The sequence below is a fragment of the Mesorhizobium sp. M0751 genome (assembly GCF_040320265.1).
Taxonomy (GTDB): domain Bacteria; phylum Pseudomonadota; class Alphaproteobacteria; order Rhizobiales; family Rhizobiaceae; genus Mesorhizobium.
On sequence record NZ_JAMYPH010000011.1, the window covers coordinates 1 to 54,756 of the forward strand.

Sequence of the window (54,756 nt, forward strand, 5' to 3'; positions counted from 1 at the left end):
GTGCCTCGACGCGCGACTTCGCCGATGCCGTCCAGCCGTTCGAATACGCGCCCGGCGACCAGGTCCGCAAAATCCAGCAGAAAGGCACAACCTCGCTGTTCGGACATGCCGTCAAGATCTGCAAGGCTTTTGCCGGCAAAGCCGTCGCCTTCCGCCCAACCGAAACCGATGGCGTCTTCGATGCCTACTTCCGTCATCAGAAAATCCAGACCATCGACCTCAACGCAAGCCAACGGTAGGATAGGAAACTGTTCGCGATGTCCTCGCACACCTGTTCGCGATGTCCCCGGTCCAAACAGGGGGGAGATTGGCTCGTCATCTGGCCCTACACGCCACTATCACAACCGGCTAGTTTGCGCCCATGAATCAGCACGCCAAGCTCAAAATCGGCCATTCGGCCTGTCCGCATGATTGCCCTTCGACCTGCGCGCTCGAGGTCGAGTTGCTCGACGCCAAGCGTATTGGCCGCGTCCATGGCGCCAAGGCCAACAGCTATACGGCCGGCGTCATCTGCGCCAAGGTCGCCCGTTACGCCGATCGCGTTCATCATCCCGACCGCCTGCTGAAGCCGCTGGTCCGTGCCGGCGCCAAGGGCGAGGGCGTATGGAAGGAAGCGAGCTGGGAGGCCGCACTCGACCTTGTCGCCGAAAAATTCATTGCGGCGGAGGCAAAATACGGCTCGGAGACGGTCTGGCCCTATTACTATGCCGGCACGATGGGGCTGGTGCAGCGTGACGGTATCGAGCGGCTCAGGCACGCCAAAAAATACTCTGGCTTCTTCGGTTCGATCTGCACCAATCTGGCCTGGACCGGCTGGATGATGGGCGCCGGCGCGCTGCGCGGCCCCGACCCGCGCGAGATGGCAAAGTCCGACTGTGTGGTGATCTGGGGCACCAACGCCGTGGTCACCCAGGTCAACGTGATGACCCACGCAATCAAGGCGCGCAAGGAACGCGGCGCCAAGATCGTCGTCATCGACGTCTACGAGAATGCGACGATGAAGCAGGCCGATCTGGGCCTGGTGCTGAAGCCCGGCACCGACGGCGCGCTGGCCTGCGCAGCCATGCACGTGCTGTTCCGTGACGACATGGCCGACCGCGCCTATCTGGAAAAATACACCGACGATCCGCACGGTCTGGAAGCGCATCTCAAGACGCGGACGCCGCAATGGGCCGCTGATATCACCGGGCTTTCCGTCGACGAAATCGAGGCCTTCGCCCGTCTCGTCGGCACGACGAAGAAGACCTATTTCCGTCTCGGCTACGGTTTTTCGCGGCAGCGCAACGGTTCGGTCAACATGCACGCCGCAGCCTCGATCGCGGCGGTCACCGGCTGCTGGCAATATGAGGGCGGCGGCGCCTTCCATACCAATTCGGGCATCTTCAAGCTCAACCAGGAACTGCTCGAAGGCACGCGGATGCGCGACCCCGCGATCCGTCATCTCGATCATTCGCGCATCGGCCCGGTGCTGACCGGGGCTGAGGATGCGCTCTATGGCGGCCCGCCGGTGACGGCGATGCTGATCCAGAACACCAATCCGGTCAACGTCGCGCCGGAGCAGCGGCTGGTGAAGCAGGGTTTTCTGCGCGACGATCTGTTTTCCTGCGTGCACGAGCAGTTCATGACCGACACCGCCAAGCTCGCCGATGTCGTGCTGCCGGCAACGATGTTTCTCGAGCATGACGACGTCTACAAGGGCGGCGGCAACCAGCACATCACACTCGGGCCGAAGCTGATCGAGCCGCCGGAAGGACCGCGCACCAATCATTTCGTCATCGAGGAGCTCGGCAAAAGGCTCGGTGTCGCCGACCGTCCTGGCTTCGGCATGACCGAGCAGCAGCATATCGGCATCATTCTGGGCAAACGCGGGCTTGGCAGCTTTTCGAGCCTGAAAGAGCAGAAATGGGTCGATTTGCAGCCGGATTTCGAGGCCGCGCATTTCCTGGACGGCTTCGGCCATGCCGACAAGAAATTCCATTTTCGCGCTGACTGGACGGGCCAGGCGTCACCCAATCGGCCACCGAAAAGCATGGGCCTGTTCGGGCCGGTGGCGCGCCTGCCGGAATTCCCCGATCATGTCGACCTGATCGAGGTGGCGGACGAGGCGCACCCGTTCCGGCTGACCACCTCGCCGGCGCGCAATTTCCTCAATTCGACCTTTGCCGAAACGCCGGTGTCCAAGGCAAAAGAGCGCCGGCCGGAGCTGCTCTTGCATCCCGATGATGCGGCGGCACTCGGCGTCGCCGACGGCGGCCGTGTCGAAGTCGGCAACCAGCGTGGCGAAGTGGTGCTGCATGCAAAACTGTTCGACGGCATCAAGCGCGGCGTCGTCGTCGCCGAAGGCATCTGGCCGAACAGCGCCCATGAGCGCGGCGAGGGCATCAACGTGCTGACCGGCGCCGATGCGCCGGCGCCCTATGGCGGCGCCGCCTTCCACGACAACAAGGTCTGGCTGCGCCCGGCGGATTGAGCGTCGGAACGATATCTCCATCAGGCCGTTTTCGCGTGGCGGGTGGAGGCATTGTCATGGCAGAAGTGTTGCCGGCGCCGGATCCCATCGGACGGACACTGTCGTCCGGCGAACTCGTAACCACGATGTCCCACTTTCATCGCGCCGAGATTGCGCGCATGGCTGGCTGGCGCGACCGCCTGGACCGGACGAGCAACTGGGCGATAACGGTTGTCGCGGCGATGCTCTCAGTCTCGCTTTCGACAGCCAGCGCTCACCATGGCGTGCTGCTGTTTGCCATGCTGCTTGTCCTGCTGCTGCTGTGGATCGAGGCCCGCCGATACCGTTTCTTCGACTTTTACCGGGCTCGCGTGCGCCAGTTCGAACGGCACTATTTCGCGCAGATATTCTCGCCGCAGCCGGACTTCGCGTCCGATTGGCTGTTGATCGTCGGCGAGAGCCTGCGCGCGCCAAAATTCCTGATTTCGCAACGCGTGGCTTTGGCGCGCCGCCTGCGTCGCAATTACATCTACATGCTGCTGATCCTGCTGCTGGCCTGGATCCTTAAACTGTCGACCCCCAGTCTTCTGACCGAAGGCGTCCGCATCGGCTTCGTCGGGTCGATGCGTGAGGCCGTCACCGGTGCTGCGCTGGGTCCAATTCCGGGCGCCGTCATCGTCGTGCTGGTCGCCGTCCTCTATGCAGGCCTGCTGGTGACAGCCTTTCTGACAGAGAGCGACGACGGCGAACTCTCCTTCGGTGACGTCCACGTCTAGCGACGCACGCTCTGTCTGGCAACGCAACGCCCTGTCGCGCGTTGTTGGACACGTGCATTGGGCGATGGGGGTTTCATGGCTTGGCAGGCTCCGACACGTTCCAGCCTGACGCTGCTGGTTTGCGCTTTCGTCCCCGCAGGCGCGGCCTGGGCGGCGGAGACGCTCGTTGCCGGGACCAAGGCATCGGGCATGGGTGGTTCGGGCGAAGGCGCTTTCGTCGCCGAGATCGTGCTTCTGCTGCTTGTCGGCCGCGGCCTGGGCGAAGTGCTGCAGCGCTATGGCCAGCCGGCAATCATGGGCCAACTGATCGGCGGCATCCTGCTCGGCCCTTCGCTGTTCGGCTGGCTGTGGCCGTCGGCCCAGCACCTGGTCTTTCCCACCGATCCCGCGCAAAAGGGCATGATCGACGCCGTCTCGCAGCTGGGCATCCTGATGCTGCTTTTGCTGACCGGCATGGAGACGGACCTGCGGCTGGTGCGCCGGGTTGGCGCGGCCTGTTTTTCCATTTCGGCTACCGGCGTCGTGGTGCCCTTCATCTGCGGTTTCGCGCTGGCGCAGTTCCTGCCGGACGCATTGCTGCCTGACCCCACGCAACGCACGGTCGCCGGGCTGTTCCTGGGCACCGCGCTGTCGATCTCGTCGGTCAAGATCGTCGCCATGGTGGTGCGCGAGATGAATTTCATGCGCCGCAACCTCGGACAGGTGATTATTTCCTCGGCAATCATCGAGGACACGATCGGCTGGTTGATCATCGCCGTAACCTTCGGCATCGCCACCAATGGCAGGCTGCAGCTCGTACCTCTGGTGACCACCATCGCCGCCGTGGCACTGTTCATGGTGTTTTCCTTCACCATTGGCCGCCGTCTTGTCTTCACCTTGATCCGCTGGACCAACGATCAATTCCGCAGCGAGTTTGCGGTGATCACCATGATCCTCATCATCATGGGAGCGATGGCGCTGATCACCAACATGATAGGCGTCCATACCGTGCTGGGGGCGTTCGTCGCCGGCATCCTTGTCGGTGAATCGCCCATTCTCTCCAGCCATATCGAAGGCCAGCTGCGAGGCGTCATCACCGCGCTGTTCATGCCGATCTTCTTCGGCATGGCGGGGCTTTCCGCCGATCTCACCGTGCTCGCCGATCCGACGCTTGCCATGCTGACGGGCGCTCTCGTGGTCATCGCCAGCATCGGCAAGTTTGGCGGCGCGTTCATCGGCGCCAAGCTCGCCGCCATGTCGTTCAAGGAAGCAATCGCCGTCGGCAGTGCAATGAACGCGCGCGGCTCGACCGAGGTGATCGTCGCCAGCATCGGCCTGTCGATGAACATCCTGTCGCACAATCTCTTCACCATGATCGTCACCATGGCCGTGATCACCACCTTGGCCATGCCGCCGATGCTGCGCTGGGCGCTCGGCCGGCTGCCGGTTGGGCATGACGAGCAGCAGCGTGTCGAGCGCGAGGCGTTGGACGAATACGGCTTCATTTCCAGGCTGGAGCGGCTGCTGGTGCTGGTCGACGACAGCAGGATCGGCAAGTTCACTGCCTATCTCGCCGGACTGGTCGGCGGAGGCAGCGGCATGCCCACCACCTTGCTTCGCCTGCCCACCACCTTGCTTCCGCCGAAAGACGGCCGAGGTGACAGGCCAACCGACAGCAAGGGACAGGAGCGCGCCCTGCAGGAAATCAAGAAGGGTGCAAGAAAAAGCGCCCAGGCGGTGAAACGGATCGAAGACACGCTTGTCGACAAAGTCCATCTGACGGCCCGCACCGAATTGGAAGCCACGGGTCAGACGATCGCCGAAGAGGCCCGCAAGGGATACGGCCTGTTGCTGGTCGGCCTTGACAATGTGCTGACCGCCGATGGCGCCTTCGCGCCGGCCCTCAACGACATTGCCGCAGGATTTGACGGCCCGCTTTGCCTGGTCCTGAACGGCGGCAATGCTGCCGAAAAGATGCCGACGCTGAAGGCCGGCACCAGCATTCTAGTCCCGGTCAACGGTACCCAGGTGGCGCGTCGCGCCGCCGACTTGGCGCTGGCCCTGGCCCGTCCAAACCGGGCGCGGATCAAGGTTCTCTACGTCTCGCAAAGGGCAGCCAAGGGCCGCAGGTCGACATCCGTGTCGCATAGCCGTGAAGAGGCCGTGCTGAAAGACATCGCCGATTTGGCGGGCCGCTACGGCCTGCATATCGACACAGCGTTCCATACCCGCGTCACACCCGACAAGGCGATCACCCGGGAGGCGGCCAAAGGCGCGGCGATCGTCGTGATGGGCGTCACCCAACGTCCGGGTGAGGACCTGTTCTTCGGTGAAACCGCCGGCGCTGTTTTGGCCGCCTGCAACTGCCCCGTCGTGCTTCTGGCCAGCGCGCGGCCCAAGCATGACGCCGGTGGGGCTGAACTGGCGGCGTGATTTCATGGCGCGCTGATCCGTCGGCAGGAATGTCGATCGAGGCTCTAAAAGCGCTGATCAGCCAAACGTAGAAGAACTCGAACCGAACGGTTCGATTCTGTTGACAGAGCGTACGGAAATGGGTGAACGCCGGCTCACGGAATGTTCGCGCCGAAAAATCATCAATGACCGCATAACTAATTGAAAAGGAGGAAGAACATTGTGGCGAAAGGAGCCGCATGTCGAATTTCAAGCGGCCAATTTGGCGCACCGGCACAAAACTTTCGTGATTGGAAACGACAGGCTTGCCGACCCATCTCGGGGTGGTCCGAGCGACGCGAATTCCTCCCAAGGCACGCCACTTGACGGACAGACCAAAGAACTACCGGAGTAGCCGAAATGACCAAGATCGCTCTTACCGCCGCCGCCATCCTTGTTGCCACTGGCACTGCCTTTGCCGGCAGCGACCACTATGGCTCGGACAACGTCAACCAGCCGGCCGCTCCGGCTGCAAACGTCGACAACACGTTTACCGGCTCGATCCGCAAGCCGGTTACTTCCGAGCATACCGGTGCCAAGACGACCTCCGAATCGGTGGCGCCTGAATCCGGCCAACGCATCTGGGGCCGCTGATTATCACGGCCCCGGAATACAAGAGCGGCGGGCCTGGCCCGCTACTCTTGTTTTTGCGTATCAGCCGGGACGAGCGCCGGATCGCATCCTGCGCCAATCGAATACTTTGATTTGCAGGTTTCATCTGTAGCCACAATCTCGGTTGCTGAAATCGTCCAGCAACGTGCACGTCGGAAAAAAGCCGGGTGCGTATTCGTCGGCGCGGACAGCGCTCGCATCTCGAAATGCGTTGAAAGCAACGACAACTCACGAATGACCAGTACACTGGAGTACCTGAAATGACCAAGATTGCTCTTACCGCCGCCACCATCGTCCTCATCGCCACGGGCAGTGCCTTTGCCGGCAGCGACCATTATGGTTCGGACGGCGTCAACCAGCCGGCCGCGCCTGTTGGCAACGCGCCTGTCGGCACTATCGACAACGGGTTTACCGGTTCCATCCGCAAGCCGCTGACGGCTGAGCACAACGCCGTCGACACCGAGGCGACCACCCGGTTCGGCACGGATCAACCCGTAGTGCCGCAATCTGGCCGGGGCAACTGGGGCCGCTAATTCCTCAAACCCCGGAGCACAAAGAGCGGCGGGCTTGGCCCGCCGCTCTTGTTTGTGCGAAGCCGGGTTGGCCGAAAGGTCGGCGATCCCCCGGCCTGCCAGGCAATCCCTAGCGAAGATCCTTCGGCCAAATGCAGTGCGTCAGCCGGGCGCTGCCGAAGGTGAGACCGGCCCAATCGCCATCGACGTCGAACCGAGCGAGGGCCGCGGTCGGGAATTTTTCCACCAGTTTTTTCAGCGCCGCTTCATCCGATCCAGCCCCGGCAAGACCGCGCGCGAACTCCTCCAACCCGGGATTGTGGCCAAGCACCAGCAGCGTTCCGGTTCCCGCCTTTACTTGCCGCACCTTGGCGAGGATGTCCGCCGCTGCTGCCTCGTAGAGCGCCTGGGCAAATTTGGCCTGCACCTTCGCCGGCAATTCCGCCGAGAGCAGCCGCCACGTGTCGCGGGTGCGCAGCGCCGGCGACACCAGCGCCAGCTCCGGCAGCCAGCCGCGCCGGGCCAGTTCGCGTCCGACCAGCGGCGCTGCCTTCAGCCCGCGCGCGGACAGCGGCCGATCGAAGTCGATGAGATCGGCATCGTCCCAACTCGACTTGGCGTGACGCAGGAGCAGCAGTTGCTTCATGGATTCAAAATAAGGCCGAAACGTCGCGTGCGCCATGCACGACGCGGACGATCTCGACCCGCTGTTCGGCCAGCCGATAAAGCACGAGATAATTGCCGATCGTCAACGCACGCGCATCGGTAGCGATGTCGGGCCTCTTGGGACCGGATTCCGGGAATGTGCCCAATTGCACGATGCGCTCGGCAATAGCATCCAAAAAGCGGTCCGCGGCAAGCGGGTTGTCCCTTGCAATGCCAAACCAAATATCGATCAGGTCGTCTTCTGCCGCCGGGCTGCGGACAATGCGGATGTCAGCCATTCCGCCGGTTTTTGCTGGCGTTGCCCAACCGGCTGCGGGCTTTCTGTTTTATGTCCTCGATGTCGAACGGCGCAAACGGACCGCTCTCCAGCCCTTCCGTCCAGGCTTTCCGCAACCGCTCCGCTTCGGCCTCGCGCAAGGGCTGGCGAAGCCGCCATTCGCGCAGTGCCTCGCGGATCACTTCACTTGCCGAACCGTACTGCCCGCTGGCCACCGCGCCTTTGACCATGTCCAGCAGTTCCGGGGAAAGCGCTACGCTGACTTTTTCGACTGTCGCCATCAAGCCGTCTCCTCACGAAGACGGTAGCAAAATTTGCTACCAAATTCAAGAACTGACTCTTACGGCGTGATCCGCGCCAGGTGCTCGAGATCGGTCTCTTCGCGCAGCGGGTCGGGCGCGATCACTACCGACGTGGCGTTGTCGGCATCGTCGGCGAAGCGCGAAAACACCGTGCGGCCGCCTTCCATTCGCGCCTTGCCTTCGGCGACCAGGCCCAGCGCCAGCGGATAGAGCTGGTGCTCGGCCTTGAGCACGCGTGCGGCCAGCGTGTCCTCATTGTCGCCGACCATCACCGGTACCGCGGCCTGGGCGATGATCGGCCCATCATCCATATCGAGCGTGACGAAATGCACCGTGCAGCCATGGATGCGCATGCCTGCGCGGATGGCCCGCGCATGCGTATCCAGCCCCTTGAAGGCAGGCAGCAGGGCAGGGTGGATATTGATCATGCGGCCCAGCCACTTCTCGACGAAGCGCGCGCCGAGGATGCGCATATAGCCTGCCAGCGCGACGATCTCGGCGCCGAACGACAAGAGGGCCGCATCGATCGCCTCGTCATGCGCTTGCTTGCTGGCATGGTCGGAGCGCGAAATCACCCTGGTGGCGATGCCGCGCGCCGCGGCGATGCCGAGGCCGGCGGCATTGGGGCGGTCGGAGATGACGCCGACGATCTCGGCCGGATAGGCCGGGTTGCTCGCCGCCGCAATCAGCGCCGTCATGTTGGAGCCGCGCCCAGAGATCAGTACGACCGTCCGTTTCCTGCTCATAGGCCGATCGAGCCCCGATAGATGACGCCGGCATCGCGGCGCGGTACGATCTGGCCGATCGGCGTCACCGTCTCGCCGGCCTCCTGCAGCACGGCGGCGACCTGCGCCGCCTGGCCCGAGGCGACGACCAGGATCATGCCGATGCCGCAATTGAAGGTGCGCATCATCTCTTCCGGCGCGACGCCGCCGGTCTTGGCCAGCCACGAAAACACCGGCGGCACCTCGATGGCGCCGAGATCGAGCTCGGCCGAAAAATCCTTGGGCAGAACACGCGGGATGTTTTCGGGAAAGCCGCCGCCGGTGATATGGGCCAGCGCCTTGATGCCATGCGTGTTGCGGATCGCCTTGAGGATCGATTTGACGTAGATGCGGGTCGGCTCGAGCAGCGCTTCGGCCAGCGTCGCCTCGTCATTGAACGGCGCTGGATCGCCCCAGCCAAGGCCGCTTACCGCGACGATGCGGCGGACCAGCGAAAAGCCGTTCGAATGCAGGCCCGACGAGGCGAGGCCGAGCAGCACATCGCCTTCGACGATGTCGTCGGTCGGCAACAGCTGGCCGCGTTCGGCGGCACCGACGGCAAAGCCGGCAAGGTCGTAATCCTTGTCGTGGTACATGCCGGGCATTTCAGCGGTCTCGCCGCCGATCAGCGCGCAACCGGCCTGCCGGCAGCCTTCGGCGATGCCGCCGACGATCGAAGCGCCCTGGTCGGGATCGAGCTTGCCGGTGGCGAAATAGTCGAGGAAGAACAGCGGCTCGGCGCCTTGGACGACGATGTCGTTGACGCACATGGCGACGAGGTCGATGCCGATCGTATCGTGCTTGCCGGCGTCTATGGCGATCTTCAGCTTGGTGCCGACGCCGTCATTGGCGGCGACCAGTACCGGATCGGTGAAGCCGGCCGCCTTGAGATCGAACAGGCCGCCGAAGCCGCCGATCTCGCCATCGGCGCCCGGCCGGCGCGTCGCGCGCACCAGCGGCTTGATCTTCTGGACCATGAGATTGCCGGCGTCGATGTCGACGCCCGCTTCGGCATAGGTGAGCCCGTTCTTGCGCTTGCTCATACTCTTTCCCTGCTTTCCCGGGCTCTTCGCATGAACGGTTTCGGTCCGCAAGGATAACGGCACTGAAACTGCCGATCTCCCCACTTGAGGGGGAGATGCTAAGTAGGGGCAAAGAGGGCAGGCCAGAGGGGGCGCTGTCCCGCCGACCTGCCGATCGGCACCAATGCACATCAAACCCCAACCGGGTTCCCGATATCAATGAGCTTAAGACAGACCTCAGCTGGTTGATCGGGCGTTGATCGCAAATTGCGCAGCGAAAGCCCGGATATAAGCAGGTCGAGCTTCCCCGCGCGCTACATAGGCAGCCAAGTTTTGATATTCGTCCAAAATGCCTGACATTCTTAGTCGCAGCAGCACAGATACCATCAATAAATCGCCCGCGCTGAACGTGTCATCGAGCCAGTCGGCGACGCCTAAGTGGGCCGAGAGTTTGTCCAGCCGAGCGCGAACACGGTCCTTTACCAACGGCAAGCGCTCCTCGCTCCAAGGCTTGTCACGTTCGAATATTCTTGCCGTCGTTAATTCGAGGATCGGCGGCTCGACGGTGTTAAGTGCAGCAAACATCCACGTGATCGCACGCGCGCGGGCATTGCGATCCTTCGGCAGCAGGCCCGCGTGCTGCTCAGCAAGATGGAAGACGATCGAGCCAGTCTCGAACAGCGAGAGAGAGCCTTCCTCGTAGGTGGGGATCTGGCCGAAGGGATGGATGGCCAGATGGCCAGGCGCCTTCATGTCCGCGAAGGAGACAAGACGAACCTCATAAGGTTGCCCCACTTCTTCGAGCGCCCAGCGAACGCGCGTATCGCGCGCCAGTCCCTTGCCGCCATCGGGCGATCGTTCAAATGCTGTGATAGTGATTGTCATCGCGTCCATTTCCTTGCCTGGGCGAATTTCTTCGGCTTCCTATCATGAGACGAATGAGCTTCCCGGAAATCGACATCGGTCTTGAACTATTCCATTGCTGGGGCCGCTTCCGATCAAAGGTTAGTGGGGAGATTGGCAGCTTCCTGTATCGCTTCTCACTTGCCGTAACCGTCCATCTCCATCATGTATCGACAAACAAGAGCGACGGGATATGCGTTTGACCATCCCCAACATGATCACGATCATGCGCTTCGTGCTGGTGCCGGCGGTGGTGCTGGCCATGCTGCAGGAACGCTGGGACTGGGCCTTTGCCGGCTTCCTCGTTGCCGGCATTTCCGACGGCGTCGACGGCTTCATCGCCCGCCATTTCAATCAGTTTTCCAGGCTCGGCGCCTATCTCGATCCGATGGCCGACAAGCTGCTGCTGGTCTCGGTTTTCGTGGTCCTGGGCTTCAGCGGCGAACTGCCGCTGTGGCTGGTCGTTACCATGGTGTCGCGCGACGCACTGATCGTCTGCGCCGTGCTTTTGTCCACCGTCATGGCGCATCCCGTCGAGATGAAGCCGCTCCTGGTATCGAAGGCCAACACCGCGATCCAGATCGTGCTGGCGGCAGTGGTGTTGGGCGAACTCGCCTTCGACATCCGTCTCGATCCGCTGAGGCCGGCCCTCATATTGCTGTCCGGGGTCTTGACCGTGGCTTCGGCCGCGGCCTATCTCGTGGCTTGGCTGAGGCATATGAGCGGCTATGGCGAAGGCTCCACACCCGGCACCTGAACGCGGGGCACCTGAACGCGGGGCACCTGAACACCGGGCACCTGACGAACGGTCCATCGACGCCGAGGCTGAAGCCGCGGCGGCGGAGGCTTCGGCATCGGCGTCGTTTCGACGGCAGATCCGCTTCTGGCTGGTCAGCGCCATCATCCTTGCCGTCTTCCTCTATGTCTTCAGCGGCATCCTTCTGCCCTTCGTCGCCGGCATGGTGCTCGCCTATTTCCTCGATCCTGTCGCCGACCGGCTGGAGCGGCTCGGCCTGTCCAGGCTGATGGCGACGGTGGTCATCCTCATCGCCTTCATCGTCGTCCTGGTGCTGGCCGTCGTCATCCTGGTTCCGGTGCTCGCCTCGCAGATGGCTGATTTCGCCAGCAAGCTGCCGGACTATCTGACCCGGCTGCAGGGCCTGATCACCAGCTTCGACCCGAAATGGCTGGAAGAAAAATTCGGCGTCGACGCCAATGGGCTGCGCGAGGGCCTGAACTCGCTGCTGACCTCCGGCTTCGGCCTCCTGACCACCGTCTTCACCTCGATCTGGAGCTCCGGCGTGGCGCTGGTCTCGGTCGTCAGCCTGTTCGTGGTGACGCCGGTCGTCGCCTTCTACATGCTGCTCGACTGGGACCGCATGGTGACAATCGTCGACAGCTGGGTGCCGCGCGACTACGTCAAGACCGTCAGGACGATCGCCAGGGACATCAACACTGCGACCGCCGGCTTCGTGCGCGGCCAGGGCACGCTGTGCCTGGTGCTCGGCGCCATGTATGCCACCGGCCTGACGCTGACCGGACTGAATTTCGGCATCCTCATCGGCCTGTTCGCCGGGTTGATCTCCTTCATCCCCTATGTCGGCTCGCTGACCGGCCTGGTGCTGGCCGTCGGCGTCGCCTTCGTCCAGTTCTGGCCGGACTGGACCATGATCGCGGCGGTGGCCGGCGTGTTCTTCGTCGGCCAGTTCATCGAGGGCAACATCCTGCAGCCCAGGCTGGTCGGCAAAAGCGTCGGCCTGCATCCGGTGTGGCTGATGTTTGCGCTGTTTGCCTTCGGCGCGCTGTTCGGCTTCGTCGGCCTGCTGATTGCCGTGCCGGCTTCCGCCGCCGTTGCCGTTCTGGTGCGTTTCGCCATCGCGCGCTACCTCGAATCGCCGCTCTACAAGGGCCATTCGGACGAGCCGGTGCCGCCGCTGCAGGTGCGGCGCCGCGGGGGCGCGCGCGGTTGAGCCATATGCCGGACAAGATCGATCCGCCGCGTCAATTGCCGCTCGATCTAGGCCACGGCACCGGCTATTCGCGCGACGAACTCGTGGTCTCCAGCACCAACAGCCAGGCCGCTGCGCTTGTCGACCGTTGGCCGGACTGGCCCTCGCCGGTCGTTGTGCTGGCCGGGCCGGCCGGCTCGGGGAAAACCCACCTGGCCTCGATCTGGCGGACCCGCGCCGGCGCGGTGAAAGTGGAGGCCGGCCGCATCGGCGACTGCATCGAAACCCTCGGCGCGCGCCCGGCCCTGATCGACGATATCGATGCCGGCCCGCTCGACGAACACGGCCTGTTCCACCTGATCAATGCGGTGCGCGGCGCCGGCTCGACCTTGCTGTTGACGGCGCGCCGATTTCCCTCCGCCTGGGGCGTCGGGCTGCCCGACCTGGCGTCGCGGCTCAAGGCCGCGGCGACCGTCGAGATCCACGAGCCCGACGATCTTCTGCTGGCCGGCGTCATCACAAAGCTGTTCGCCGATCGACAGGTCGAGGTCGAGCCGCATGTCGTGCAATATCTGGTGCGCCGCATCGAGCGCTCGCTGGCCACTGCCATGCGGGTGGTCGAACGGCTCGACCGCACCGCGCTCGAGCGCAAGACGCCGATCACGCGGGCGCTCGCCGCCGAGACCGTCAGCGCCATGGACGAAGGGCAGGGCGAGTTCGAGATTTAGAGGCTTCCAGTTCAGCCACTGTCCCATTTCGGGAACAAAGGCTGGCATCTGTCTTGCTACGTCAGCCTTGCCGGCTAACCCCGGTCCTGATTGCGTATCAAATCAGGTTGTAGGCTCGCCGGGAGTTGAGGCGGTTGGGGTTCTCTTCCCGGCGAGCTTACCGTCACATGCATTGTAATGGACCATTGGATGGTCTATTTATCGCTAACGTAGGGATCCAGAACATGGTCCATAAAAGAGCGAGCCGATGAAGGTATCCGTTACAGACGCCAAGGGACAGCTGACCGAATTGGTGCGTCGTGCCGAGGCAGGTGACGAGATCATTCTGACCCGTCACGGTCATGCGGCCGTGCGCCTAGTTCCCGTCAAGGCAGTGCAGGACAGGAAAAGCCGTCGGGCGTTGCTGGAGGCGATGCGCGTATCCGGCGCCGCGAGGGCGAAGGCCGGGCCATCTGCCGCGCGAAGCCAGGATTTCCTCTACGGCGATGATGGCCTGCCTGAATGATCGTGGTCGATACCTCGGCGCTGATGGCGATCGTTCTTGACGAGCCAGAGGCTGATGTCTGCATCGCGGCGCTCGAGGCCGAAGACGACATTCTGATTTCCGCCGGTACCGTTGCAGAAGCGCTGATCGTCGCGTCGCGGCGAAATGTCGGCGAAGAGCTGTCCGGCCTGATCGACGGGCTTGGTTTCGAAATCGCTGCGGTGACGCCGGCCTCTGCGCGTCGCATTGCCGAGGCCTACGCAAAATGGGGTAAGGGCATCCACCCGGCCGCGCTCAATTTCGGCGACTGCTTCGCCTATGAAGTGGCGAAAGAACATGCCTGCCGCCTGCTTTATGTCGGCGACGATTTTTCGAGGACCGATATCGAAAGCGCTCTCTAAGGAAGCAAGGCAAGGACCATAGGCGCGATTTTGCTTTGCTGCCCGGGTCGAGCCGCCACCGCTGCCACGTTCAGTTCCCGCCGTCCGACAGGGCGGCGCGTTCCACGCCAAAGCGCTTGCGATAGTCGCCGGGCACCAGCCCGGTTATCCTGGCGAACACTTTGCGGAACGAGCCGGGATCGTCATAGCCGACCTCCCAGGCGATCTGGTCGATCGATCGCATCGTGGTTTCCAGCATCTCGCGCGCCTTGCCGACCCGCAGGTGCTGGCAATATTCGGTCGGCTTGAGGCCGGTGGCGTTGCGGAAGCGCCGCAGGAAAGTCCGCTCCTCCAGTCCGGCATGCTCGGCCATGGCGCCGAGCGTCACATCGCGCGCGCCGTTCGCCTGCAGCCAGTGCTGCACCTTGAGGATCGCTTCGTCGCCATGCGTCAGCCGTGGCGCGAACGGGCTGTAAAAACGCTGCTCGCGGCCCGGCGGATCGACCAGCATGAAACGCGCCGTGTCCATCATCACGGTCGGCCCGAGCACCCTGTCCACCAGCTTCAGGCCGAGGTCGGTCCAGGCCATGTAGCCGCCCGCAGTGATGATGTCGCCATCGTCGATGACTAGCCTGTCGGCGTCGAGCAGGATGTCTGGAAAGCGTAGCGCCAGCGCGTCGCGATAGGCCCAGTGCGTTGTCGCCGCGCGACCGGACAACAGGCCGGTCTCGGCAAGCACGAAGGCGCCGGCGCAGACCGAACCGAGCGTCGCCCCTGCCGCATGACGGTCCCTGAGCCAGCCGGCATAGAGCGCGGCTGCTTCCCGGGCGATCGGATCTCCCAAGGTCGGCGGGATGATAGCCATGGCTGGTTCATTGTCGGCGCCGGGGTCGCTGTCGAAGGTGCGGACTACGGTCTGGCCGGCGTTCTCCAATTGCCAATGGCTGACGCGAAGCCTCGCCGCGTCCAGCGACCGATCGGCCGCCAGCCGGTTGGCCAGCATAAAAAGATCGGTCAGGCCGAGCACAGCTGCTTCCTGAACGCCGGGGTACAGGACAAGGCCGATTTCGATCAGATCACACGTCGCCGTCATTTGTCAGTTTTGCCACGTTGAATGTCCGTTTTGCCAATGCTCACCCTGACCGCACTGTTATAATTTGTCCAGCTGAAGGGGCTAAAAGCTTCCCTGTTACCCCCGACTTTTCCACCAAGGAGTAGAACGATGAGCACATTCACTACCCATGACGGCACCGAGATTTTCTACAAGGATTGGGGCAAGGGCCAGCCGATCGTGTTCCATCACGGCTGGCCGTTGAGCTCAGACGACTGGGACAACCAGATGCTGTTCTTCCTCGAAAAGGGCTATCGCGTCATTGCCCATGACCGCCGCGGGCACGGCCGTTCGTCGCAGACCGCAACCGGCAACGAGATGGACACCTACGCCGCCGATGTTGCGGCCCTGGCGGCGCATCTCGATCTCAGGGATGCGATCCACATCGGCCACTCGACCGGTGGCGGCGAGGTGGCGCGTTACGTCGCGCTTTATGGCGGCGGCGGCCGTGTTGCCAAGGCGGTGCTGATCGGCGCCGTGCCGCCGATCATGGTCAAGACCGACAGCAACCCCGGCGGCTTGCCGATCGAAGTCTTCGACGGCTTTCGCGCGGCTCTGGCCGCTAACCGCGCGCAGTTCTACAAGGAGGTGCCGGCCGGCCCGTTCTATGGTTTCAACCGCGAGGGCGCCAAGGTCTCGCAAGGCGCCGTCGACAATTGGTGGCGCCAGGGCATGATGGGCGGAGCCAAGGCCCACTATGACTGCATCAAGGCTTTTTCCGAGACCGACTTCACCGATGATCTCAAAAAGATCGACGTACCCGTCCTGATCATGCATGGCGACGACGACCAGATCGTGCCGATAGCCGATTCCGCGCTGCTTGCGGCCAAGCTGGTGAAGCACGGCACGCTCAAGGTCTACAAAGGCCTGCCGCACGGCATGTGCACCACCCACCCGGAGATCATCAATCCGGATCTGCTGGCCTTCATCCAGGGCTGACGGCTGGATATCGGACGGGCAGCGCTGGCTCCGCGCTGTCCGTCCGTTGCCTCAGCATGATACGGCGACGGATCACGCTCAAGCGTGATCCGCTTGCGCTGGCGACGAGATTCGCTTCATGAATGGTCGGAGTGGAGAGATTCGAACTCCCGACCCTCTGGTCCCAAACCAGATGCGCTACCAGGCTGCGCTACACTCCGAACGGTCTGTTGCCTAGTGATTTCAGCCCACCAAAGCAAGCGTAAAAAGCCATCGGCCTTGCTGCCGGCGGCATTGCGCAGTAATGACGGGCTAGTGCATGGCCCGGGAACAGTAATCTGGTGTCGGGGTCGTGTGCTTGCAACCAGCAATGAGGTGGTCATGTCAGCCCGCATTTTCAGCCCAGCCAAAACCGCGATGCAGTCCGGCAAGGCCAAGACCGGCTATTGGGTGCTGGAATTCGATCCGGAGCAGCGCAAGAAGATCGATCCGCTGATGGGCTACACCACGTCCGGCGACATGCGAAGCCAGATCAGGCTGACCTTCGACACAAGAGAAGAGGCGGTCGCCTATGCCGAGAAGGAAGGGCTGGCGTTCCGCGTCGAGGAGCCGAAGGAAATCAAACGCCGCCAGATTTCCTATGCGGAGAATTTCCGCTATGACCGCAGGACGCCCTGGACGCATTGATCCCATACCGGCCCTGTCGGAACAATCCGCCGGTCATGCGGCCGGCCAGCGGTCCCGTAGCTCAGCTGGATAGAGCACCGGCCTTCTAAGCCGATGGTCACAGGTTCGAATCCTGTCGGGATCGCCAACAAATTCAAGGGGTTAGCCGGACGCGGCTGGCCCTTTTTTCATTCCAGGGTCGCTAGGCCCACCAAACGGACGGCGACGTGCGGATGTTGCGCTTCACCCACGGCAGTTCGTCCTTTGAATCGCGCGGATCGCGTCGGCGAGGCGCACAAAGGTGAGACGGGGATAGCTACTAAAAGGGACCTATTGACGCCGTAAGGGATAATTAGTAGGAAAGGGTTACTTAGAAGGGATGTTCAAATGGCTACGATGAATCTTATGAGAATCCGCACTCTTAGAGACTTGCTCGTCAACACCAGTGACGAGAACCTCGTCCGCATCGACGACGGCACTCTCGTTATCCATGACGAAAACCTCAAGCATCTCGGCACGATCGACTTCGCGACGGAGCGCTACACGCTCGCGGACGGAAAGATGTCGTTCTTCGTGCCGCCTGCGGGCGCTCGCAAGAGTGGTGAGTATGAAGTCACCGTCTACGGCGAAACGCTCACCGGCTATTCACTGAAGTCGGTCCTGGGGGACGCGCTCCGTGCGCTGGAAAAGAAGAAGCCGGGATCGCTGGAGAAGCTGTCGAAGGTGGGCACGGCTCGAAAACATATCGTGGCTCGTAAACCCGAAGGGCTCTTCGCCTCAGACACACTCCCGAAAAAGTTCGCGGAACCGCTTATCGACGGGTGGTTCTATGGGACGAATAACTCAGCTCAGGAAGTGAACTCGTGGCTCGCGCGCGCTGCGAAGGCGGCGGGTGCCGAATTCGGCAAGGACATCACGACAAGCTTTTGATCGACCGGACTCAGTGAAAGCCCTGACGGTAGCACGTTCTGAGGGAGGCCGGGAGGCGAGTCTCGGATGGCGCGACGAGGTGGTATAGCGGCGAGGTAGCTCTTCATAAGTGGAGAAATTAGCTACCTGCTGTCATACACGTTGTGCGTGCAACAATAAAAAAGTTGGCGGAGTAACTAACGAAAGCATTTGGCTTTCACCAAGAATGCGTGTATCGCCAATTTGTCCAAATGGCCAACGCCAAAAGGACGGCCCCGACGTGTCCGTCAAAGGCCATCATCCTCAAAGGGAGAAGGTCCAACTTCTCCGTACCTTCCGCACCGCGCGGGCAGACCCGACACTGATAGTTGTCGGGGAAGTGCGAGGTCCGCTATGGACCCGATATAAGTCTCCGGACTTCCCGGTTGCATGAGGTCTTGCACACCTGATGCCTCCGGCAGCACCCGAGGGGTGTACTCGAAGCGAGAGCGTCGTTGGGAAACCAGCGGCGCTTTCGTGTTTGTGCATTACGCACACTGCCTAGGTTTGTCAACGTTAGCGTTGCTAATTGCCGTAGGTTCGGGGTTTTGTCATTTCAGTGTCAAAGGCCAATTAGTCAATCAAATGTCGGTACACGCGTTGAAGCGGGTTGCAGCACTTAGCGCGTGTTCGGTGCATTGGTGGATCATTGCGGACAACGCAGTGTTCGCTCGTTAGCGGGGTTAGTACCGTTGACTAGTGTTCCGTTCGTACGCGTCGTAGTGGCCTGTTTAATCGAGTCGAAATTGGTGCGCAGTGTTTTGTCGTATTCGCCGTTCAGTTGTTGCGGGTAATGCCCTTCTCTCCTTAGCGCTTGTCGTCGAATGACAGGGGCATGTCATTATGAACCGTAACACGGTTTGCGGGGCGCCACAGGGTGAGTATCAACAAAAGGATGCTGCCTATGACCTCCTCCAATTCGCCTACGCAATGCTCGCCATCTCGTAAATCGTCGAGTAGTCGAGTTTCATTGCTCGCGCCTCCTGGGGATGGAGGTGGCATATGAACGGATGATCGACGCCCTGGCCGAAAGGAAGAGCGTCGAGGAGTTTTTGGCAATCGTCTGATTTTCGTTGATAGGCTGCTTCGTTCTAGGACTCCTCTGTCAACTCAGGAGTATATTCCTCGGCTCGCGAATGATTCGCGTTAGGAGAAAATGATGTCGGAGAAGAAGGTCACGATTGTTACCCATCGACCTGGCCAGTCCCTTGAAGACAAGGGTTTGAGCAGCGCAAATCTGCAAACTGCATTGCAGCAGAAGCCCACCACCACCGCCCAAGGCGGAAACGACAAAAAGAAATAGCTCATGCCGTCTTGGTGGACTGAGGTAGTCCCTACAGCCGCCTTGCTTATTTCGGCAGGCGCATTGGTGTTCAATGCGCTCAATGTCCGGTCCTCCGCAAAGTCGAAAGACCTGGAATGGCTATTCCGTTATCTCGCGGACATGCGCGCCATGGAAGCGAAGCTGCTTGTCGGAGGTTCGGAAGGCGAGCGGCAAAGCGCCTTCGTCGAATTCGCGAACTATCTGGAAGTCTGTTGTTACGCCCATAATGAGAGGCTGTTTCCGAAGCTCACCAAGGTGATGGTGACGGACAACTTGGTGAACTCGATCGCGATCATTGAGAATTCCACTTATGCAGCGTCGTTCGACCGGTTGCTCACGTCGACCCAGACGTTTGATAGCTTGGCTACTTTTCGAAGAAAACATCACGCGCCAATTCAGCGGCTCAGCTCCCGATCGCGAGCTCTGAAGACTAAAAAAATTCCCGTCCCGTAGCCTGCGCGCAGACTTCTCACCTATGATGAAACCTGGTCGTACTGGCGCGGTTGCGGAGGGGCAGGGCGCAAGGGCGGCGCCTTGGGGCATAACGGCGACTGCGCGAGGTAGCCTGCCCGGTTCTGCGATGATCCGGCGAACCTTTACTGCCGGCGATTTTGCCGCGGGTTTCCTTGTTGATCGAGCGGTGAGCGCCCTTTCGCTTTGCCGGCGCGCCGCTAAGCTGGGCCGGAGCGTCTCGCAGCCGCGGCTGCGGGGGGCCTGAACAGGATTTCCGACACATGACAGCGATGGGCGCGGCGGCGATCCTGGTCCTGACCTATGCCGGCGTCGCCATCGGCAGGATACCCGGGCTGCGCCTCGACCGGGCAGGCATCGCGCTGCTCGGCGGTGCGGCGATGATCGCCATCGGCGCCCTCGATATGGAAGACGCCTACCGCGCCATCAGCTTCGACACCATCACGCTTCTGCTCGGCATGATGATCGTCGTGGCGCATCTGAAAGTGTCGGGCGCCTTTCGCGCGCTCGGCGGGTTCGCCATCGAGCATGCGCATGCGCCGTTCATGCTGCTGGTGATGGTGACGCTGTTGACCGGCGTCCTGTCGGCATTCCTGGTCAATGATGCCATCTGCCTGGTCATGGCGCCGATCGTCGTCCATGTCACCCGCGTCATCAACCGCAACCCGGTTCCCTACCTGATCGCCACCGCCACGGCCTCGAATTGCGGCAGCGTCGCGACCATCACCGGCAATCCGCAGAACATGGTCATCGGCGCCCTGTCGGGGATTTCCTATCCGGCCTTCTCGGCGGCGCTTGCGCCGGTCGCGGCGTTCGGCCTCGTGGCCGTCATCGTCATCATCCGCATCGTCTACCGCGCCGAATTTTCGCGCAAGGCCGAGCTCAGCCCCGAAGTCTACCGAGGCCGCATGCTGCCGGGGCAGGTGCTGAAGGCGGTGGTCGTCTGTATCGGTTTGGCGGTCGCCTTCTTTGCCGGCGTTCCAGTCGCCAAGGCAGCGCTGATCGGCGGCGCGATTCTGTTGCTGACCCGCGCCATCAAGCCTGAGCGCATCTATCGCGAGATCGATGGGCCGCTGCTGTTCATGTTCGCTGGGCTTTTCATCGTCGTCGCCGGGGCGGAGAAGACGCTGCTTACGCCTGACATCGTCGCTTCGGCAAAGGACCTCGGGCTGAATGATGTCTGGCGGCTGTCCGGCTTCACCGCGGTGCTGTCCAACATGATGAGCAATGTCCCGGCCGTGCTGGCGCTGAAGCCGTTCGTGCCCGGACTGGAAGATCCCGAGCGGGCCTGGCTGGTCGTCGCCATGAGCTCGACGCTGGCCGGCAATTTCACGCTGCTCGGCTCGGTCGCCAATCTGATCGTTGCCGAGCACGCGCGGGTTTCCGGCAAACCGCTGGGCTTCATGGCCTTCTTCAAGGTCGGCCTGCCGTTGACGCTGGTCACGCTTCTTGTCGGGACGGCATGGCTGGCGTTTGGGTTCTAAGCGATCGATGCAGTGCAAAAAACCTTGACGCGCCCCAAAAAGGAGGCGCCGCGCTCTAACGCTCCGACGATCCGGCGCTCGCTGGCTTCGCGCCCGAAACATAGGCGTCGAGAAAGTCCTGTGAGGCGACATCGTCGGCAAGGCTCCTCAGCTTTTCGGCCGCGGCCGTCCCTAAAATCGCCTCGACGCGTTGGTTGGCCTCGACCCATACGACAAATGCCTGCTGGTATCGTGTTTTTCCGAGCGGCGTCAGCACGGCATGTTTGGTCCGGCGGTCGTGCACATCCTGGCGGACTTCGACCAGACCGTTGCGCACCAACGGCCGCAAGGCGTGCGTCAGCGCCGAAATCTGTATCGCCAGGCGGCCGGCGAGAACCTGCAGCGTCGGCCCGTCCTCGCCGTAAATGGCGCCGAGCCCGTCGATCTGGCCGAGCAGAAGGGTTTGCGTTGACGTCAACCCTGTTGGGACCAGCGCCTCGTCGTACAACTGGCCGAGCCGGCGTGCCGCACGGCGCAGCGACGAATTGGTGCAAACGAAATCTCGCGGCATGCCAGGCGCTTCCGCACCGAGCGCATCTCGATCTTCGAGCGACGCAAACGATTCGACCTTTTTCTCCATCTTCACAAAATAGTTGAGGGCTGAACCATTGCAAAGGGGCACAGCTTTGGTCGGTTGATTGAGCACTCAACTGTTGAGCGCTCAACTTTTAGGAGATAACTCGTGTCGAATTCCGCTTCCAAGCCGATCGCTGTCGTCACCGGCGCCTCCGCGGGCATAGGCGCCGTCTATGCCGACCGCCTCGCTGCCCGTGGCTATGATCTTGTGCTCGTGGCCCGTCGCGCCGAACGCCTGAAAACCCTCTCGGCGAAGCTGTTGCAAGCCCATGGCGCCAACGTCGAGGTGATCGGTGCCGACCTGACCAGAGAGGAGGGGCTGGCGCGCGTCGAGAAGGTGCTCGCCACGAACCCCGCGATCTCTCTGCTTGTGAACAATGCCGGCAACGGCACGCTCGGGTCGACCGTCAACACGTCCGACGAGAATGCCGCGTCGACGATCGCGCTCAACATCACGGCGCTGACACGCCTGACCCGCACGGTGCTGCCGGCATTCCTGTCGCGCAACGCCGGGGCGATTATCAATATTGCGTCGGTCATGGCGTTGCACTCGCTTCCGATCACCTCGCTCTACAGCGGCACCAAGGGCTATGTGGTGAACTTCAGCCGTGGCCTGCAGGAAGAGCTTGCCGGGACCGGTGTCAAGCTGCAGCTCGTTCTGCCGGCAGCGACCGCCACCGAATTCTACGAGTTTGCCGGCATGCCGCTTTCGGCGTTCGACCCGGCAATGGTGATGACTGCGGAAGACATGGTCGACGCCGCCCTGGCAGGGTTCGATCAAGGTGAAGCCATCACGCTGCCGTCGGTCCACGACCGCGCGCTTTGGGAAACCTACGACGCCGCCCGCGCCACTCTGTTCGCCGCGACGCAGACCGGCAAACCGGCGCCCCGCTACCAGGCGGCTTGACGCCGCCGGACCGCCCTGCTCGGGCAGGGCGGCCCCCGCCGCCGTGGCTAGGGCGAAGTCACCGTGAGATGGCCTTTCATGTTGGGATGGAAGCGGCAGAAATAATCGACCGATTCCGCCTTCTTCATCGTCAGGCTCGCCGCCTTCTTCGGCGGGATCATCACTTCCCAGCCGCCGTTGACGGTTGCCGTGTGGGCGAACACGTCCTTGTTCACCCACCTGATCGTGTCGCCGACCTTCGCCTCGATCTTTGCCGGCGAAAACACAAGCTTCTCGATCGTCACCTCGATGGTTTCGGCCTTGGCCGGCGCGGCACCCACTGCCAGTGCCAGCGCAATCCACAGATGCCGCCTCGACATCATCGGCGCAATCCTCACTTCAACATGCCGGCGACGTGTTCGGCGTGCTGTTCGTGGCCCTGGAATATTTTCAGGCCGGTTTCCAGCAGGCTCTTCAGCTCGGCATTGCTGGCGGATGGGATCAGCAGCGTTTCGAGCGCGCCATTGACCTGTTTGTGGTAGGCTACTTCGCTGGCGACATAGGCCTTGTCGAACGCCGCGCCCTTGAGCTTGGCAAGCTTGGCACGTTCCTCGGCCGCCGCCTTGGTCAGCGCTTTGCTGGTCGGATTGTCCTCAGGCGTGACCTTGAGCTTCTTGACCAGGTCGAGAGCCTGTTTGTTGACCGCCTCGTGATCTCGCACCATGTCCTTGGCGAAATCCACGACCTCTTTGTTCTTCGATTTCTTCAGCGCCTGCTTGGCGGCTTCGACGTCAAGCACGCCCGCCGTGTAGGCGATATGTGCGATCTGTGGATCGGTCGGCTTTTCGGCAGCTTGCGACAAGGGCGCTGCGCTAAGCAGGAAAACTGCGGCCAGTGCCGCGGTCGGTCGAATAAACATGATGCTCTCCTTCACCCCGATGCGGAACGGCATCGGGCTTCGTTTTCAGTGATGCTCATTGGATGCAGGTCGCCGCCAAACGTTCCCGCGAAAATCGGCACGGCCTATCCGGAAAGACCAAGCCGCTGCATCACGGCATTGGTCAGCCGTTCGCAGCGCCGGCCGGCGAACGGAAAGGCGTCGAGCAGCACCGGGCCGATCTGGTCGTCCAGCGCCTTGCGCACCAGCGCACGGGCGCGGTGCAGCCGGGTCTTGATGGTTTCTGGTCGCACGCCAAGCAGTTCGGCGGTCTCCTCGATGCTCAATCCCTCGATGACGCGCGCCACGAACACCATCCGGTAGACATCGGGGAGACTGTCGGTTGCCCGTTCGACAAGCTCAAGGATCTGCCGTTGCGCCATCGTACGCTCCGGATCGTCGCTCGGGTTGAGGGGAAACCGGATGATTTCGGCTTGCGGGTTTTCCGGCATTGCTACCATTCGCCGCCTTTTGCGCAAGCGGCCGAGCGCTTCGTTGATGACGATACGCGACAGCCATGTGGCGAGCGAGGCATCGCCGCGAAAGGACTCGAGATGGGCAAAGGCGCTGACATAGGTCTCCTGGACGATGTCCTCGGCCTCGCTGTCGTTACGCACGACCCCGCGGGCGAGGCGGTAGAGCCTTTGGTTGTGCGTCTTGATGATGGTACGGAATGCATCGCCATCACGTGCCAGCGCGCGGCCGACAAGCTGCATGTCGTCGGAAGCGGCGGGCGTTGCCGTCAACGCAGCAGGCATGGCCGATCTCCTGATAGGCTTCTCATCGCGACATTGGATGCATCGGCCGACAAAAGGTTCCCGACCGATCCCGCCGGCCAGCCTCAATCCGTGTCAAGGACTGGCAGAGGCTATTCTACCGCCTCACCGCACCGCCGCCTCTATTTTGTAGACACCGTTTTCATCGGCCGATCGGTCGCCATGACATCGCTCAGGATCGCAATTTTTTCCAGGCTGTTACGCCGATTTCCTGACTCAGCCTGGAAAGGTGCTGGCTCAGGCCTCTGCAGCCGCCGCCAGCCCGCGCGCCACGTCGGTCCTCAAATCCTCGACATCCTCGAGCCCGATCTGCAGGCGCACCAGCGGCCCGTCATACGGGCCTTTGGCGACGGTACGGTCGCCCAGGAACACCGGCACGGCAAGGCTCTCATAGCCGCCCCAGGAATAGCCGAGGCCGAAAAACCTCAACGCGTCGAGGAAGGCGTGCTGCTGCTTCTGTCCACCGCCTGCAAGAACGATAGAGAAGATGCCGCTCGATCCGCAAAAATCGCGCTTCCACAGGGCGTGGTCGGGATGACTGGGCAGCCCCGGATGCAGCACCTGCGCTACGCCCGGCTGACCCTCCAGCCAGCCGGCGAGGGCAAGCGCGCTCTTTTGATGGCGCTCCAGCCGCACACCCATCGTGCGCAGGCCACGCAGCACCTGGTAGACGTCGTCAGGCCCGGCGCAGCAGCCCATCGTGTTGAACGTCTCGCAAAGCTGATTCCAGCAGTCCGCATTGGCCGACACCGTGCCGAGCAGCACGTCGGAATGGCCGGCCGGGTATTTCGTCGCCGCGTGGATCGAGATGTCGACGCCATGGTCGAGGGGGCGAAAGTAGAGCGGCGTCGCCCAGGTATTGTCCATCATGACGATGGCGCCGGCGGCATGCGCCGCCTTGGTGATGGCCGGTATGTCCTGCACCTCGAAGGTGTTGGAGGCGGGCGATTCGGTGAACACCACCTTGGTGTTGGGTTTGATCAGCGCCGCGATGCCGGCGCCGATGCGCGGTTCGTAATACTCGACCTCGATGCCTAGCCGCTTCAGCATCGTGTCGGCGAGGTTACGGGTAGGATGATAGACGGAATCGACGATCAGCAGATGATCGCCGGCCGACAGGAAGGCGAGCAGGGGCAGCATCACCGCCGCCAGGCCGGACGGTACCGCGACCGTGCCTGCCGAACCTTCCAGCGCATTGATCGCGCTGTTCAGCGCATCGGTGGTCGGTGTGCCGCGCGTGCCGTAGGTGTACCTCTGGCTGCGTGAAGCCATCGCCGCCGCATTGGGATAGAGCACGGTCGAGGCATGCACCACCGGCGGATTGACGAAGCCGAAATAGTCATGCGGGTTGTTGCCGGAATGGGCGAGCCGCGTGTTGATGCCCATCTCGCTGCCGTCTTTTGCCATTGCTTTTCGTCCCATGGGTTGGTCGTTAGCCATAGTGCGGCGGCATTGGCCGCGCAACCGCAGCGCACTCGCCAGGCCAAGCTCTTGAATATGCCAATTCAGCAATGCGCCGTAGTTCTTCTGGACGGCTGCCAGCTGTGCTTGGCAAGTCACGGTCGGACTTTGCCGGCTTTATTGGCGCGCTGACCAATTTGCGGGCGCGTTTGTCTGCAATTTCAGGCATTTCAGACGGTTGGTTTTCAAAGTCTTTCGAATTCGGTCATTTCCCTTGACCTCACAGGAATAATCGCCTTCGATGTTGTTCGTGAATGGGAGGCAGCGCGTCGGTTACGATGCGGGATTCCGGTAATGGGCCGGGATACATAGCTGCGTTCACACGGGAAAAGTCAGGTTCGCCTGGAAAAAACAGAAAAGGGTCTGTGGGTCATGAAACACATTGCAATCGGCGTTTTGGGCGCCGCCGCGTTTGGATTCGCGGCTTCGGCGGCTTCGGCGGCCACGCTCGACGATGTCAAGGCGAAGGGCTTCATCCAATGCGGCGTCTCGACCGGTCTGGCCGGCTTCTCGGCGCCGGACGACAAGGGTGAGTGGCAAGGCCTCGACGCGGACTTCTGTCGCGCTGTGGCGGCCGCCGTGTTCGGCGATGGCACCAAGGTGAAGTTTACGCCGCTCAGCGCCAAGGAGCGGTTTACCGCTCTGCAGTCGGGCGAGATCGACATCCTGTCGCGCAACACCACCTGGACCATCAATCGCGACACCGCACTCGGCCTGAACTTCATCGGCACGACTTATTATGACGGCCAGGGCTTCATGATCAACGCCAAGAAGCTTCCGGGCGTGAATTCGGCGCTGCAGCTTTCAGGCGCGGCGGTCTGCGTGCAGAGCGGCACCACGACCGAGCTCAACCTTGCCGACTATTTCAAGTCGAACAAGATGGAGTACAACCCCGTCGTCTTCGAAAAGCTGGAAGAGGTCAACGCCGCCTATGACGCCGGCCGCTGCGACGTCTACACCACCGATCAGTCGGGCCTCTATGGCATCCGCCTGACGCTCGGTGCGCCGGCCGACCACGTCGTGCTGCCTGAGATCATCTCCAAGGAACCGCTTGGACCGGCCGTGCGCCAAGGCGACGACCAGTGGTACCACATCGTCAAGTGGACGTATTTCGCGTTGCTCGACGCCGAGGAACTCGGCATCACCAAGGCCAATGTCGACGAGATGAAGAACTCGGACAGTCCCGAGATCAAGCGCGTGCTCGGCCAGGAAGCCGACACCAAGATCGGCACCGATCTCGGCGTCTCTAACGACTGGGTTGTCAACATCGTCAAGGCCGTCGGCAATTACGGCGAGATGTTCGAGCGCAATGTCGGCTCGGGCAGCCCGCTGAAGATCGCCCGCGGCATCAACGCGCTGTGGACCAAGGGTGGCCTGCAATACGCTCCGCCGATCCGCTGATCGACAATGGATACGGAAGGCAGATCGTCTGCCTTCCGGTCTCTCTTTCCAGGGGACTGTCGAATGGCATCGCAGGAAGTTCTTCGCGAGGAGCCAAGCCGCGGTTCCCTCATCAATGATCCTCGCGTCCGCGGTATATTCTTTCAGGCACTGGTCCTCGTCCTGCTGGTAGGCGGGGTCTGGTGGGTTACCCACAACGTCATTGTCAATCTGACGCGGCTGCACATCGCTTCCGGCTTCGGCTTCCTCAAGGGCCGCGCCGGCTTCGACATCAGCGAAAGCGCGATCGCTTATTCGTCGGATTCGACCTATTTCCGTGCCATCCTGGTTGGCTTTATCAACACCGTGATCGTTGCTGTCGTCGGCATCGTCACCGCCACCATCATCGGTTTCATCGTCGGCATCGGCCGGCTGTCGCGCAACTGGCTGATCAGGAAGATCTGCACCGTTTATGTCGAGGTCTTCCGCAACATCCCGCCGCTGCTGGTCATCTTCTTCTGGTATTCCGGCGTGCTCGCCGTGCTGCCGCCGCCGCGCGAAAGCATCAATTTGCCGTTCGGCTCATTTCTCAACCAGCGCGGCTTCTATTTTCCGCGCGCTGTCTGGGGCGAGGGCTCCTGGCTGATCCTGGTCGCTCTGCTCCTCGGCATCGCCATGGCCTGGTTCGTCGCCCGCAAGGCGCGACAGCGGCAGATGGCGACAGGGCAGCCATTCCCGGTGTTCTGGACATCCATAGCGTTGATCGTCGGCCTGCCGTTGCTGGCCTACGCGCTGAGCGGCTTTCCGCTGAGCTTTGAATTTCCAAAGCAGTCGACCTTCAACCTGGTCGGCGGCTTTCAGGTCAGGCCGGAGTTCCTGTCGCTCTATCTGGCGCTGTCCTGCTATACCGCCGCCTTCATCGCCGAGATCGTGCGCGCCGGCATCAGGGGCGTCAGCGCAGGCCAGACCGAGGCGGCCGCGGCACTCGGGCTGCGCTCGGGATCGATCCTCAGGCTCGTCGTCGTGCCGCAGGCGATGCGCATCGTTATCCCGCCGCTGACCAGCCAGTATCTCAACCTGACCAAGAATTCCTCGCTCGCTATCGCCATCGGCTATCCGGACCTGACGGCGACGGCCGGCACGGTCTTGAACCAGACCGGGCAGGCAGTCGAAGGCGTGGTGATCATGATGGCGGTGTACCTGGCGCTCAGCCTGATCACGTCGGCGATCATGAACGTCGTCAATGCCAGGATGGCGCTGGTGGAGAGGTAGGGCCATGCAAGAGCACGACATGTCCTGGGTGCGGACGGAGATGGTGCTGGCGCAGCCGGCGCCATCGAGCGAGCGTGGCCTCACCGCCTGGATCAGCAAGAACCTGATTGCCACCACGGGCGACACCATCCTCACCATCGTCGGCATCGCGCTGGTCGCTATGATCCTGCCGCAAGTCATCAATTGGGCCTTCATCAACGCCCAGTGGACCGGACCGGACCGCTCGGTCTGCGCCACCGTGGCGCAAGGCGGCATCCAGCCGGATGGCTGGACCGGTGCTTGCTGGGCATTCGTCAACGCCAAGTTCGGCCAGTTCATGTTCGGCACCTATCCTATCGAGGAGCGTTGGCGGCCGATCGTGGTGGCCATCCTGTTCGTGGCACTGCTGGTGCCTTTGCTCATCCCGCGCGTACCGCGCAAAGGGCTGAACGCCATTCTTCTCTTCCTGGCGCTGCCGGTCGTCGCCTTCGTTCTGCTGGTCGGCGGCATGTTCGGCCTGCCGCATGTCGAGACGTCGCGTTGGGGTGGGCTGCTGGTGACGCTCAGCCTGTCCTTCGTCGGCATAGCGGTGTCGCTGCCGATCGGCATCGTGCTGGCGCTCGGCCGGCGCTCGAACATGCCGATCGTCAAGCTGCTGTGCGTGGTCTTCATCGAGACGGTACGCGGCATCCCGCTGATTACCGTGCTGTTCTTTGCCAGCGTGATGCTGCCGCTGTTCCTGCCGGCCGGCGTCAGCTTCGACAAGTTCCTGCGCGCGCTGATCGGCGTGTCGCTGTTTGCCGCCGCCTACATGGCCGAAGTGGTGCGCGGCGGCCTGCAGGCGATCCCCAAAGGCCAGTATGAGGGCGCCGATTCGCTCGGCCTCAGCTACTGGCAGAAGATGGGTCTGGTCGTCATGCCGCAGGCGCTGAAGCTGGTCATTCCCGGCATCGTCAACACCTTCATCGGCATGTTCAAGGACACCAGCCTGGTCATCGTCATCTCGATGTTCGACCTCCTCGGCATCGTCAAGCAGAACTTCTCCGACGCCAATTGGGCGACGCCGCAGACGGCCAGATCCGGCCTGGTGTTCGCGGCCTTCATCTTCTGGCTGTTCTGCTTCGGCATGTCGCGCTATTCAATGTACACGGAACGCCGTCTCGACACCGGCCACAAACGCTAAAAAGGGGACCTTGTTATGGTCATAGAAAACGCCGTCAGCGCGGAAGAGATCAAGGTCAATGCCGCCAAGATGCACATTTCGACCACCGATGTCGCCATCGACATCATTGCCATGCACAAATGGTACGGCGAATTCCATGTGCTGAAGGACATCAATCTAAAGGTGATGCGCGGCGAGCGGATCGTCATCTGCGGCCCGTCGGGCTCCGGCAAATCGACGATGATCCGCTGCATCAACCGGCTGGAGGAACACCAGAAGGGCAAGATCATAGTCGACGGCAAGGAACTGACCAACGATCTGAAGAAGATCGACGAGGTGCGCCGCGAGGTCGGCATGGTGTTCCAGCACTTCAACCTGTTCCCGCATCTGACCATTCTGGAAAATTGCACGCTGGCGCCGATCTGGGTGCGTAAGATGCCGCGGAAGCAGGCCGAGGAAATCGCCATGCATTTCCTCAAGCGCGTCAAGATCCCGGAACAGGCCAACAAATATCCCGGCCAGCTTTCCGGCGGCCAGCAACAGCGCGTGGCGATCGCCCGCTCGCTGTGCATGAACCCGCGCATCATGCTTTTCGACGAGCCGACCTCGGCTCTCGATCCGGAAATGATCAAGGAAGTGCTGGAGACGATGGTCGGGCTGGCCGAGGAAGGCATGACCATGCTCTGCGTCACCCACGAAATGGGCTTTGCGCGCAAAGTCGCCAACCGGGTGATTTTCATGGATCAGGGTCAGATCGTCGAGCAGAACACGCCGGCCGAGTTCTTCGACCACCCGCGCCATGAGCGCACGAAGCTGTTCCTGTCGCAGATCCTGCAATGATCCTGTACGCCGGTTCGGGACAAGGACCGGGCTCTCTGTCTTGCTTGGCTCCGCGCGTATTCGACGAGTGGTGATGCTCGGGGGATCTGCTCGATGGCGAGCATCGGGAACTATCTTAGCACCCACAATCCTCCTGCGACGATCACCGCATATCGTGCAGCCTTGCCTAATGCGACAAGCATCACGAATACGCCGAGATGGATGCGGGCCGCGCCTGCCACGACGGTGAAGGCGTCCCCGACGACCGGCAGCCAGGCGAACAGGAGCAAGCACGCGCCAACGCGGCGAAAGGTCCGGCTCGCCCGCTCGTATCGTTCACGAGTGACGGGAAACCATCGCCTGGACTGGAGCGTGTCGATGCCACGCCCCAGCATCCAGTTCACCACCGAGCCGAGCGTGTTGCCGATCGTGGCGATCGCACAAAGCAGCACCGGATCGCCACGGCCGCTGGCGATCAAGCTGGCGAGCACAACTTCCGACGAGAACGGCAAGATCGTTGCGGCGAGGAATGCGCTGGTGAACAGGACGCCATAGATTGCCAGTGCAGCCACGTCGAACGACCGACTAGGCCTGCACTTCGACGACGCCCATCATGCCGAGCTGCTCGTGCTCCAGGATGTGGCAATGATACATCCTCCGCCCGGGGCGATCCTGGCGCAGCAAAAGCCGCACCGTTTCGCCGCGTGCCACGTTGACCGTGTCCTTCCAGGCGAGATAGGCCGGTTTCGAGACCTGCCCACCACGTTCGTGCTCGACCACCTGGAACTGCGTCCCGTGCACATGGAACGGATGGTCCATGTCGGCATTGTTGACGATTTCCCAGAGCTCGACCTGTCCTGTTTTCGACACCACGTCGATGCGGCCCATGTCGAACGCCGCGCCGTTGATCAGGAAGCCCATCTGCATATCCGTCGCGCTCATCGTCATCGTTTCGGTGAACACGAAACGCCGGCTGACAGCAGGAGTGCCAAGTTGGCAATTGGTCGAAGCCTTTCCGGCAGCGGAGGAAACGCCTCTGCAGGCGTGTCCGAAAAATTGACCGTAAGCAATGTCAGACCTGCATCGGCGGGGCGGCCTGCGCCCATCCAGCCGCGATAGTAGTCGAGCGTGTTCAGGGTGACGGGGCCGGGCTTCTCAAACGAGGCGATCAGTTCAAGGCGTTCCGCCGGGCTGAGCAGGACATCCTTGGCTGCCACCGGCGCCTCCAGCAGACCGCCATCGGTGCCGATGATCGTCATGGGTGCGCCGTCGAAGGAGAGCCGCAAAAAGCGCGCGTTGGTCGCGTTGTAAAACCGAAATCGCCGCTTTGTTCCAAACGGGACCGATAGCGCGGGATTTTTCTGTCCGTTGACCAGCACGTGATCGCCGACGCGCCCGTTCATCAAATCGACCATGGTGTTGTCCGGCATGGTGCCGTCGGCGGCAAGGCGAAGGTCTGTGAACACCAGCACAGTGTCGCCATACTCGGCCGGGATCGGGTCCGCCTTCGGCTTGACCACGAACGCGCCGGCAAGTCCGCGATAGACCTGCTCAGCCGTCTTGCCGTGCGGATGCGGATGGTACCAGTATGACCCCGCACTTCCTTCGGGCAATTCGAAACTGTAGGTGCGCTCCGTGCCCGTCGCAACGGGGTCCATCGGATTACCATCCTGGTCAGCCGGAACCGGCATTCCATGCCAAATGGATGGTGCTGGTCTCTTCAGGAATTCGGTTCGTGAACGCAATTTCGACACGGTCGCCTTCAGTCACCTCGATCAATGGCCCCGGGCTCATGCCATTGTACCCAAGGATTGGCGTGTCGAGTGCTTCTGCAAAGCGAACCATGGCGGGTTCAGCCGTGAGGTTCGCTCTGAACAGGCGGGGTGTATCGGCTTCATTGGCTAGCAGCGGCAACTCGCGCAACGCCTGGCCCTCAGGCAGCATGGCTGCGCTTTTTGGCGCCGCGCCCATGTCGTGGCCCGCGTGCCCCATATCCATGCCGGGCATCTCGTCCATCTTCATCTGGGCGATGGCGCGCGGACTAGCGAGAACCGTGGCAGCGCCTGCCGCCAGAAAACTGCGTCGATTCATGTGTTGTCTCCGAGATTAAGGTCACGCGCGTCGGCACGCGGTATAACTCAGGTGGCACGCTCCGTAGCCAGATTGGCGCCTTTTCAAGGGGGCGACGGCATTCATGGGTTTGCAGCTCCAACTGGGTGGCTGCCATTCGATAAAGGTTCCCATAACGGGAAGGTCAAGTGGCAAATTTCGAATGCTGCTTCGGCACGGCAGCGATGATTTGAGCTGGCTCAAAAGCCCTTGACCTTCCTGTGATGGGAAGCCTCATAACAACCCCACTGGAGGAAAGCTGCAAAGATAAGACTGAAAGTTCCGGAATGGGCTGCGGGCAGGCGTCATCAGATCAGTCGGTTACAACGAAAAATAGGCCGCCCGTGCGGCGTACGGTCGGCGCGGATCATAAGCGCACCGGCTGCGTTCATTGCCATTGGGAGTTGTATAACGAGGCGGCAGGTCAAGGGCTCATCCTGATGCTTATCCAACCGATCGATTATTTCCTCGTCGTCTGGTTCGCGCTGGCGCTGGCTTCGACGCTTTATGTCGGCTTCGACCAATATCGCAACAATCCCGAGCCGGTGGTGATGAAATGGGGCTTCATCCTGGTCACCCTCTATATGGGTCCGCTCGGCCTGCTGCTCTACGTGCTCGCCGACAAGGAGCCCCGGCCGGGCGAGCATGAACTCTTCACCCAGCCGCTCTGGAAGCAGGGCGTCGGCTCCACCATCCACTGCGTCGCCGGCGATGCCACCGGCATCATTCTTGCCGCCGCCATCACGGCGGCGCTTGGCCTGCCGATGTGGATCGACCTGATCGTCGAATATCTCGCCGGCTTTGCCTTCGGCCTGTTCATCTTCCAGTCGCTGTTCATGAAATCGATGATGGGCGGCACCTATCGGGAGAACGTGCGCAAGAGCTTCCTGCCCGAGTTCATCTCGATGAACTTCATGATGGCCGGCATGGCGCCGGTCATGAGTTTCCTGATGATGGGCCGCGACATGCGCGCGATGGAACCGACGGAGCTTTTGTTCTGGGGCGTGATGTCGATCGGCGTCATCGCCGGTTTTGCGCTTGCCTATCCGGCCAATGTCTGGCTGGTCGCCCGGGGGCTGAAGCACGGGTTGATGACGCAGCGCGCGCAGGCAGCCGGCATCGATGGTCGGGAGCAGCCTGCCACGAGGCAACATGCGCAGATGCAAATGCAGCAGGCCGACGCCGGTGGCCATCGCGGACAGCGCCACGATATGACTTCCCACAAAGGCAAAGGCGGCGGCCATCACATGGAGACAGATGCCACGACGCCGCAGGTGGCTGCCCTGGGTGCCGTCTCCCTGCTGGCGCTCGCCATCGGCATGATCGCGCCGGCGAACTGGCTGAACCTGACGCTGTCGGCACGCGACGTCGGCGGGGTGATCATGCCGCAAGGCATGATCATGGATCGTGATACGCCGGCTGATGCGATGCGCGACATGGCCGCTACCGATCCACGCCTCGTGGCCGCCTCTTATGGCCTGACGGCAAGGGGCGACCAGGAACTGCCTTTTCGGATGGAGAACGGCATCAAGGTGTTCGAGCTCAGGCCTTCAGTGGTCCGCTGGCAGATCCTGCCGGACGTTGCGGTCGACGCCTATGCCTATAATGGCCAGATTCCCGGCCCGCGAATTCACATTCGCCAGGGCGATCGGGTCAGGATCAACGTCACCAACGGCCTGCCTGAGGAAACGACAGTGCATTGGCATGGCTTGATCTTGCCGAACCAGATGGATGGACCGGCCGAAATCACGCAGGCGCCGATCGAGCCCGGCCAATCCTATTCATACGAATTCACCGCAACCCAGCACGGAACCTATTTCTACCACCCCCATGCCAAGCCGGACCGGACCCAGGCACTCGGCCTCTACGGTGCGCTGATCATCGATCCCGCCAATCCCGCCGACGAGGTCGCAGCCGACCATGACTACGTCATCGAGCTTCAGGAATGGCTGGTGCGGGAAGGGCTGACCTACCCGTCGATGCCGATGGACGGCGGCATGCCGAATTTCTTCACCATCAACGGCAAGGCCTATCCCTCGACCGAGACGATCCCGATGAAGGTCGGCGAGACGCTCAAGGTGCGGTTCATCGGCACCAACAATGGCTTCATCCATCCGATGCATATCCATGGCGGACCGTTCGAGGTCGTTGCCCGCGACGGCGAAACGATTCCTGCCTCGGGTCGTTTCCTTGCCGATACGATCAACGTCGGGCCGGGTCAGCGCTACGACGTGATCTGGAAGGCGCAGCGTCTGGGCAAATGGCTGATCCATTGCCACATCCCGCATCACACCACGAACAACAATGTCGAGGAGAAGGGCGGCGGCGGGCTGATGGTCGTCATCGATGTGACATGACCATAGCCGTCTAAAAGGGAGCGTCAGTGCATGTGGCCATGGTCGTGCGTGTGCTCGTGAGGATGGTCTTTCTTTCCACGTTCGGTTGAAAACCGTACATTGGCCTCAGCCAGGGCCGGCATATGCTGGGACAGTTCGTCCTTCAGCGCTGCCGCGATGTTGTTGGCGTCCGACAGCGACAAGGTTTCGTCTGCGGCAATTGCGATGTCGGCGTGCAATCTATGACCGATCCAGCGCGCCTTGGCATCGACAATGCGTGCGCCCGGAACATGCTCGGCGGCATGTCGGATCTCATCCATCACACCGGGTTCGATTCCATCCAGCATGCGGGTCAGCACTGAGCGGGCCGATTGCCAGACGATACCGAAGATCGCAAGCGTGATCAGCAGGCCGACGATCGGGTCGGCCAAGGAAAAGCCGAGCCAGACGCCGATGGCTCCGATGACCACGGCAAGGCTGGTAAGCCCGTCGGTGCGGGCGTGGTAGCCGTCGGCAATCAGTGCCGCGCTGTTGATTTCGCGGCCGACGCGGATACGGAACACGGCAACCGCCTCATTGCCGAGGAAGCCGACAATGCCCGCCGCAGTCAGCCAGCCGAGGTGTGTCACCACTTGTGGATTGATCAGCCTGTCGATGGCCTGGTAGGCGGCGACAACAGCGCTGAACAGGATGATGAGGACGATGACGATGCCGGCCAGATCCTCGACCCGCCCCAAGCCATAGGTGAAGGTCCGCGACGGCTTGCGCCGCGCCAGCACGAACGCAACCCATAGCGGGATCGCCGTGGTCGCATCGCCGATGTTATGGATTGTGTCGGCCAGCAGCGCCACACTTCCCGACAGCACAACGACGACCATCTGCAGCGCCGCGGTGATGGCCAGGATCACGAACGACCATTTGATTGCCCAGATACCCCGGTCGGTGGTGGCAATTGTCGCATCGATGACGCCATGGGTGTGGCCGTGCGAACCGTGATCGCCATGATGATGTGCGGCGTGCGAGCCGAACCCGAGCCATTCCAGAATGGGGGCTACAATGGCATTCATAGATACTTCGCCAGCTGCTTGAGTTCCGCCAGCGAGTTGCCGCCGGTTTCCACGCTGTCCGTCAGGCAATGCTCGATGTGGTCGTTGATCAGCTCGCGCTTGGCGCTGCTGATCGCTTTTTCGACGGCGTGAAGCTGCTGCGCCAGATCAACGCAAGGGCGATGCGCCTCGATCATGGCCAGCACCGCCGCGAGGTGGCCTTGCGCGCGCTTCAGCCGCTTTGTGATGGAAGGATGCGAGGCGTGGAGGTGATCTGACATGCCTCAGCATATCCTCCCGGGGAGGATATGCGTCAAGCTCAAAGTCAGCTGTGCAACTTTCGGAGAGGCTTCACCTTGAGCATTGCTTGTTCTATGCCTTCCGCATGAAGAAGCTTGCCCGTTTTCTTGGCCTGCTGGCCGTTGCAATAGCGCTAGCGGTAGCGCTGGGTACGTTGCTGCCGCGCCCGCTCTGGCCGGCCGTTGCCGATCCGATCGGCACAAGCCACCGTATCCTGGTGCTGCAAAATCCGATCCACACCGACATCGCCATCCCGGTCGACGACGATGTGCGCCGGCGCTTCCACTTCCTGGTCGATGCCGGCATTCCGGTCGACATGGCGGAGGTCCGCTACATCGTCTTCGGCTGGGGCGGCCGCGCCTTCTATCTGGAGACCCCGACCTGGTCGGAGCTGAAGGCGGTGCCGGTGATGAAGGCGCTGACGGTCGATGCCTCGGCGATGCATGTCGACATTTCCGGCGACATCGCCGAGCCGCATCCCGAAGTCGCGGGTTTCGACATCGGCGAGGAGCAGTTTACGGCGCTGCTCGATTACATTGCGGCAAGCTTCCGGCAGGGGCCGAACTGGGCCATCCCGATCGAGAATGCGGCCTATTCCCGCTTCGATCGTTTCTTCGAAGCCAATGGTCATTTCAATGCGCTGATCGGCTGCAACACCTGGACGGCGGCGGCACTGCGCACGGCCGGCCTGCGCACCGGATGGTGGAACCCGCTGCCGGCCTCGCTCGGCATATCGATGCGGCTTTACAATTGAAGCCCGAGGAATAGCGACCGTCTCGTCAGCCGGTTTTGCGCTCCTGCTTGGCCATATATTCACGAAGCGCCCTGTTGATCGCGCTTTGATAGCCGCGGCCTCCCGGCGCGCGTCTCTTGAACCAAGCGACGAGATCCGAATCCAGTCGAAGGGTCAATTGCTGCTTGATTGGTTTGAAATAAGGGTTGCCGACCGCGCTCTGCCAGAACTCTTCGGTCAATTCGGGGATATCGCTGGTATCGACATCGCTCTCCGGCCGCGCCCTCAGAGCCGCAATCTCGGCCTTCTGAGCTTCCGTCAGAGGAGGTGGATTTGCGGGGTCGAATTCATGTCGGACGATTTTGCGCATAACATCTTTTCTCCTTGGGCGTGGCTTGCCGCGCGGAAATGATGCGGATCACCTCGATTCCGTCTTCCTCTCGATCGGCATGCGCGATCAACAACACCAATATGCTGTCAACAACGCCTATCGTCTGCCAGCGATACTCGCCCTCTTCAATCCGATCCTGCGTCGTCAATGCGAAAGGGTCGAAGAAAACATGACTGGCGATCTCGAAACTCACGCCATGCTTGCGGAGGTTCGAGTTTGTCCCATTCAAATCGCAATTCATGCCTCGCATAACGACAATTATGTAACTACAAATTGGCACTACGTCAAGATGATACGCTGTCGGAGGTTTCCAATGCCCGCCAGCCATAAAGCCAATCAAGATCGGCGGCGAGCTTTTCGGATGAGCGCATCGCCAGAAACAGGTTGCGGGCCATCGCCACCGGCCCGGCCGCATGCCAGGCGAGGCGATTGACGGCGCCGCGGCGGGCGACCTGGGCGACGCGCGGCCGCCGCGCCTGTTCCCAGGCGGCAAGCGCCCCCTCAAGATCGGCCGGCGAAGCGGCAACGAAGCCGGCAAGCGTCGCCGCGTCCTCGATCGCCATCGCCGCGCCCTGAGCGGCAAAGGGCGTCATCGCATGCGCCGCATCGCCGATCAGCGCGATGCCTTGCGGCGTCGTCCACCGCCGCTGCTCGACAGTGTGGATCGGCCACGCCGTCCACGGTGCCGCCTCGCTCGCCAGACGGACCAGCGCCGGCGCGGTACCGCGCATGGCGCTGGCAAGGATGGCGGGATCGGCATGCCCCGACCAGCCCTCGGCGATGCGCTCGCCCCTGGTGAAGGCAGCGAGATTGAAGGCAGTGCCACGGCTGACCGGATAGGCGACCATATGGAATCCGGGATAGAGGAATGCGCTAACGCAATCGGCCGCACCGATCACGCTGAAGGCTTGTCCGGCGAGGCTGTCGGCGGCCACCGTGGCGCGCCAGGCAAGCTCGCCCGAAAACCGGCTCCTACCGAATTCGGCCGCCTTGCGGGCAAGCGTTTCTCGCACCGACGACCAGACGCCATCCGCGCCGATCAGCAACGATGCTTCCGTTTTGATGGCCGCGCCGGCAACCTCTACCGTTGCGGCGATGCCATGCGGTTTGACAGCGGCACTGACGACGAGAGCGCCGGTGACAAGTTCGATGCCGGGCCGCTCGGCCATCCGCTGCATCAGCGCTGATTGCAGATCGGCGCGGTGGGCGACGAGATAGGGCGCTCCCCAGCGCGTTTCGGCCGCCTGGCCAAGCGGTACGCGCGCCAGCTCGCGCAGCGTGGCGGCATCCCTCAGCACGACCGCTTCCGGCCGCACCGCCGTCGCCAGCAGCCGATCGAGTACGCCGAGCTGCCGTAGGATGCGCGTCGCGTTGGGCGAAAGCTGGATACCGGCGCCGGCAGCCTCGAGGTGCTCGGCCTGTTCGAACAGTTTTATCCGATAGCCGCGCTCGGCGAAGGCCAGTGCCGCGGTCAGCCCGGCGACGCCCGCCCCGGCGATGACCACCTGCCGGGACTGCGTTTCTCGCATCAGGCTTGTCGCGGAAGAATCAGGCGGCCTGGTCGATATATAGGCAGCCCGGCGGCTGCGTTTCCAATGCCTTCAGCTTCGGCGAATAGCGATAGAGCGTCGAGCAATAGGGGCAGACCTTTTCATTGTCGTCGCCCATGTCGAGAAATACATGCGGATGGTCGAAAGGCGGATTGGCGCCGGTGCACATGAATTCCTTGACGCCGATGTCGATTGCCGGATAGCCCGCATCGTTCTGGAAATGGGGAATGGAACCGCCTGCCATCGTCGTCTCCTGATCTTGTCGATTGCATCTGGATCATAACCCGTCTCTTTGCAAGATCGATGAAATGAAACTGTCGCAAAAGCCTGTCAGAGGATAAGTTAAGCCGGTTAAGGCTGTGGTCGTCGAACGGTGTGGGAAGAGCGGAAACCATGAACGAACTGAAGCCGGTGCAGAGCGAATTCATCACCGTCGAGGCGGCGAGCCGCGAAGGCGGCAATCCGGACCGCTTCGTCAACCGCGAGTTTTCCTGGCTGCAATTCAACCGGCGCGTGCTCGAGGAGTCGCTGAACGCCAATCATCCGCTGCTCGAGCGCGTTCGCTTCCTGTCGATATCGGCAGCCAATCTCGACGAGTTCTTCATGGTCCGCGTCGCCGGTCTTGCCGGCCAGGTGCGCGAGGGCATCGTGCTGAAGAGCCCGGACGGACGCACGCCCGAGCAGCAGCTTGAACAATTGCTGCGCGAGGTCGAGCGCCTGCAGGAGGACCAGCAGAAAAGCCTTTCGGCGCTGATGCTGCTGCTCGACAAGGAAGGCATTGAGAGCATCACTCGCGAGGCGCTGAGCAAGGACGAGAAGGCCTGGCTGGAGGACCATTTCCAGGAGCAGGTATTTCCGGTGCTGACGCCGTTGTCGATCGATCCGGCGCATCCGTTCCCGTTCATTCCCAATCTCGGTTTCTCGATGGCGCTGCAATTGCGCCACCGCAAGAACGGCGAGGAGATGAGTGCGCTTTTGCGCCTGCCGATGGCGCTGAAGCGGTTCATCCGTTTGCCGGATCGCAAGCGCCATGTCCGTTTCATCCCGCTCGAGGAGGCGGTCGGCCTTTATATCGGCAAGCTGTTCCCAGGCTATGAGGTCAAGGGCTCCGGCACGTTCCGCATCATCCGCGACAGCGATATCGAGGTCGAGGAAGAATCAGAGGATCTGGTGCGGCTGTTCGAGACGGCGCTGAAGCGCCGCCGCCGCGGTTCGGTCATCCGTATCGAATTCGACATGCTGATGCCGCCCGAATTGCGCGACTTTGTCGCCGGCGAGCTTGGCGTCTCGGCAAGCCGCATCAGCGTGCTCACCGGTCCGCTGGCGCTCAGCCAGATTTCGGAGATCGTCGCCGTCGCCCGCGACGATCTGAAATTCACCCCCTACAATCCGCGCTTCCCCGAGCGCATCCGCGAGCATGGCGGCGATTGTTTTGCCGCCATCCGCGAGAAGGACATCATCGTCCACCACCCTTACGAATCTTTCGACGTCGTGGTGCAGTTCTTGCGCCAGGCAATGGCCGACCCGGAAGTGGTGGCGATCAAGCAGACGCTCTATCGCACCTCCAACGACAGCCCGATCGTGCGGGCTTTGGTCGATGCGGCGGAAGCCGGCAAGTCGGTGACCGCACTGGTCGAGCTCAAGGCGCGTTTCGACGAGGAGGCCAACATCCGCTGGGCCCGCGACCTCGAGCGCGCCGGCGTCCAGGTCGTCTTCGGCTTTCTCGAACTGAAGACCCACGCGAAAATGTCGCTGGTGGTGCGGCGCGAGGATGGCAGGCTGCGCAATTACGTGCATCTGGGCACCGGCAACTACCACCCGGTCACCGCCCGCATCTACACCGATCTGTCCTTCTTCACCACCGACCCGACAATCGCGCGCGATGTCGCCCAGTTGTTCAACTTCATCACCGGCTATGCCGAGCCAGCCGAGCAGATGCGGCTGGCCATCTCGCCGTTCACGCTGCGCGACCGCATCCTCCAGCACATTTCGGACGAGATCAGCCACGCGCTGGAGGGCAGACCGGCCCGCATCTGGATGAAGATGAATGCCTTGGTCGACCCGATCGTCATCGATGCGCTCTACGATGCCAGCCGCGCCGGCGTCGAGATCGATCTCGTCGTGCGCGGCATATGCTGCCTGAGGCCGCAGGTGCCCGGCCTGTCGGAGAACATCAGGGTGAAGTCGATCGTCGGCCGTTTCCTCGAGCACAGCCGCATCTACTGCTTCGGCAACGGCCACGGCCTGCCATCGGACGGGGCGATCGTCTATATCTCCTCGGCCGATCTGATGCCGCGCAATCTCGATCGCCGCGTCGAGACCATGGTGCCGATCACCAATCCAACTGTGCACGAACAGGTGCTCGGCCAGATCATGCTCGGCAACATCATGGACAACCAGCAAAGTTTCGACGTATTGGCTGACGGAACCTCCCGGCGCGTCGTGCTGGAGGAGGGCGAGGAACCGTTCAACGCGCAGGAATATTTCATGACCAATCCGAGCCTGTCCGGACGGGGCGATGCGTTGAAGTCGCATGCGCCCAAGCGCATCGCGCAGTTCAAGCGCCGCAAGAAACAGAACGCAGCGACGGGCTGATGATTTCAGCATCCCAGGGCCGGCTTCAGGACCGCCGACCGCTGTCCATCATCGATATCGGGTCGAACTCGATCCGTCTTGTCATCTATGAGGGGCTGGCGCGCTCGCCGACCTTGCTGTTCAACGAAAAGATGCTGGCCGGCCTCGGCCGCGGCATCGTTTCGACCGGAAAGCTCGATCCCGAGGCGGTGACGCGTTCGATGGAAGAGTTCCGCCGCTTCCGCGCGCTGTCCGATCAGGCCGGCGCCGAGCGCATGTATGTGCTGGCGACCGCCGCCGCTCGCGAGGCCGTCAACGGCCCCGACTTCATCCACCGCGCCGAGGATGTGCTCAAGACCGAGATCCAGGTGCTGAGCGGCCGCGAAGAAGCCCATTATTCGGCGCTTGGCGTCATCTCCGGTTTCCACCCGGCCAACGGCATCGCCGGCGACCTTGGCGGCGGCAGCCTCGAACTGATCGACATCGACGGCGAGACGATCGGTGACGGCATCACGCTGCCGTTGGGCGGGCTGCGCCTGCAGGACATGGCGAAGAACTCGCTGACCCAGGCGGCAAGGATCACGCGCGAGCAACTGGCACGGGCGAAATTGCTGAAGGGCGGGCAGGGCAGGGCCTTCTACACGGTCGGCGGCACCTGGCGAAATCTCGCCCGGCTGCACATGGAAATGACCAACTACCCGCTCGGCGTCATGCATCACTACGAAATCGGCATCGAAAGCGCCGCGAACTTCCTCCGGCAGGTCGCCAGGGCCGAGATCGACAAGATCAGAGGCATCGAGGGCATCTCCAAGAACCGCCGCTCGCTGCTGCCCTATGGCGCCATCGTGCTGCAGGAGATCATGGCGGCGATGCAGCCGTCGAAGATCATCGTGTCGGCGCTGGGCGTGCGCGAGGGCTTTCTCTATTCGCTGCTCGACAAGGCCGAGCAGAAAGCCGATCCGCTGATCTCGGCGGCGGAAGAGCTTGCCCGCCTGCGCTCGCGCTCGGTCGACCACGCGCATGAGCTTGTCGAGTGGACCGGCAAGGCGTTCGCCGCCTTCGGCATCGACGAGACCAGGGATGAGGCGCGCTACCGCCACGCCGCCTGCCTGCTCGCCGATATCGGCTGGCGCGCCCATCCCGAATATCGCGGCAAGCAATCGCTCAACATCATCGCCCACGCTTCCTTCATCGGCGTCGACCATCCCGGCCGCGCCTTCCTGGCGCTTGTCAGCCTGTTTCGCCACGAGGGCGTGTTCAATGAAGCCGCTCCGGAAATCCGCGGGCTGGCGACACCGCGCTATCTCGAACGGGCTCGCGTGCTGGCCGCGCTGCTGCGCGTCGTCTATTTGCTGAGCGCGGCAATGCCCGGCGTCATGCCGCGGCTGAAATGGGAAAACCGCGGCAATGGCGTGCTGGCGCTGGTGCTGCCGGCAGCGCTGGCCGATCTTTACGGCGAACGGCCGGCCGGTCGGCTGGCACAGCTGGCAAGGGTCACCAACCGCCGGCTGGTGCTTGCGGTCGAGGGCGGGCCGAGCGTTTCTGTCAAATAGGCTGTCTCGGCCAACTTAATCGTTGCTCCGCCTCAAGCAATCGTTTCAGGTTTTGCGCCGCCCCTCATTGCCCTGCCGGGCATTTCTCCCCGTATAGCGACGGGGAGAAAGACGCCTTCGCAAAGGATTTCGCTAATCTCCAGCGTTGCAGAAAGGGTGCCGACGTTGCGGCCAGCCCCTTCTCCCCCTCACTATACGGGGAGAAGATGCCGGCAGGCAGATGAGGGGCGGCGCCGACTTCCGCAGGCGGACGAGTCAAGCGCTAGCTTTTGCGTGAAGCAATTGCTCCAGCCACCCGCCCGTCGGCCGACCATGCTCCGGCGCCAGCCATTGCCAGCGCCAGAAAACCGCCCGATATGGCGATGTCCTTCATCAGCATCTGCGAATGCATGAAGGTCAGCGTCGGATCGTCGCCACCTTGGCCATAGTGGCCGATGAAGCCCGCCGCGATGCAGAAGGCGGCGAGCAGCAGCGCCATGATCGGCGTCTTGAAGCCGACGAGGATAAGCAGCCCGGCGATCAGCTCGAACAGGCCTGTCGCCCAAGCCACCAGCGTCGGCAGCGGCAGGCCGAGGCCGGCGAAATAGCCTGATGTGCCGGCGATGTCGGCAAGCGCGTGGAAGCCGGACGGCACGAACAGCGCAGCGAGCAGCAGCCGGGAAAGCAAGAGCAGCGCATTGCGAGGCATGGTCTCCTCCGATATCGGCGGCCGATCCTAGCAGAGTTCCAGCCGGCAGATATGAACCGACAACGAAAAAGGGGCGCGAAAAATTCCGCGCCCCTTTGTTCAGGAAGTGCTGGGCCGCTTCAGCCGCGCTTGGCGTCGATCGAATACGCGCCTGGACCCGACGAGGCGAGCACGAGGAAGCCGCCGGCGATGCCGAGGTTCTTCATGAAATTGATCATCTGCATCTGATCGGCCCAGCCGGTGTGGGCGACCAATGCGGTGGCGACGGTGAAGATCGCCATCACCCAGCCGACGATCCGGGTCTGGAAGCCGACGAGGATGGCGAGGCCGCCAAGCAGTTCGATCAGGCCGACGACGATGGCGGTTACCATCGGCAGCGGCAGGCCAAGGCTGCCGAAATAGCCGGCCGTGCCGGCTATTGCCGTCAGCTTGCCGAAGCCGGAAAGCAGGAAGATGGCCGAAAGCAGGATGCGGCCGAGCAGGATCGTGCCCGAGGCGCCGGAGGTGGTGCCGGAACCGGCAAACGAAGTGTTGGTGGACGTGTTGGTGGACATGCGTAACTCTCCAGAAGGGTTTGGCCAGAGGACTTGGGATAGCCGTCCAGTTAGCGCATGCAGACTGTTCACCAAAGATGTCAGATTGGTTACGGATTGTTCACCGAGGTAACGTTTTCGCGATCAACTTACCCTGGGTGCGTCATGTCCTCCGGCCGCACCAGCCGCTCATAGTCGGCTTCGCTGACCAGCCCGGTGGCCAGCGCTTCCTCGCGCAGCGTTGTGCCGTTCTTGTGCGCCGCCTTGGCGATCTTGGCGGCGTTGTCATAGCCGATCGTCGGCGCCAGCGCCGTCACCAGCATCAGCGAACGGTCGAGCGCTGCCTTGATGTTGTCTTCGCGGGCCTCGATGCCGACGACGCAATTGTCAGTGAACGACAGGGAAGCGTCGGCCAGCAGCTGCACCGACTGCAGGAAACAATAGGCCATCAGCGGATTGTAGACGTTGAGCTCGAAATGGCCCTGGCTGCCGGCGAAGCTGATCGCCGCATTGTTGCCGAACGCCTGCACGCAAACCTGTGTCATCGCCTCGCATTGTGTCGGATTGACCTTGCCCGGCATGATCGACGAGCCCGGTTCGTTTTCCGGCAGCGACAATTCGCCGAGGCCCGAACGCGGGCCCGAGCCGAGCAGGCGGATGTCGTTGGCGATCTTGAACAGCGCCGCCGCGGAGGCATTGATGGCGCCGTGCGAGAAGACCATGGAATCATGCGCGGCCAGAGCCTCGAACTTGTTCGGCGCGGTGACGAAATCGATGCCGGTGATAGCAGCGATGCGCGCCGCCACTTTTTCGGCAAAACCAACCGGCGCGTTGAGGCCGGTGCCGACCGCGGTGCCGCCCTGTGCCAGCTCCTGCAGACCGGGCAGGGTCATTTCGATGCGCTTGACCGACGAAGCGACCTGCGCCGCATAACCGGAAAATTCCTGGCCGAGCGTCAGCGGCGTCGCGTCCTGCGTGTGGGTGCGGCCGATCTTGACGATGTGGGCGAAAGCCCTGGTCTTGGCCTCGAGTGCCGCGTGCAAATGTCTCAGCGCCGGCAGCAGGTCGTGAATGATGCGCTCGGCGCAGGCGATGTGCATGGCCGTCGGATAGGTGTCGTTCGACGACTGGCTCATGTTGACGTGGTCATTGGGATGCACCGGCTTCTTCGATCCCATGACGCCGCCCAGAAGCTCGATCGCCCGGTTGGAAATCACCTCATTGGCGTTCATGTTGGACTGGGTGCCTGAGCCGGTCTGCCAGACGACCAGCGGGAAATGGTCATTGAGCTTGCCGTCGATGACCTCCTGGGAGGCCTCGATAATGGCCTTGCCGATCGCCGGATCGAGCCGCTTCAGCTCCATATTGGCTTCGGCGGCCGCCCGCTTGACGATACCCAGCGCCCGCACGATCGACGCAGGCTGCTTTTCCCAGCCGATCTTGAAATTGGCCAGCGAGCGCTGCGCCTGCGCACCCCAATAGCGGTCGGCGGCGACCTCGATGGGACCGAACGTGTCGGTTTCGGTTCTGGTTTCTGGCACGCTCACGAAATCTCTCCGCTTTGCAATTTGCAAACGGCGTATCGCGTTGCACAAACGCCTTCAAGCGGAGATTGCGGGCGATGGGGATGCAAATCGGTTGAAGGACTGCCAATCTCCCCCCTCGTGGGGGAGATGCCCGGCAGGGCAGAGGGGGGCGCGAAGGATCGCCAACGTTGTTCACCCTGCAACCAGCGGAGAAGGACAACAAGCCTAAGGGCGGAATTGCGATCGATGAGAAGTCGGCGGGACAGCGCCCCCCTCTGTCCTGCCGGACATCTCCCCCACAAGGGGGGAGATTGGCAGCTTCGCCGACCGCTACTCACCCCGCCGTGTATCCTCCATCCACAGCAAATACACCGCCGCTGGTCCATGCCGCTTCGTCGCTGGCGAGATAGACCGCGATGCCGGCAAGGTCGCTGGTCCGGCCAATCCGGCCGAGCGGGTAGCTGCGCTCGACATAGGCCTTGAGCTCGGCTTGCGCCGCTTCCGTCAGGTTTTCGATCGACCTGCGCCGCATCGCTGTGTCGACCGTGCCGGGCGCGATGGCGTTCACCCTTATGCCGCGCGGCCCAAGCTCGAAGGCGAGCGACCTGGTCAGCGAATTGAGCGCGCCCTTCGACAGCGAATAGAGGCTGGATGGCCGCTTCGGGATCATCTTGTGCGCGAAGTAGGACGAGATGTTGATCACCGAAGCCGCGCCCGGCGCGAGATGCGGCAACAGCCGCTGAGTGAGGAAGAATACCGCCGTGACGTTGAGTGCGAAGGACTGCTGGAACTGGTCCTCGCTGACGGTTTCGAACGGCACAAGGAACGCCACGCCGGCATTGTTGACGAGGATATTGAGAGGTGGGCCGCGCCTGGTATGCTCGACCACCGCATCGATGCCGGCGCTGGCCGACAGATCGGCCGACAGCGTTTCAACGCCGTCCCCGAGCTGCTTGCGGGCGGCGTCGAGCTTGTTGCCGTCGCGGCCGACGATCAGCACATCCGCGCCTTCGCGCAAGAAAGCTTCGGCGATTGCCAGCCCGATCCCGTCCGAGCCGCCGGTGACCAGTGCCCGTTTGCCGCCCAGTCTCATCCAACACTCCCGTCTTGTCTGATACGGAGAACAGCGCCGTTGGCAATTGTGGTCAAGCCGCCGGCCTATCCTACAATATGAACTTTCGGCTGATGCGCGTGTCTATTCGGCAGCGGCTGCACCGCGCCGAACAGCCAGCCGCGTAGCGACGAAATCCTTGACCTGATGAATGGCCTGTTCACGCGTAACGCCGCCGGGTTGCAGGCCAAGCCGCAACCACAGCCCGTCGATCAGGGCGGTGACGCCGAAAGCGATCTCGTCAGCATCGCGCGCCGGCGCCAGACCGCGCAGGCCGGATAGCAGGTTGGAGCGCATGCGCGCATGGATCACCTTCTGGATGCGGGCAAGCTTTTCGTCGCGCGGCACCTCCGCGCAAAGCGAAAGCCAGGCATGGCAGAGGGACGGCTGGAAAAGATGCGGCTCGAAATTGCCTTCGATGATGGCATCTATTCGTTGCATTGGCGTGCGCGCCTGTCTCAGCCGCTCGACCACCGCATGCCGCAGCACCAGGTTCGATTCTCGCATGGCGTGCTCGAATAGTTCCCGCTTGCTGCTGAAGTAATGCAGCACGATGCCCTTCGACGCGCCGGCCTGTGCCGCCACCTTTTCTATGGTCGCCCCAGCTATGCCTTCGCGCTGAAGCACGGCAAAGGCAGCCTGCCGCAGCTCTTTGCGGCGTATGTCGCTGAGACGCTTGAGTTTCACGAGCCTGGATCCATGCATCGAGAACCGACGTTGACATTTTCGTCCGCTGAGATCAACAATTGACCGGTGGGACAATTTAAAAACCAGATGGTCAACATCGTTGGTGAAATGAGGAGAACCGAAATGCTTCGTAGCCTTGGAATGGGCGCCTCGCTCTGCGTCCTGCTGGCTAGCCAGCCGGCCTTTGCGGCTGAACCCGAGCAATGCAAGATCGTGCGCATGGCCGAGCCTGGATGGAACGACCTTGCCTTCACCACCGGCGTCACCAGCGTCTTGCTCGATGCGCTCGGCTACAAGCCGGCAAGCTCGCTTCTGGGCATCAACGTCATCTATGAATCCTTGAAGAACAATGATTTGGACGTATTCCTTGGCTATTGGGATCCGGCGATGATCACCTACTACGAGCCCTATAAGAAGGACGGCTCGGTAGACGATGTGCGCGTCAATCTCGTCGGCGCCAAATACACCTTTGCCGTGCCGACTTACGTCTGGGAGGCCGGCGTCAAGGATTTTGCCGACCTGCAAAAGTTCGCCGACAAGTTCGGCAGGAGGATGTACGGCATCGAGCCGGGCTCCAACCAGCTGATGATGGACGCCATCGCTGATAAGTCGCTCGGCCTCGATGGCTGGCAGGTCGTCGAATCGAGTGAAGCCGGCATGCTTTCCGAGGTCGGCTACGAGATCAAGGAAAAGCGCTTCATCGTCTTCCAGGGCTGGGCGCCGCATCCGATGAACACGATGTACGACTTCAAATATCTGAGCGGCGGCGACAAGTTCTACGGCCCGAACTTCGGCGCCGCGACGGTGACGACGCAGGTGCGCAAGGGCTATCTGCAGCAATGCCCCAATGTCGGGCAGTTGCTGAAGAACCTCGCCTTCGATATCGATTTCGAAAACCTCGGCATGGGCTATCTCATCAATGACGGTATGAAGCCGGAGGAAGCCGGCCTGAAGGCGGTCAAGGAGAATCCGGATAGGCTCGGCGCCTGGCTGGCCGGTGTCACCACATTCGATGGCAAGCCCGCACTCGACGCAGTCAAGCAGCAGCTCGGCCTGTGATATCGGCCGATCAGGCGGGCTGGAACGGCCGCAAGCGCAACGTCGGTGCTGAAACGGCCTGCGTCGAAATCGCCGGGCGGGAGCCCGCGCTGGTGCTGGTGCACGGCTTCTCCGACACGAGCCGCAGCTTCTCCTTGCTGGCGCCGCATCTCGCCGGGCGCCGGCTTGTCATTCCAGACCTGCGCGGGCATGGCGCCTCGCCGGCCGGGACACGCGGCTTCGCCCCGGCGGATTTCGCAGAAGATGTGGCGGGTTTGATCGAGCGATTGCGGCTCAAGCGGCCGGTTCTGGTCGGGCATTCCCTGGGCAGCATGGTGGCGATCGAGGCAGCCGCGCGCTACCCCGAGATGATCGGCGGCCTGGTGCTGATGGCCGGAACGCTGCGGCCGCAGATCGGTGAGGACCACCCGATGACCATTGGTGTGCGGGCGCTTCGAGATCCGATATCGCCGGCCGATCCGTTCTATGACTATTGGCATGCCTGCGAGGCGGAGGTTCCAGCGGACTTTTTGACCATGGCTGCAAAGGAGGCGTCAGCGATGCCGGCGGCTCTTTGGCGCGCAATCCTGGAGCAGGTTCGGCGCATCGATCTGACCGACAAGGCGCGCATACTGCGCCTGCCGGCGCTTGTCATTGCCGGGGGGTGCGACCTGCTCTTCGACGAAACACACCAGCGGCGGCTCCTCGAAGAAATCCCTGGCGCCGCGTGCGTGAGCGCGGCGCGATGCGGACACAACCCGCACTGGGAGGATCCGGCATTGGTTGCGGCGGCCATCGCCGGATATTTCAAGGTCTGGAATGAAGCCGACCTCGAAGCGACCGGCAATCCGGGCTGAGAGCAGTCATGAACCTTTCCGAATACGTGGCGCTGGATGCCGTCTCACTGGCCGGGCATGTTCGCTCGGGCGAATTATCGGCCGTCGAGGTCGTCGAAGCGGCTATCGAGGCGATCGGAAGCATCAATCCCGCTATCAATGCCGTGACGCTGATCGATGCGGACCGGGCGCTTTCCGCAGCGGCAAGCTGCAACCGGCAGGCGGCACTCGCAGGCATTCCTTTCCTGGTCAAGGACACCGGCGTCCATGTGCGGGAGTGGCCGACGACGCACTCGTCGCTCTACTTCAAGGATGCCGCGGCGAAGCCCGACAGCGAGATCGTCCGGCGCTGGCGGGCCGCCGGTCTGATCTTGCTGGGCAAGACAAACACGCCTGAATTCGCCAACGACTTCGTGACCGAACCCAGCTTTCGCGGCCCCACCTTGAACCCCTGGGATCCGTCGCTGACGGCGGGCGGCTCAAGCGGCGGAGCTGCTGCCGCGGTGGCGAGCGGCATGGTGCCGGTCGCCCACGGTTCCGATATCGGCGGCTCTATCCGGGTGCCGGCTGCCTGTTGCGGCGTGTTCGGCATGAAGCCGTCGCGCGGGCTCACGCCTGTCGGCCCGTGTCGAGGTCAGGTCGGTGCCGGGCTCTACGCCGAGAACGTCCTGTCCCGCACCGTTCGGGACAGCGCCGCCATGCTGGACATGACTGCCGGTCCAGAACAAGGAGCGCCTTACTCCGTGTCCAAATCGGTGCCGTCCTACCTGGATTGGCTGTCTTCCCCCGGCGAGCGTCTGCGCGTCGCGTGCCTGGCGCACCGGCCGGACGGCACGCCCGTCGCGTCCGAGATCGGGGCAAAATTCCAGGAGGCCATGATCCTTCTCGAGGACATGGGGCACGAGGTCACAGAGGCGCGTTTCCCGCGGGAAGCCAGCGCCGAAGCGGACTGGAGCATCTTCTGGATGTCGGAGGTCGCGCGGCTGGTTGACGAGCGCGCCGACGAGATCGGGCGGATGCCGGGGGCCGGCGAAATCGAAAGCCTCAGTCGTCACGCGCTCGACTGTTTTCGGCGGTCCTCGGCCGCCGACTATCTCAGGGCGCAGGACCATGTGCACATCGCTTCGCTTGCGATGGCGAGAGCCTTCGATGCGTTCGACCTGATCATGACGCCGACGACGGCCGACCTGCCGCCCCGGCTTGGCGCCATCCATGGCGATGGTGCTCTCTTCGACTACGAGGCTTGGGCGAGCCGGGCCTACGGCTTTGCGCCTTTCACCGAAATCTTCAACGTCACCGGGCAACCGGCCGCCAGCCTGCCGCTGTTCCAGTCGAAAGGCGGCCTGCCGATCGGCATCCAGCTCATCGGCCGCAAGAACGAGGATCACCGGCTGCTTCGCGTCTCGCTTGACCTGGAGCAGGCAACCGCATGGGCGGCGCGTTACCAAGCCATCCATGCCAGACATTTTCAGGCGTGAACCAGGAGGCTCCGGCGACGTAGGAGGCGTCGACGATGTTGGTTCATACCGAAATTGGGTGCTGCCCGAGCAGTGATTGCGACGTCGGCGCCAGGCGCAGCACCTCCACGGGCCTGGCCAATTGCCGCTGTGCGGTCTGCTCGAATGCCTGCCACTCCGGGGAGGCAGCCAAGGCTGCCTCATGGCGGGCATGGGCTTCGGTGCTGTCGAAACCCGTGATGCTGATGAAGACGTTTTCGCCGGTTCGCACCGGCAGTCGCGGAAAGCTGTTTTCGGCATGCTCGGTGACGAAGGCGGCGAGCGGCCTTGCGCCAAGTGCGGCAAGCACCGGAAGAGCCCCGGTCTGGAAATCCCTGGCGAAACGAGCCTCCAGGCCCGGTTGCAAATGATGAATCCTGATGACAACAATTGCCTGCAAATCGCTGCCTGCGCTCGGTATTTCGAGGTCCGCCTGGGGTAATCGTTGCGAGCCAGAGAGGTCTAGGCCGGCGCCTGGCCAGGCCGGCTTCAGCAGCAGCACGTCGTCAGAATCGATCATCGTGGCGTTGGCGGCGTCGCGCCAGGCAGCCCAGACCGGCCCGTCATAGAAGGCGGTCAGGGCATTTTTCCGCGCTTCCATGCCGTCGAAGCCGCGCAGCCAGACGAACATGTCCGGCCGGTCGAGATCGCGGAACTGGCCGATGATCGTCATTCCGGCGGTTTCCTGGCCCTCGATCAGCTGATTGTCGAAGATGCCGATCAGCGTCTCGCGCCGGCCGGGTTTCAGCGTGTATTGCCTGAGTTCGACAACGGGCGAGGCGAGCAGATCGGATTTAGGCGCGGCGTTCAAAGGCAGGTTCATCGCTTAATCTCCAAAACAGGACAGTCATCCTGTTTTACAAAACAGACCGGTTGTCCTGTTTTGTCAATCTGCTATCGTGTGAAGATGTCAGCAGAGATAACCGCTCGCCCAAAGTCGCGGGCTCAAAAACGCACCAACGACCCCCAAGGCATGCGCAAGAAAGTGCTCGATGTGAAGCAGCCAGAAGCGCCAAGGGACCCCGAAAGAGAATACGTTGAGGCTGCCATATTGCACCGTCAGCTACTTGAAATGGGGGATGTCAAAGGATCGAATGCGGCTCACGACCGCTTAATCCGCGCAATAAGGGAGATCAGGAACCGACCTGATCGTGGCCGACCTTTTCTGTTGGAAACCCTGAGGCATACAGACGAAAATGTCAGGCTCTGGAGTGCCGGGCACCTTTTGCCACTCGAAGAAAAAATGGCTCTTGCCGAATTGAAGAGCCTCGCAAGAGACGCGAAATCGTCGGTGGTTAGTTCAAGTGCGGATGTGACCGCAACGGAGTGGCGAAGAGGCACGTTGGATACTGATTGGTTCATGAAAGAGTAGAAGCAGCGCCTCGCCCGAATCGATCACTGGGCGTTGGCGGCGTCGCGCCAGGCAAACCCTACCGGCTATTTTACAAAACAGACCGGTTGTCCTGTTTTGTCAATCTGCTATCGTGTGAAGATGTCAGCAGAGATAACAGCCCGCCCAAAGTCGCGGGCTCAAAAACGCACCAACGACCCCGAAGGCATGCGCAAGAAAGTGCTCGATGTCGCCGAAGAGGCGTTTCAGGCACGCGGCTATCACGCGTCCAGCATGGGCGACCTGATGGCGACGGCGGGCGTCACCGGCGGCGCGCTGCACCACCATTTCGCGACCAAGAAGGCGCTGGCGCTTGCAGTGATCGAGGAGCGGGTCGCCGCAGCGGTAGAAGAGACATGGATCGAGCCGATGCGGATAGCTCCCTCAGCGCGCGAGGGTGTGCGCTCCGTATTCGCGGCCGTCGCGGCGGAGCTGGAGCGGCAGGGATTCGTCCGCGGCTGCCCGCTCAACAATCTGGCGCATGAACTGTCGCTTGCCGATCCGGATTTCCGCATTGCCCTTGCCGGCATTTTTTCGGCCTGGCGCCAGGCGATCGCCGACAAGATCAGCGCCGACCAGCAGGCGGGCCGGGAGCTGGGCACCGATCCGCAGCGCTTCGCAGCGCTAGCTGTCGCCAGCTATTCCGGCGCCATGTCGATGGCCAAGACCGCACAGGACGCAAGCGTGCTGCGCGACTGCCTGATGGCGTTGGAGCAGGGAGTTATGTCGTCCAAAACAGGAACGAGGCGACGTAACAGGATACTGCACAGAGCCCTTTGACGCCGGCAGGACGGTCGCCCGCTATGACCGAAGCGGGGAGGCCGAGCTCTTAATTCGGCAGCGGCTTGATCAGCTCGTAGCCGACTACGCTTTCGGCACTGGTGCCCTCGTCATAGCGCCTGGCCACAACTGCCTGCAGGTCGGGTGCGTAAAGCGCGGTAAATTCGTCCCGCGTTTCGCCGGCCTCGCTCTTGATCGTCTGCTTGACCGCGAGCACGGAGTATTTGCATTCGCCCAGGCTGAACGTCTCCTTGCCCTTGACGTTGATCTCCAGCGTCTCGGTGCCCTTCGGCGGCTTGTTCGGTGCGAGACGGGCAAACACGATCTTGCTCTTGCCACCCGCCTTCAGCGGGAACACCTTCCTGAGATCGGAAAACGGGATCATCGCCAGCTGCCCCGTGCTACTGTCGCGAAACACTTCGATCAGCCCGCCGAACAGGTACTGCGACTGCGGCGATTGCGACTGGTATTTGTTGGCCACGGCAACCATTCCTCCCGCCGCCGGACGAAATTCGCTGTGGATGCCAGGCCTTTCGAGAATGAAGCCGGCCTTGGCCGATTTGGCGTCGATGCACTCGGCGCCATGCGCTGCGCTCGTCGCCGCCAGAATGGCCATTGTCATGCCGATGGATGCAGTTTTCATGGCGTCCTCCTCTGCCCGCGCAAGTTGAATGCCGAAAGCAATGCCAGACCTGGGAGAACGTGTCGACACACTTTGCGAGCAACTGGACTGCCGGTCCGCGTCGTGCTGAATTTTAGCGCATGATGCATCGCATTCCCGCCCGCCCGGTCTCCCGGCGCAGCTTCCTGATGAAGGCAGCGGCCGTTGCCGCTGCCGGCGCCGTTTCGCGCCCGGCCTTCGGCCAGACCGGGCAGCGCATCCCGCCGATCGATGCCACCTTCTTGTTTATCGCCGATGTCCATGCCTGCCGCATGGCGAACGGATTGAGTCCGCACTGCGAGCAGGAGGGCAAGACCGACGCTGCCTTGCTGCGCAATGTCGCCGCACTCAACGACGTCGGTGACAGGCAATGGCCGGCCGAAATCGATGGCGTTGCCACCGGCCTGCGCTCGACGGGCAACATCGGCACGCCGCTCGGCCTCGTCGTCGGCGGCGACATCACCGATGATGGCGGCGGCCAAATCACCCAGCCTAGCGAGGGCACGCAGTTGCTTCAGTTCAGCCAGCGCTACCAGCAAGGCGTCGGCCCCGACCATGTGCACATGCCGGTCTATGTCGGCCTCGGCAACCACGACCTCGACCAGAACGGCCCGCGCTCGCATGTCGACTGGTATCGCCGCGAAATGCGCGACTATGTCGAGGTCAACCACCGCCCCGGCGTATTCTTCAAGCCGCCCGCGCCGGCGACCGACTACGATGTCGGGACCGATTGCTATTCATGGGATTGGGGCGGCCTGCATCTTGTCCAGACGCACCGTTTTGCCGGCGATACCGGCCACGGCGCCGCCAGCAGCCTGCCATGGCTGAAGCAGGACCTGGCGACCTATGCCGGTGACGGCCGCCCGGTCATCCTGTTCCAGCATTATGGCTGGGATACTTTTTCGATCGAAAGATGGGACGCCACCGAGAAGACCTTCGACGAAGGCGGCAAGGG

The 54,756-nt window shown here is 62.3% G+C and carries 59 protein-coding genes, 2 tRNA genes and 3 pseudogenes (1 of these 64 only partly in view); 33 read left to right on the forward strand and 31 right to left on the reverse strand.

Going from position 1 to position 54,756, the window contains the following annotated elements:
* The 6 genes and pseudogenes from NKI19_RS17740 to NKI19_RS17765 all read left to right on the forward strand — a co-directional run.
* Positions 1–239: pseudogene (locus NKI19_RS17740) on the forward strand (IS481 family transposase); the annotation flags it as partial.
* A 122-nt stretch (positions 240–361) separates the two neighbouring features.
* On the forward strand, positions 362–2,470 hold the full coding sequence (locus tag NKI19_RS17745; RefSeq protein ID WP_352492635.1) for a molybdopterin-containing oxidoreductase family protein: 2,109 nt from the start codon (positions 362–364) through the stop codon (positions 2,468–2,470).
* Positions 2,471–2,526: 56 nt separating this feature from the next.
* Positions 2,527–3,225, forward strand: a complete 699-nt coding sequence (locus NKI19_RS17750; protein ID WP_352492634.1) for a DUF2270 domain-containing protein — start codon at positions 2,527–2,529, stop codon at positions 3,223–3,225.
* A gap of 189 nt (positions 3,226–3,414) precedes the next feature.
* Positions 3,415–5,637: a cation:proton antiporter domain-containing protein gene (locus NKI19_RS17755; RefSeq protein WP_502899306.1), complete on the forward strand. Its 2,223-nt coding sequence runs from the start codon at positions 3,415–3,417 to the stop codon at positions 5,635–5,637.
* Positions 5,638–6,015: 378 nt separating this feature from the next.
* Positions 6,016–6,249: a DUF680 domain-containing protein gene (locus NKI19_RS17760; RefSeq protein WP_352492632.1), complete on the forward strand. Its 234-nt coding sequence runs from the start codon at positions 6,016–6,018 to the stop codon at positions 6,247–6,249.
* 278 nt (positions 6,250–6,527) lie between these two features.
* Entirely contained in the window at positions 6,528–6,800 is a 273-nt protein-coding gene (locus tag NKI19_RS17765) for a DUF680 domain-containing protein (RefSeq protein WP_352492631.1), read from the forward strand.
* Between the two features lie 109 nt (positions 6,801–6,909).
* Here NKI19_RS17765 and NKI19_RS17770 read toward each other — a convergent pair whose 3' ends face one another.
* The 6 genes from NKI19_RS17770 to NKI19_RS17795 all read right to left on the reverse strand — a co-directional run bounded on the left by NKI19_RS17770 (position 6,910) and on the right by NKI19_RS17795 (position 10,695).
* Complete coding sequence (locus NKI19_RS17770) at positions 6,910–7,425, reverse strand: SixA phosphatase family protein (protein WP_352492630.1); 516 nt, start codon at positions 7,423–7,425, stop codon at positions 6,910–6,912.
* Positions 7,426–7,429: 4 nt separating this feature from the next.
* Positions 7,430–7,723 (reverse strand): type II toxin-antitoxin system RelE/ParE family toxin, encoded by a 294-nt coding sequence (locus NKI19_RS17775; protein ID WP_352492629.1) that lies wholly within the window; start codon positions 7,721–7,723, stop codon positions 7,430–7,432.
* The gene (locus NKI19_RS17780; protein WP_352492628.1) at positions 7,716–8,003 is read right to left on the reverse strand and encodes a type II toxin-antitoxin system ParD family antitoxin; all 288 of its coding nucleotides are present in this window, start codon (positions 8,001–8,003) and stop codon (positions 7,716–7,718) included. The genes NKI19_RS17775 and NKI19_RS17780 overlap by 8 nt, the downstream gene beginning before the upstream one ends.
* 59 nt (positions 8,004–8,062) lie before the next feature.
* Entirely contained in the window at positions 8,063–8,770 is a 708-nt protein-coding gene (gene purN / locus NKI19_RS17785) for a phosphoribosylglycinamide formyltransferase (protein WP_352492627.1), read from the reverse strand.
* Positions 8,767–9,831, reverse strand: a complete 1,065-nt coding sequence (purM, locus tag NKI19_RS17790) for a phosphoribosylformylglycinamidine cyclo-ligase (protein ID WP_352492626.1) — start codon at positions 9,829–9,831, stop codon at positions 8,767–8,769. The genes purN and purM overlap by 4 nt, the downstream gene beginning before the upstream one ends.
* A gap of 216 nt (positions 9,832–10,047) precedes the next feature.
* Positions 10,048–10,695: a glutathione S-transferase family protein gene (locus NKI19_RS17795; RefSeq protein ID WP_352492625.1), complete on the reverse strand. Its 648-nt coding sequence runs from the start codon at positions 10,693–10,695 to the stop codon at positions 10,048–10,050.
* Between the two features lie 217 nt (positions 10,696–10,912).
* Between NKI19_RS17795 and NKI19_RS17800 the strand changes: the two genes are divergently transcribed.
* The 5 genes from NKI19_RS17800 (at position 10,913) to NKI19_RS17820 (ending at position 14,275) form a co-directional block, all read left to right on the forward strand.
* On the forward strand, positions 10,913–11,470 hold the full coding sequence (locus NKI19_RS17800) for a CDP-alcohol phosphatidyltransferase family protein (RefSeq protein ID WP_352566705.1): 558 nt from the start codon (positions 10,913–10,915) through the stop codon (positions 11,468–11,470).
* Positions 11,442–12,683: an AI-2E family transporter gene (locus tag NKI19_RS17805; RefSeq protein ID WP_352566699.1), complete on the forward strand. Its 1,242-nt coding sequence runs from the start codon at positions 11,442–11,444 to the stop codon at positions 12,681–12,683. The genes NKI19_RS17800 and NKI19_RS17805 overlap by 29 nt, the downstream gene beginning before the upstream one ends.
* Before the next feature lie 5 nt (positions 12,684–12,688).
* On the forward strand, positions 12,689–13,390 hold the full coding sequence (gene hdaA, locus NKI19_RS17810) for a DnaA regulatory inactivator HdaA (protein WP_352951193.1): 702 nt from the start codon (positions 12,689–12,691) through the stop codon (positions 13,388–13,390).
* 247 nt (positions 13,391–13,637) lie between these two features.
* A complete protein-coding gene (locus NKI19_RS17815; RefSeq protein WP_352566696.1) occupies positions 13,638–13,895 on the forward strand; it encodes a type II toxin-antitoxin system Phd/YefM family antitoxin in 258 nt (85 codons plus the stop codon).
* A complete protein-coding gene (locus NKI19_RS17820; protein WP_352566695.1) occupies positions 13,892–14,275 on the forward strand; it encodes a type II toxin-antitoxin system VapC family toxin in 384 nt (127 codons plus the stop codon). Before NKI19_RS17815 ends, NKI19_RS17820 begins: the two co-directional genes overlap by 4 nt.
* Before the next feature lie 70 nt (positions 14,276–14,345).
* On the opposite strand, the gene NKI19_RS17825 is transcribed toward NKI19_RS17820, so the two are convergent.
* Positions 14,346–15,347: a GlxA family transcriptional regulator gene (locus NKI19_RS17825; RefSeq protein WP_352566693.1), complete on the reverse strand. Its 1,002-nt coding sequence runs from the start codon at positions 15,345–15,347 to the stop codon at positions 14,346–14,348.
* Between the two features lie 129 nt (positions 15,348–15,476).
* Between NKI19_RS17825 and NKI19_RS17830 the strand changes: the two genes are divergently transcribed.
* Positions 15,477–16,304 carry an alpha/beta fold hydrolase gene (locus NKI19_RS17830; RefSeq protein ID WP_352492621.1) on the forward strand — a complete coding sequence of 276 codons (828 nt, stop codon included), beginning with the start codon at positions 15,477–15,479 and terminating at the stop codon, positions 16,302–16,304.
* Positions 16,305–16,427: 123 nt separating this feature from the next.
* Here NKI19_RS17830 and NKI19_RS17835 read toward each other — a convergent pair.
* Positions 16,428–16,504, reverse strand: a tRNA-Pro gene (locus NKI19_RS17835).
* A 160-nt stretch (positions 16,505–16,664) separates the two neighbouring features.
* On the opposite strand from NKI19_RS17835, the gene NKI19_RS17840 reads away from it, so the two are divergent.
* The 6 genes from NKI19_RS17840 to NKI19_RS17865 all read left to right on the forward strand — a co-directional run bounded on the left by NKI19_RS17840 (position 16,665) and on the right by NKI19_RS17865 (position 21,176).
* A complete protein-coding gene (locus tag NKI19_RS17840) occupies positions 16,665–16,970 on the forward strand; it encodes an ETC complex I subunit (protein ID WP_023677641.1) in 306 nt (101 codons plus the stop codon).
* Positions 16,971–17,020: 50 nt separating this feature from the next.
* A tRNA-Arg gene (locus NKI19_RS17845) sits at positions 17,021–17,097 on the forward strand.
* Positions 17,098–17,336: 239 nt separating this feature from the next.
* A complete protein-coding gene (locus NKI19_RS17850) occupies positions 17,337–17,879 on the forward strand; it encodes a hypothetical protein (RefSeq protein ID WP_352492620.1) in 543 nt (180 codons plus the stop codon).
* A gap of 1,177 nt (positions 17,880–19,056) precedes the next feature.
* Positions 19,057–19,200, forward strand: coding sequence for a hypothetical protein (locus tag NKI19_RS17855; protein ID WP_352492619.1), 144 nt, complete (start codon positions 19,057–19,059; stop codon positions 19,198–19,200).
* Positions 19,201–19,266: 66 nt separating this feature from the next.
* On the forward strand, positions 19,267–19,674 hold the full coding sequence (locus tag NKI19_RS17860; protein ID WP_352492618.1) for a hypothetical protein: 408 nt from the start codon (positions 19,267–19,269) through the stop codon (positions 19,672–19,674).
* A 281-nt stretch (positions 19,675–19,955) separates the two neighbouring features.
* A complete protein-coding gene (locus tag NKI19_RS17865) occupies positions 19,956–21,176 on the forward strand; it encodes an anion transporter (protein ID WP_352492617.1) in 1,221 nt (406 codons plus the stop codon).
* A 55-nt stretch (positions 21,177–21,231) separates the two neighbouring features.
* Here NKI19_RS17865 and NKI19_RS17870 read toward each other — a convergent pair whose 3' ends face one another.
* The gene (locus NKI19_RS17870) at positions 21,232–21,726 is read right to left on the reverse strand and encodes a MarR family winged helix-turn-helix transcriptional regulator (protein WP_352492616.1); all 495 of its coding nucleotides are present in this window, start codon (positions 21,724–21,726) and stop codon (positions 21,232–21,234) included.
* A gap of 171 nt (positions 21,727–21,897) precedes the next feature.
* On the opposite strand from NKI19_RS17870, the gene NKI19_RS17875 reads away from it, so the two are divergent.
* A complete protein-coding gene (locus NKI19_RS17875; RefSeq protein WP_352492615.1) occupies positions 21,898–22,698 on the forward strand; it encodes an SDR family NAD(P)-dependent oxidoreductase in 801 nt (266 codons plus the stop codon).
* A 47-nt stretch (positions 22,699–22,745) separates the two neighbouring features.
* On the opposite strand, the gene NKI19_RS17880 is transcribed toward NKI19_RS17875, so the two are convergent.
* The 4 genes from NKI19_RS17880 to NKI19_RS17895 form a co-directional block, all read right to left on the reverse strand.
* Positions 22,746–23,057: a cupredoxin domain-containing protein gene (locus NKI19_RS17880; protein ID WP_352492640.1), complete on the reverse strand. Its 312-nt coding sequence runs from the start codon at positions 23,055–23,057 to the stop codon at positions 22,746–22,748.
* A gap of 14 nt (positions 23,058–23,071) precedes the next feature.
* A complete protein-coding gene (locus NKI19_RS17885; RefSeq protein ID WP_352492614.1) occupies positions 23,072–23,596 on the reverse strand; it encodes a DUF4142 domain-containing protein in 525 nt (174 codons plus the stop codon).
* Between the two features lie 104 nt (positions 23,597–23,700).
* A complete protein-coding gene (locus NKI19_RS17890) occupies positions 23,701–24,372 on the reverse strand; it encodes an RNA polymerase sigma factor (RefSeq protein WP_352492613.1) in 672 nt (223 codons plus the stop codon).
* A 255-nt stretch (positions 24,373–24,627) separates the two neighbouring features.
* Entirely contained in the window at positions 24,628–25,797 is a 1,170-nt protein-coding gene (locus tag NKI19_RS17895) for a cystathionine beta-lyase (protein ID WP_352492612.1), read from the reverse strand.
* 426 nt (positions 25,798–26,223) lie between these two features.
* Here NKI19_RS17895 and NKI19_RS17900 point away from each other — a divergent pair, with 426 nt between their 5' ends.
* The 4 genes from NKI19_RS17900 to NKI19_RS17915 all read left to right on the forward strand — a co-directional run bounded on the left by NKI19_RS17900 (position 26,224) and on the right by NKI19_RS17915 (position 30,484).
* The gene (locus NKI19_RS17900; RefSeq protein ID WP_352492611.1) at positions 26,224–27,252 is read left to right on the forward strand and encodes an amino acid ABC transporter substrate-binding protein; all 1,029 of its coding nucleotides are present in this window, start codon (positions 26,224–26,226) and stop codon (positions 27,250–27,252) included.
* 63 nt (positions 27,253–27,315) lie between these two features.
* On the forward strand, positions 27,316–28,503 hold the full coding sequence (locus NKI19_RS17905; protein WP_352492610.1) for an amino acid ABC transporter permease: 1,188 nt from the start codon (positions 27,316–27,318) through the stop codon (positions 28,501–28,503).
* Positions 28,504–28,507: 4 nt separating this feature from the next.
* The gene (locus NKI19_RS17910; RefSeq protein WP_352492609.1) at positions 28,508–29,665 is read left to right on the forward strand and encodes an amino acid ABC transporter permease; all 1,158 of its coding nucleotides are present in this window, start codon (positions 28,508–28,510) and stop codon (positions 29,663–29,665) included.
* A 69-nt stretch (positions 29,666–29,734) separates the two neighbouring features.
* Positions 29,735–30,484 (forward strand): amino acid ABC transporter ATP-binding protein, encoded by a 750-nt coding sequence (locus NKI19_RS17915; RefSeq protein ID WP_502899307.1) that lies wholly within the window; start codon positions 29,735–29,737, stop codon positions 30,482–30,484.
* 110 nt (positions 30,485–30,594) lie between these two features.
* Here NKI19_RS17915 and NKI19_RS17920 read toward each other — a convergent pair whose 3' ends face one another.
* The 5 genes and pseudogenes from NKI19_RS17920 to NKI19_RS17940 all read right to left on the reverse strand — a co-directional run bounded on the left by NKI19_RS17920 (position 30,595) and on the right by NKI19_RS17940 (position 32,554).
* On the reverse strand, positions 30,595–31,035 hold the full coding sequence (locus tag NKI19_RS17920; protein ID WP_352492607.1) for a YqaA family protein: 441 nt from the start codon (positions 31,033–31,035) through the stop codon (positions 30,595–30,597).
* Positions 31,036–31,048: 13 nt separating this feature from the next.
* Positions 31,049–31,405: a multicopper oxidase domain-containing protein gene (locus tag NKI19_RS17925; protein ID WP_352492606.1), complete on the reverse strand. Its 357-nt coding sequence runs from the start codon at positions 31,403–31,405 to the stop codon at positions 31,049–31,051.
* 2 nt (positions 31,406–31,407) lie between these two features.
* Positions 31,408–31,983: a cupredoxin domain-containing protein gene (locus tag NKI19_RS17930; RefSeq protein WP_352566703.1), complete on the reverse strand. Its 576-nt coding sequence runs from the start codon at positions 31,981–31,983 to the stop codon at positions 31,408–31,410.
* A 42-nt stretch (positions 31,984–32,025) separates the two neighbouring features.
* A pseudogene (locus NKI19_RS17935) lies at positions 32,026–32,154 on the reverse strand (multicopper oxidase domain-containing protein); the annotation flags it as partial.
* A complete protein-coding gene (locus NKI19_RS17940) occupies positions 32,138–32,554 on the reverse strand; it encodes a multicopper oxidase domain-containing protein (protein WP_352566689.1) in 417 nt (138 codons plus the stop codon). The pseudogene NKI19_RS17935 and the gene NKI19_RS17940, both read right to left, overlap by 17 nt.
* A 458-nt stretch (positions 32,555–33,012) precedes the next feature.
* On the opposite strand from NKI19_RS17940, the gene NKI19_RS17945 reads away from it, so the two are divergent.
* A complete protein-coding gene (locus tag NKI19_RS17945) occupies positions 33,013–34,929 on the forward strand; it encodes a multicopper oxidase domain-containing protein (RefSeq protein WP_352492604.1) in 1,917 nt (638 codons plus the stop codon).
* 26 nt (positions 34,930–34,955) lie between these two features.
* Here NKI19_RS17945 and NKI19_RS17950 read toward each other — a convergent pair.
* Positions 34,956–35,966: pseudogene (locus NKI19_RS17950) on the reverse strand (cation diffusion facilitator family transporter); the annotation flags it as partial.
* A gap of 5 nt (positions 35,967–35,971) precedes the next feature.
* Positions 35,972–36,235 carry a metal-sensing transcriptional repressor gene (locus NKI19_RS17955; RefSeq protein WP_352492603.1) on the reverse strand — a complete coding sequence of 88 codons (264 nt, stop codon included), beginning with the start codon at positions 36,233–36,235 and terminating at the stop codon, positions 35,972–35,974.
* Positions 36,236–36,339: 104 nt separating this feature from the next.
* On the opposite strand from NKI19_RS17955, the gene NKI19_RS17960 reads away from it, so the two are divergent.
* Positions 36,340–37,008, forward strand: coding sequence for a TIGR02117 family protein (locus NKI19_RS17960; RefSeq protein ID WP_352566701.1), 669 nt, complete (start codon positions 36,340–36,342; stop codon positions 37,006–37,008).
* A gap of 25 nt (positions 37,009–37,033) precedes the next feature.
* Here NKI19_RS17960 and NKI19_RS32865 read toward each other — a convergent pair whose 3' ends face one another.
* The 4 genes from NKI19_RS32865 to NKI19_RS17980 form a co-directional block, all read right to left on the reverse strand.
* Positions 37,034–37,357 (reverse strand): BrnA antitoxin family protein, encoded by a 324-nt coding sequence (locus NKI19_RS32865; RefSeq protein ID WP_352710635.1) that lies wholly within the window; start codon positions 37,355–37,357, stop codon positions 37,034–37,036.
* On the reverse strand, positions 37,335–37,571 hold the full coding sequence (locus tag NKI19_RS17970) for a BrnT family toxin (protein ID WP_352492601.1): 237 nt from the start codon (positions 37,569–37,571) through the stop codon (positions 37,335–37,337). Before NKI19_RS17970 ends, NKI19_RS32865 begins: the two co-directional genes overlap by 23 nt.
* A gap of 91 nt (positions 37,572–37,662) precedes the next feature.
* On the reverse strand, positions 37,663–38,907 hold the full coding sequence (locus NKI19_RS17975) for an FAD-dependent monooxygenase (protein ID WP_352492600.1): 1,245 nt from the start codon (positions 38,905–38,907) through the stop codon (positions 37,663–37,665).
* 19 nt (positions 38,908–38,926) lie between these two features.
* Positions 38,927–39,172, reverse strand: a complete 246-nt coding sequence (locus NKI19_RS17980) for a zinc-finger domain-containing protein (RefSeq protein WP_254820632.1) — start codon at positions 39,170–39,172, stop codon at positions 38,927–38,929.
* A gap of 149 nt (positions 39,173–39,321) precedes the next feature.
* Here NKI19_RS17980 and NKI19_RS17985 point away from each other — a divergent pair, with 149 nt between their 5' ends.
* Both NKI19_RS17985 and ppx read left to right on the forward strand, forming a co-directional pair.
* Entirely contained in the window at positions 39,322–41,523 is a 2,202-nt protein-coding gene (locus tag NKI19_RS17985; protein WP_352492599.1) for an RNA degradosome polyphosphate kinase, read from the forward strand.
* Complete coding sequence (gene ppx, locus NKI19_RS17990; RefSeq protein WP_352492598.1) at positions 41,523–43,055, forward strand: exopolyphosphatase; 1,533 nt, start codon at positions 41,523–41,525, stop codon at positions 43,053–43,055. The genes NKI19_RS17985 and ppx overlap by 1 nt, the downstream gene beginning before the upstream one ends.
* Positions 43,056–43,317: 262 nt before the next feature.
* Here the strand turns inward: ppx and NKI19_RS17995 are convergent, their stop codons facing one another.
* From NKI19_RS17995 to betI, 5 genes are all read right to left on the reverse strand, one after another.
* Entirely contained in the window at positions 43,318–43,743 is a 426-nt protein-coding gene (locus tag NKI19_RS17995) for a DoxX family protein (protein WP_352566687.1), read from the reverse strand.
* Positions 43,744–43,862: 119 nt separating this feature from the next.
* A complete protein-coding gene (locus NKI19_RS18000) occupies positions 43,863–44,297 on the reverse strand; it encodes a DoxX family protein (protein ID WP_352492596.1) in 435 nt (144 codons plus the stop codon).
* A gap of 128 nt (positions 44,298–44,425) precedes the next feature.
* A complete protein-coding gene (gene fumC, locus NKI19_RS18005) occupies positions 44,426–45,823 on the reverse strand; it encodes a class II fumarate hydratase (RefSeq protein ID WP_352492595.1) in 1,398 nt (465 codons plus the stop codon).
* A 313-nt stretch (positions 45,824–46,136) separates the two neighbouring features.
* Positions 46,137–46,895, reverse strand: a complete 759-nt coding sequence (locus NKI19_RS18010) for an SDR family NAD(P)-dependent oxidoreductase (RefSeq protein ID WP_352492594.1) — start codon at positions 46,893–46,895, stop codon at positions 46,137–46,139.
* A 102-nt stretch (positions 46,896–46,997) separates the two neighbouring features.
* Positions 46,998–47,600: a choline-binding transcriptional repressor BetI gene (gene betI / locus NKI19_RS18015; protein WP_352492593.1), complete on the reverse strand. Its 603-nt coding sequence runs from the start codon at positions 47,598–47,600 to the stop codon at positions 46,998–47,000.
* Between the two features lie 123 nt (positions 47,601–47,723).
* On the opposite strand from betI, the gene choX reads away from it, so the two are divergent.
* From choX to NKI19_RS18030, 3 genes are read left to right on the forward strand one after another with little or no spacing between them, the layout of a single operon-like run.
* The gene (gene choX, locus NKI19_RS18020; RefSeq protein WP_352492592.1) at positions 47,724–48,659 is read left to right on the forward strand and encodes a choline ABC transporter substrate-binding protein; all 936 of its coding nucleotides are present in this window, start codon (positions 47,724–47,726) and stop codon (positions 48,657–48,659) included.
* Positions 48,656–49,495, forward strand: coding sequence for an alpha/beta fold hydrolase (locus tag NKI19_RS18025; protein ID WP_352492591.1), 840 nt, complete (start codon positions 48,656–48,658; stop codon positions 49,493–49,495). Before choX ends, NKI19_RS18025 begins: the two co-directional genes overlap by 4 nt.
* An 8-nt stretch (positions 49,496–49,503) precedes the next feature.
* Complete coding sequence (locus NKI19_RS18030; protein WP_352492590.1) at positions 49,504–50,952, forward strand: amidase; 1,449 nt, start codon at positions 49,504–49,506, stop codon at positions 50,950–50,952.
* Positions 50,953–50,995: 43 nt separating this feature from the next.
* Here NKI19_RS18030 and NKI19_RS18035 read toward each other — a convergent pair whose 3' ends face one another.
* Positions 50,996–51,793, reverse strand: a complete 798-nt coding sequence (locus tag NKI19_RS18035; protein WP_352566685.1) for an NIPSNAP family protein — start codon at positions 51,791–51,793, stop codon at positions 50,996–50,998.
* Positions 51,794–51,943: 150 nt separating this feature from the next.
* On the opposite strand from NKI19_RS18035, the gene NKI19_RS18040 reads away from it, so the two are divergent.
* Both NKI19_RS18040 and NKI19_RS18045 read left to right on the forward strand, forming a co-directional pair.
* Positions 51,944–52,342, forward strand: a complete 399-nt coding sequence (locus tag NKI19_RS18040) for a hypothetical protein (protein WP_352492588.1) — start codon at positions 51,944–51,946, stop codon at positions 52,340–52,342.
* 186 nt (positions 52,343–52,528) lie between these two features.
* A complete protein-coding gene (locus NKI19_RS18045; RefSeq protein WP_352492587.1) occupies positions 52,529–53,140 on the forward strand; it encodes an LmrA/YxaF family transcription factor in 612 nt (203 codons plus the stop codon).
* Positions 53,141–53,189: 49 nt separating this feature from the next.
* Here NKI19_RS18045 and NKI19_RS18050 read toward each other — a convergent pair whose 3' ends face one another.
* Positions 53,190–53,783: a hypothetical protein gene (locus NKI19_RS18050; protein WP_352492586.1), complete on the reverse strand. Its 594-nt coding sequence runs from the start codon at positions 53,781–53,783 to the stop codon at positions 53,190–53,192.
* A 119-nt stretch (positions 53,784–53,902) separates the two neighbouring features.
* On the opposite strand from NKI19_RS18050, the gene NKI19_RS18055 reads away from it, so the two are divergent.
* A protein-coding gene (locus tag NKI19_RS18055) for a metallophosphoesterase (RefSeq protein WP_352492585.1) crosses the window boundary here: on the forward strand, positions 53,903–54,756 show its 5' portion. The gene runs 277 nt beyond the window's last position; the window shows 854 of its 1,131 coding nt (coding positions 1–854); the start codon lies at positions 53,903–53,905; its stop codon lies beyond the right edge, outside the window.

Coding starts and splice junctions, on each gene's coding strand:
- NKI19_RS17745 (WP_352492635.1), top strand. CDS start 362: ATGAATCAGCACGCCAAGCTCAAAATCGGCCATTCGGCCTGTCCGCAT.
- NKI19_RS17750 (WP_352492634.1), top strand. CDS start 2,527: ATGGCAGAAGTGTTGCCGGCGCCGGATCCCATCGGACGGACACTGTCG.
- NKI19_RS17755 (WP_502899306.1), top strand. CDS start 3,415: ATGGGTGGTTCGGGCGAAGGCGCTTTCGTCGCCGAGATCGTGCTTCTG.
- NKI19_RS17760 (WP_352492632.1), top strand. CDS start 6,016: ATGACCAAGATCGCTCTTACCGCCGCCGCCATCCTTGTTGCCACTGGC.
- NKI19_RS17765 (WP_352492631.1), top strand. CDS start 6,528: ATGACCAAGATTGCTCTTACCGCCGCCACCATCGTCCTCATCGCCACG.
- NKI19_RS17770 (WP_352492630.1), bottom strand. CDS start 7,425: ATGAAGCAACTGCTGCTCCTGCGTCACGCCAAGTCGAGTTGGGACGAT.
- NKI19_RS17775 (WP_352492629.1), bottom strand. CDS start 7,723: ATGGCTGACATCCGCATTGTCCGCAGCCCGGCGGCAGAAGACGACCTG.
- NKI19_RS17780 (WP_352492628.1), bottom strand. CDS start 8,003: ATGGCGACAGTCGAAAAAGTCAGCGTAGCGCTTTCCCCGGAACTGCTG.
- purN (WP_352492627.1), bottom strand. CDS start 8,770: ATGAGCAGGAAACGGACGGTCGTACTGATCTCTGGGCGCGGCTCCAAC.
- purM (WP_352492626.1), bottom strand. CDS start 9,831: ATGAGCAAGCGCAAGAACGGGCTCACCTATGCCGAAGCGGGCGTCGAC.
- NKI19_RS17795 (WP_352492625.1), bottom strand. CDS start 10,695: ATGACAATCACTATCACAGCATTTGAACGATCGCCCGATGGCGGCAAG.
- NKI19_RS17805 (WP_352566699.1), top strand. CDS start 11,442: ATGGCGAAGGCTCCACACCCGGCACCTGAACGCGGGGCACCTGAACGC.
- hdaA (WP_352951193.1), top strand. CDS start 12,689: ATGCCGGACAAGATCGATCCGCCGCGTCAATTGCCGCTCGATCTAGGC.
- NKI19_RS17815 (WP_352566696.1), top strand. CDS start 13,638: ATGAAGGTATCCGTTACAGACGCCAAGGGACAGCTGACCGAATTGGTG.
- NKI19_RS17820 (WP_352566695.1), top strand. CDS start 13,892: ATGATCGTGGTCGATACCTCGGCGCTGATGGCGATCGTTCTTGACGAG.
- NKI19_RS17825 (WP_352566693.1), bottom strand. CDS start 15,347: ATGACGGCGACGTGTGATCTGATCGAAATCGGCCTTGTCCTGTACCCC.
- NKI19_RS17830 (WP_352492621.1), top strand. CDS start 15,477: ATGAGCACATTCACTACCCATGACGGCACCGAGATTTTCTACAAGGAT.
- NKI19_RS17840 (WP_023677641.1), top strand. CDS start 16,665: ATGTCAGCCCGCATTTTCAGCCCAGCCAAAACCGCGATGCAGTCCGGC.
- NKI19_RS17850 (WP_352492620.1), top strand. CDS start 17,337: ATGGCTACGATGAATCTTATGAGAATCCGCACTCTTAGAGACTTGCTC.
- NKI19_RS17855 (WP_352492619.1), top strand. CDS start 19,057: ATGTCGGAGAAGAAGGTCACGATTGTTACCCATCGACCTGGCCAGTCC.
- NKI19_RS17865 (WP_352492617.1), top strand. CDS start 19,956: ATGACAGCGATGGGCGCGGCGGCGATCCTGGTCCTGACCTATGCCGGC.
- NKI19_RS17870 (WP_352492616.1), bottom strand. CDS start 21,726: ATGCCGCGAGATTTCGTTTGCACCAATTCGTCGCTGCGCCGTGCGGCA.
- NKI19_RS17880 (WP_352492640.1), bottom strand. CDS start 23,057: ATGTCGAGGCGGCATCTGTGGATTGCGCTGGCACTGGCAGTGGGTGCC.
- NKI19_RS17885 (WP_352492614.1), bottom strand. CDS start 23,596: ATGTTTATTCGACCGACCGCGGCACTGGCCGCAGTTTTCCTGCTTAGC.
- NKI19_RS17890 (WP_352492613.1), bottom strand. CDS start 24,372: ATGCCTGCTGCGTTGACGGCAACGCCCGCCGCTTCCGACGACATGCAG.
- NKI19_RS17895 (WP_352492612.1), bottom strand. CDS start 25,797: ATGGCAAAAGACGGCAGCGAGATGGGCATCAACACGCGGCTCGCCCAT.
- NKI19_RS17900 (WP_352492611.1), top strand. CDS start 26,224: ATGAAACACATTGCAATCGGCGTTTTGGGCGCCGCCGCGTTTGGATTC.
- NKI19_RS17905 (WP_352492610.1), top strand. CDS start 27,316: ATGGCATCGCAGGAAGTTCTTCGCGAGGAGCCAAGCCGCGGTTCCCTC.
- NKI19_RS17910 (WP_352492609.1), top strand. CDS start 28,508: ATGCAAGAGCACGACATGTCCTGGGTGCGGACGGAGATGGTGCTGGCG.
- NKI19_RS17915 (WP_502899307.1), top strand. CDS start 29,735: ATGCACATTTCGACCACCGATGTCGCCATCGACATCATTGCCATGCAC.
- NKI19_RS17925 (WP_352492606.1), bottom strand. CDS start 31,405: ATGAGCGCGACGGATATGCAGATGGGCTTCCTGATCAACGGCGCGGCG.
- NKI19_RS17940 (WP_352566689.1), bottom strand. CDS start 32,554: ATGAATCGACGCAGTTTTCTGGCGGCAGGCGCTGCCACGGTTCTCGCT.
- NKI19_RS17945 (WP_352492604.1), top strand. CDS start 33,013: ATGCTTATCCAACCGATCGATTATTTCCTCGTCGTCTGGTTCGCGCTG.
- NKI19_RS17955 (WP_352492603.1), bottom strand. CDS start 36,235: ATGTCAGATCACCTCCACGCCTCGCATCCTTCCATCACAAAGCGGCTG.
- NKI19_RS17960 (WP_352566701.1), top strand. CDS start 36,340: ATGAAGAAGCTTGCCCGTTTTCTTGGCCTGCTGGCCGTTGCAATAGCG.
- NKI19_RS32865 (WP_352710635.1), bottom strand. CDS start 37,357: ATGCGCAAAATCGTCCGACATGAATTCGACCCCGCAAATCCACCTCCT.
- NKI19_RS17975 (WP_352492600.1), bottom strand. CDS start 38,907: ATGCGAGAAACGCAGTCCCGGCAGGTGGTCATCGCCGGGGCGGGCGTC.
- NKI19_RS17980 (WP_254820632.1), bottom strand. CDS start 39,172: ATGGCAGGCGGTTCCATTCCCCATTTCCAGAACGATGCGGGCTATCCG.
- NKI19_RS17985 (WP_352492599.1), top strand. CDS start 39,322: ATGAACGAACTGAAGCCGGTGCAGAGCGAATTCATCACCGTCGAGGCG.
- ppx (WP_352492598.1), top strand. CDS start 41,523: ATGATTTCAGCATCCCAGGGCCGGCTTCAGGACCGCCGACCGCTGTCC.
- NKI19_RS17995 (WP_352566687.1), bottom strand. CDS start 43,743: ATGCCTCGCAATGCGCTGCTCTTGCTTTCCCGGCTGCTGCTCGCTGCG.
- NKI19_RS18000 (WP_352492596.1), bottom strand. CDS start 44,297: ATGTCCACCAACACGTCCACCAACACTTCGTTTGCCGGTTCCGGCACC.
- NKI19_RS18010 (WP_352492594.1), bottom strand. CDS start 46,895: ATGAGACTGGGCGGCAAACGGGCACTGGTCACCGGCGGCTCGGACGGG.
- choX (WP_352492592.1), top strand. CDS start 47,724: ATGCTTCGTAGCCTTGGAATGGGCGCCTCGCTCTGCGTCCTGCTGGCT.
- NKI19_RS18030 (WP_352492590.1), top strand. CDS start 49,504: ATGAACCTTTCCGAATACGTGGCGCTGGATGCCGTCTCACTGGCCGGG.
- NKI19_RS18035 (WP_352566685.1), bottom strand. CDS start 51,793: ATGAACCTGCCTTTGAACGCCGCGCCTAAATCCGATCTGCTCGCCTCG.
- NKI19_RS18040 (WP_352492588.1), top strand. CDS start 51,944: ATGCGCAAGAAAGTGCTCGATGTGAAGCAGCCAGAAGCGCCAAGGGAC.
- NKI19_RS18045 (WP_352492587.1), top strand. CDS start 52,529: ATGCGCAAGAAAGTGCTCGATGTCGCCGAAGAGGCGTTTCAGGCACGC.
- NKI19_RS18050 (WP_352492586.1), bottom strand. CDS start 53,783: ATGAAAACTGCATCCATCGGCATGACAATGGCCATTCTGGCGGCGACG.